The organism is uncultured Thermomonas sp. (assembly GCF_937872235.1).
GTDB classification, from domain to species: Bacteria; Pseudomonadota; Gammaproteobacteria; order Xanthomonadales; family Xanthomonadaceae; genus Thermomonas; species Thermomonas beijingensis.
The window spans coordinates 1-41081 of record NZ_CALMPC010000001.1; the positions used below are offsets into that span (position 1 = coordinate 1).

Sequence of the window (41081 nt, forward strand, 5' to 3'; positions counted from 1 at the left end):
AACCTGACCCCGTTACCGTTAACCCCGTTACCCCGGTTCGTTACAATTGCCACATGCGCCTCTTGTTACAACAACGTCCCGATGGCCACGAAGCTCCGCGCTTTGTGCAACTCCAGCTCCAGCCTGATTTATTGGGTGGCTGGACGTTGCTGCGTGAAAGCGGCCACACCGGTGGCCGCAGCACGCTGCGTAAATCGCTGTTTGCCGATCAAGCCAGTGCGCTGTTGGCATTGCAAAAAGAACGCGATGCGCAACTGAAAAAAGGCTTTCAACTGATGTTCGCGCAAGGCGCCGATGCGCCGAAGTAGCGCCCTTCCCCTGCCCGCTGCTGTACGCAGTGCGGGCACACCAACGAGACTTCAACGTGTCCAACGCCATGCACAATGACCCGGCTTTCAACAGCAGATTCCTGCGCGCTCTGCGCCGCGAGCCGGTGGATTGCACACCGGTCTGGTTGATGCGCCAAGCCGGCCGCTACTTGCCGGAATACCGCGCCACCCGCGCTGCGGCCGGCAGTTTTCTGGGTATGGCGAAGCATCCGGAGATCGCCTGCGAAGTGACGCTGCAACCGCTGCGCCGGTTTCCGCTGGATGCCGCAATCTTGTTTTCCGACATTCTTACCGTGCCCGATGCAATGGGGCTTGGCCTGTACTTCGTTGATGGTGAAGGCCCGAAGTTCGAGCGTCCGGTGCGCAGCGCCGCCGACATCGACAAGCTCGCGGTGCCGGACATGGGCAGTTCCCTGCGCTACGTGATGGATGCGGTCAGCTTGATCCGGCGCGAGCTGGATGCCGCGATCCCGCTGATCGGGTTTTCCGGCAGCCCGTGGACGCTGGCCTGCTACATGGTGGAAGGCGGCGGCAGCAAGGACTTTGGCCGCATCAAGGCGCTGGCGCTGAACGAACCGGCGCTGATGCACAAATTGCTGAATGTGGTCACCGATGCGGTGATCGCCTACCTGTCCGCGCAGCACGCCGCCGGGGCGCAGGCATTGCAGGTATTCGACACCTGGGGCGGCACGCTGTCGCCGGCGATGTACCGCGCATTCTCGCTGCCGTATCTGACCCGCATTGCCCGCGAACTCCAACGCGGCGACACCCCGCTGATCCTGTTCGGCAAGGGCAATGCCGCGCATCTGGAAGCACTGGCCGCCAGCGGCGCGCAAGGCGTGGGCATGGATTGGACCGTCACGCTGGAAGATGCCGCCCGCCGCATCGGTGGCTCGGTGGCGCTGCAAGGCAACTTGGACCCGGCCATGCTGTACGGCAGCCCCGACGCAGTGCGCGCGCAAGTGCGCGCAGTGCTGGACAGCTACCGCGACGGCAACGGCGGCTCCCGCGAAGGCCATGTATTCAACCTTGGCCACGGCATGTCGCCCGACATGAATCCCGAGCACGTCGCCGCGCTGGTGGACGAGGTGCACTGCTACAGCGCGCGCTGACGCACCCGGAACCATCAGCGCCCCAAAGCGCGACAAGCACCCGGCGCGACCGGGGCAGCGCAACCAAGCGAGTATCGGGGAGCGACTTGCGCTGCCCCGGTCGCGCCGGGTGCGCTGTCACAACGAAGCGAACCTCGAACGCGCTAAACCGCTGCCGCCTGCAGCGACTCCAACGCCTGCGCCAACAATTCGCCAGTGACGGGTTTGCGCAAAAAGCCGTCGAAGCCGGCGGCGCGGGCGTGTGCTTCGGCATCGGCATCAGAACGGGCGGTGACTGCCAGCAGTGGTGCATTGAAGCCGCGGGCGCGCAGTAATTTGGCCAAACTCAGCCCGTCCATGCCGGGTAAATCCAGATCCAGCAACGCGGCATCGAAGGTGTGCCGGGTGGTTTCGCCCAACGCGGCCAGTCCGTGCGCAGCGTGCATCACATGGTGCCCTTGTGCGCGCAACAAGCCTTGCATCACCTCGGCCACGATGGGGTCGTCTTCGACCAGGAGCAGCGATAGTGCCGCGGCCGGCGTTGTGATCTTCGGTAGTGGCAGGGTGTTGCGGGCAGGCGCAACCGTTGGCAACGGCAGCTCGACGATGAAGCGGGTGCCCTTGCCTGGCTCGCTTTCCACGCGAATGCGACCACCCATCGCCGCTGCCAGCTCTTGGCTGATCGCCAGCCCCAGCCCGCTGCCACCATAACGCGAGGTGGTGCGCACACCTTCAGCCTGTTCAAAGCGTCGAAACAGGCGGGTCTTGTGCTCGGCATTGAGCCCGGGGCCGGTGTCGGCAACCACAAAGCACACGCCGTCCGAATGCAGCGCAAATGTCTCCAGCGCAACGTGGCCAGTCTCGGTGAATTTCACCGCATTGCCAATCAGGTTCAGCAAAATCTGCTGCACGCGGGTGCGGTCACCATGCACCGTCAATGGTGCGCTGGGCGCAATGCCATCCACGAATACCAAACCCTTGCGCTCAGCCACCGGCGCCATCAAAGCCGCGACTTCGTCCAGCAAGGGGCGCAGCGGAAAATCGGTATTTGCCAACTGCAATTTGCCTGCCTCAATCCTGGCCAGATCCAGCGCGTCATTGACCAGCCGCAACAGATGTTCGCCGGCGCGCCGAATGGCATCCACTTGCGAGCGCTGTCTCGCATCCAGTGTGCTGCCTTGCAGCAATTCGCTCATCCCCAACACGCCAGTCATGGGCGTACGCACCTCATGCCCAAGGGTGGCCAGAAACCGTGATTTGGCTTCCGATGCTTGCTCTGCCAGTGCGCGCTTGTGCTCGGCCAACTCCCATGCATGACGCCGCTGCAAGCGCGCCCGATACCACCACGCCAACAGGCCGATGAGACCCAGTACGGCCAGCACATACAGCGCCTGCGCCCACCCACTGCGCCACCACGGCGGGGGCACATCGAAGTGCAGCACCTGCTCGGGTGCGGCATTGCCGGCGGCATCTTGGGCCCGCATGCGCACCACGTAGCGCCCCGGTGCCAACCCGGTGAACACGCGCTCGCCACTATTGCCTAGCGCCACCCATGTACGGTCAAACCCATCTAGATGCGACCAGTAGCGATTGCCGGCGGGGTCATCGAACATCAGTAACCGTGCGCGAATCCGCACCTCGCGATCGTTCGCGCCCAGGCGCACAGCGCGTTGAGTGGGCAGGGCTTGCCAGCCGCCATCGCGGCGCACGTCGATGCCGTCAAAGCGCAGTACCGGTTGCACCGGTGCGGCGTCGGCCAGCCTGGTATCGACCAGCCGCAAACCACCATCGGCGGTAGCCGCCACCAGCAAGCCATCATCGCGCAGCAGTGCGGCGCGCTCCAAAAACTCCTCACTGCTGGCAGCGTCCTGCATGCTGACGTGGCGCAAATTGCGACGCTGCGGATCCCAGCGATACAACCCGCGTGAGGTGGTGATCCATGGCCGATGCTGCGCGTCCACCAACAATGCCGCGGCGGCAACCGCCGGCATCCCATGGCGGGTGTCGATGCGTGTGTGTTGCCGCCATACCGCACCGTGCCGTTGGTATTGCTCCAAACCAGACAATCGCTGCAACCACAGCGTATCGGCCCCATCGAACGCCAACGCATACACCCGCTCGCTGCCCATCGACGCGACCGGCTGGAACCGCCCGCTGCTGGCGTCGAACTGCAAAATCCCGGTGCTGCATGCGATCCACGGGCTGCCGTCCACGGCCAGCACCATGCTTTCGATATCGGCTTCACCCAATCCGCTGGCAATCCCCGCCGGTAAATCGCGCAGCAGCTTGCCGCTGTCGGGGTCACGTTGCTGCACACCCCCACCAGGAGCAGCCAACCATTGACTGCCGTCGGCAGGATGCAATAACCACCCGATTTGCCCACTAGGCACCGGATCGCTGGCAGCGTCGCTGGCCCATTGCTCGACACCGCCATTGCGGCTGATACGCACCAGCCCACCGCGATGCCCAAGCCATAGCCGACGCTGCCGGTCTTCGGTAATCACCACTGGTTTGATGTTGTGCAGCTGATCAAGCGACGCCGGGTCCAGCATCGCAATGCGCCCCTGCGCATCCATGTGCTCAATCATACCGCCCATGTCGCCCAGCCAAATGCCGCCATCCCCGGCCTTGCCCAAGGCCCTGTACATCGCGCCATGCAGGCCGTCTTCTGTCCCCTGGAATTGCACCTGCTGACGCCAGTCGGCGCGTAGGTAGCCCAGCCCCCGACCTTGCACCGGAGCCCACAGCGCCTGGCCGTGCTCCAGCAGCAAACTGCCGATCGCCCGTGCAATGTCCGGACCGCCCATCGGCACCGGCACCGGCGGGGTTGCTCCGTCCTGATGCCATAGTCCACGTTGGCTTCCGATCCAATGATCACCGCGGGTATCGGTGACAATAGCCAACAGCGCGTTGGGCCGTTGAAACATCGGTGACCACGCCGGTTGCGCCCATTGCCCGCCGGTACGCCGCCAAATGCCCTGCGCGCCGCCTACCCACAACCCATCGGATTGGGCGGCCAGCGAATAAATCATCTGCGGGCCTTCGGCAGCGGGCAATTCCACGGTTTCAAAGATCTCGCCTTGCAAGCGGGCCAAGCCTTTGGTGGTGCCCACCCACAGCACGCCCTGTGCATCCACCGCCAGCGACAACACGGTGTCTGCGGGCAGGCCATTGTGCTGTTTGTTGAAATGCCGCTGCCCTCCATCGGCATCAATCCGCGTCAAGCCGCCCCCAAACGTACCCAACCAAACCGCACTGCCCTGTCTTGCCATCGCCCACACATCATCGCTTTCGAGCGCTGGGTGACTGGTCTTGCGATAGCGGATGAAGTGCTGGCGGCTGGCGTCCAGCACGCTCACCCCTTCGCCTTCTACTGCTACCCAAATGCGATCACGCGCATCCACCAGCAACGCCTGCACATTGTTGCCGGGCAGTCCCTGCTGGGCGTCTGGATCATGCCGCCAGACCCGCATCCCCACGCCATCATGGCGCGCCAAACCATCGGCAGTACCAATCCACAGGTAGCCATCCTGATCACGCACCAAAGCCTTGATATCGGTCGATGGCAGGCCTTGGCTACTCCCGATAATGCGAAACCGCGGGCGCTCGGGCACTGCCGCACACACGCACGCGCAGGCCAGCAACAACAGCAACACGCACGCGACTTGTCGCCGCATAGTGATTCCCCATCCCCTCGCCGGCCACAATGCTGGCAACGCTTCGTTGCACTTGCAAGCACACCGCCCGCATACCGCTGCGCATAGAATCCCGATCATGTCTTGCCGCCTGCCGCCCCATTTGCTGTTTGCCATGCCCCTGCTGCTGGCATGCAGCCTGCCATCTCTGGCTGCAGGGCCGGCGCGCTATGCATTTGATCCGGTACATACGCGGGTGATGTTCGGCGTTGACCATGCCGGCTTCTCGCAAGCCATCGGCACCGTCTCCGGGGCGCAAGGGCAGTTGTATTTCGATGCCGACAGCTGGCAAGGCACACGCATGGAGGTAGTCGTACCCATGCAGCGGCTGGACATGGGCGATGCTGGCTGGACCACATCGGTATTAGCGCCCCACTTTTTGGATACCGCCCACTACCCGCAGGCGCGTTGGGTGGTGGATCAACTGACCCGCACCGACGACAGCCACGGCACCGCCTGTGGCGCACTGACCTTGCACGGGGTTACCCGCCCGTTATGCATGGCATTGACACTTAATCGCGCTGCACGCCACCCAATGCCGCCGTTCCGCCAGACACTGGGGTTCTCGGCCAGTACCACGCTCAAGCGTAGCGACTTCGGCATGACCCACTGGCAGGCGTTAGTAGGTGACAACGTCGAGTTGCGCATCGAGGCCGAACTCTATCGCCAACGTGGCGAGACCGCGCCACCTGCAGCACTCGAACCTGTGCCGGACAACCCGCCAAACGCTCCCGCAAGGCCTGCGCAACCTTCCACCGAGAACCCGTGATGCCGCTGAAAAACACCATCCGCTGGGGTGCCATCAGCCAATGCCTGCACTGGCTCACGCTTGTGTTGTTGCTGTTGCTGGCGTGGATTGGTCTGCGCATGGGTGCGTTGCCCAATGGGCCGGACAAAATAGCCACCTATGCGTTGCACAAATCCATCGGCCTTTGCGTGCTGGCAATCGTTCTCCTGCGCATCGGCTGGCGCCTATTTGCCGGAAGCCCCACGCCACTGACCGACAGCCCGCATTGGCAACACCGCATTGCTCAGCTGACCCACATCGCATTGTATGTACTGTTGCTGGCAATGCCGCTGAGTGGTTGGCTGCTCAACTCCGCTGCCGGCTTCCCCTTGCAGTGGTTCGGTTTATTCAATCTGCCGGCGTTGACCGGCCATAACGACGCGTTGCATGCGCTTGCCGTACAGACCCACGAAACATTGTTCTGGACGCTGGTCGCCTTGGTGCTGCTGCATGCGGCGGCTGCGTTTTACCACCATTTGTTTATGGGCGATGCCACGCTTGCCCGCATGCTGCCGCGTGGCTGGTTGCGGGCGGCCCAACCGGAGACTCCCGATGCGTAATGGACCTGTGTTCGCGTCACTGGCGCTCGCGCTTACGCTATCCATGCCGGCACTTGCCGCCGACTACGTGCAAGCCCAAGGCTCGAGCTTGGCATTTTCCGGGAAGTACCAGGGCGAGGTATTTACCGGCACGTTTCCGGGCTTTACCAGCCGCCTCAGTTTTGACCCCAAACAACTGGCCAATGCCAGGTTGGCCGTGAAGATCCCGCTGGCCACCGCCGTCACCAGCAACAGCAGCTACGACAATGAGCTGCGTGGCGCGGCGTTTTTCGATTCAGGCAAATTCCCGCAGGCCAGCTTCACCGCCACCAAGTTCCGCAGCTTGGGCGGCAACCGCTACGCCGCCGATGGCCAACTCAGCCTGCACGGCATCAACAAGCCGGTCACCCTCACCTTTGCCTGGACACCCGGCGCAACTCCGGTGCTGACAGGCCACGCCAACGTGCAGCGGTTGGACTTCGGTGTGGGCGGTGGGCAATGGGCCGATACCAAGCTCATCCCCAACACCATTGCCATCAGCACCAAGGTCGTGTTCAAACCCGCTCCATAGTGGCGACTACCGGGTGCCGCAAAATGTACGCACGCGCTGGGCATCGAACGGCCAGTCCAATTCGGCACCACTGACCGCATCGCACAGCACCGGCACACGCAAGCCGTAGCGGGCCTCCAGCGCCGTATCGTCATCAATGAACACGGTCTCAAATTCGGGGGCGCGTGCTTGTGCCAGCACATCCAGAGCCAGCTCGCATAAATGGCAATTGTCACGCTGAAACAAGGTCAGGGACATCAGTGGAAATCCGCAGTTCGGCGCCTAGTCTGCCTAGAATAGCGTTCCCCCACACTGGCAGCCCCCATGGCCGTCTCCACCTTCGACCTGTACAAAATTGGTATCGGCCCCAGCTCTTCGCATACGGTGGGGCCGATGCGTGCCGCAGCCCGCTTCGTTAGCCATTGGCTGGCTGAAAGCGACACGTTGTCACGCACCACCCGCATCCGCGCCGAAGTGTTCGGCTCGCTGGCACTGACTGGCCGTGGCCATGGCACCGACAAAGCCGTGTTGATGGGGTTGGAAGGCCATTGGCCGAATGAAATCAACCCCGACATCATTCCCGCTGCATTGGAACGTATCCGCAAAGACAAAAAAATTCATTTGCTTGGGCAGCGCGATATTGCGTTTGATGAAAAGCGTGATTTGGTGATGAACAAGCGCCAGAAGCTCCCGTTCCACACCAATGGCATGCGCTTTTCTGCGTTTGATGTTGATGGCAATGAAATCGCCACCCGCGACTATTACTCGGTGGGGGGCGGCTTTGTAGTCAATCAGGACGAGGCCGCCGAAGACCGCATCGTGGCCGACACCACACCGCTGCCACACCCGTTTGCCAGTGGCAACGAACTGCTCGCGCAGTGCCAGCGCAGCGGCCTGACGATTGCGCAATTGATGTTTGAAAACGAAAAAGTCTGGCGCAGCGAGGACGACATTCGCGCCGGCCTGCGCGAAATCTGGCAGGCCATGCAATCTTGCGTCGCACGCGGCATTCGCGCAGAAGGCACACTCCCCGGCGGTCTGCACGTCACCCGCCGCGCACCGGCCCTGCATCATGAGCTGGCTAGCCGCCCGGAAGCGGCGATGCGCGACCCATTGACGGTATTGGACTGGGTGAATTTGTATGCACTGGCAGTCAATGAAGAAAACGCCGCCGGCGGTCGCGTGGTGACCGCGCCCACCAATGGTGCTGCCGGGATCCTGCCTGCAGTTGCGCATTATTACGAGCGCTTTTGCGCCAGTGAAAAAGATGCTGGCGTGCGCGAGGCTGGCATTTTCACGTATCTGCTGACCGCCGCTGCGGTGGGGATTTTGTACAAGGAAAACGCCAGCATCAGCGGTGCCGAAGTGGGCTGCCAAGGCGAAGTAGGCGTGGCCTGCTCGATGGCTGCCGCAGGTTTGACCGCCGCGCTGGGTGGCAGTTTGGGGCAAATCGAGAATGCTGCCGAAATCGGCATGGAACATAACCTGGGCCTGACCTGTGACCCAATCGGCGGGCTGGTGCAAATCCCCTGCATCGAACGCAATGCGATGGGCTCGGTGAAGGCGATCAATGCCAGCCGAATGGCCCTGCGTGGTGACGGCCAGCACAAGGTGTCGTTGGATAAGGTGATCAAAACCATGCGCGACACCGGCCGCGACATGCAGGACAAGTACAAGGAAACCAGCCGTGGTGGGCTGGCGGTCAACGTCATCGAATGCTGAGGTTGGGCTAGTCAATCTGGCTGATTGTTGCGTCACGGTTTCGGGTTAATCTGGTACTGACTTAGCCACCGGTGCAATCACTATGGTGCAAGCCAGCCACTTCCTTCACCTGCCCGCCCACCCCTGTTGGGCGGGGCTTGCTCCGATGCTCTGCTTCGCCTGGGATTGACGCTATGCACGGCGCGCTGGCCACAGCATCACGGATGATCCTGCTCACCGCCCTGTATTTTGGTGGCGCGGCAATCACCATCTGGTTCCTGCGTACTCCCGCCGATGTCACGTTGTTCTGGCCCGCGGCCGGTCTGGCGTATGCCATGGTGCTGCTGTTTGGCCTGCGCTACGCCTTCGCCATCGCCATGGCACAGGCCCTGCTTCATCTGCTGTTAGTACCGGCACCGCCCGTGTTTGTTGGCTTTTCGATTTGCAGCAATGCGCTGGCCACGGTTGTGGCATGCCTGTATGTGAGGTCTCGCCGCAAAACCCTGCAGTTGCGCACCGATGACGGGTTGTTATTGCTGCGCGGCGCACTGCTGCTATGCGTGATCAGCGCCGGCATCGGCAGCACCGGGATGCTGGTGGCCAGGATGATTCCCTCCAGCGATGTCCCGCGGGTGTATCTGCAGTGGGCGCTGGGGGATTTGCTGGGAATCTCGGCGCTCACCCCCAGCGTGTTGTTGCTCATCACCCGCAAGCAATTGCGCAAATTGCACTCGGGCGTCAACCGCGTGCGCCTGCGCGAATACTTGAGCTGGGTCGTGATCATGGGCGTGGGCCTGTTGGTAATCATCCCCATCGCATATCAGGGCGGCCTGTACCCGCTGGCGGGGGTCATCGTCCCGGTGGTGCTATTGCTATGGTCAGCGATTCGATTCCCACCGCTGTTCACCGCACTGGCCACCAGCGTCGCCACGTTTACCTTGGCCATGATTCTGGGCTTGGGCATCGATGGCTTTCGGCGTCCGGAAACCCTGGCCGACACCAGCATGTTGATGGCCACTTTGGTGGTGATTTCGACCATCCCGATTTTATTGGCAGCATCCTTCTACGAGCGTCATGTGGTGATGGCCGCGTTGCATGTGCGCGCCACCCGCGACCCATTGACAGGCCTGCTCAATCGCGATGCGTTCGAAGAACAAGCCCGCCTCGTACTGGCAAGCCACAACGGCGATGTCAGCCTGCTGTATATCGATCTGGACAATTTCAAACTGATCAACGATGCCGCAAGTCACGCCGCCGGCGACGAAATGTTGCGGCATGTCGCCCGTCTGGTGAAAGCCGAATTCGGCGACGATGCGTGGCTGGCACACAGCGGTGGCGACGAGTTCACGGTGTTATGCAAGCAAACTGCAGCGGCAGCCACCGTTCCCGGCCGCCGCCTGTTGGCCGCGATTGAGAACATGCGTGTGGCATGGCAAGGCAGTAATCTGCGCACCACTGCCAGCATTGGCATCGTCACCAGCACCGCACCGCAGGCCAGTTTTGATGAACTGCTGTCGCAGGTGGATGCCGCCTGCCATGAGGCCAAGGAGCTGGGTGGCAACCGGTTGCTGGTCGCCGGCCTGAATGAAGAACGCCTGGATACCCGTAATCGCATGATGCAAAGCGCACTGAATGTGCGCGAGGCCCTGGATCAGCGCCAATTCGCATTGTGGTGCCAACCGGTAGTGGATCTGCGCGCAGCAGGCGATGGCCGCGCCCATTTCGAGATCTTGCTGCGCTGGCGCGATGCGCAAGACCACCTGCACCCACCTGCCAGCCTGATTGCCGCGGCAGAACGCTTTCGGCTGGGCCCACGATTGGATCGCTATGTGTTGAGCGCCCTTTTGAACTGGCTGGAAGCGCACCCGCAAACGTTGCCCTTGATCCGCCAATGCAACCTCAATCTGGGCGCAGCGACATTGGCCGATGACGAGTTTGGCGACTATTTCGCAACCCGGCTGCAACGCAGCAACCTGCTGCCGGAACAGCTGTGTCTGGAAATTACCGAAACCAGCGTGGTGCGGGACTTGGGGCGTACCCGGCACTTTATCCAGCGCATGCGCGAGATGGGCTGCCGTTTCGCGTTGGACGACTTCGGCACTGGCTTTTGTTCGTTCAGCTACCTGCGTGATTTGCAGGTTGATTATTTGAAGATCGACGGCAGTTTCGTGCGCGATGTGGATCAGTCGCCGCTGTCGGAAGCGATCGTGCGCTCGATCACCGAAATCGCCCACCTGCTGGGTATGCGTGCGGTAGCCGAACAGGTGGAAAATGATGCGCAACTGGCTTGCCTGCGCGACTTGCGGGTCGACTTCGCGCAGGGCTATCTATTTCAGCGCCCGTTGCCCATAGAAGAGTTTTTTGCCCGTCCCGGCAGCACTTTCGCCTTCGATGCCTCCACTTGAATACGCAAGGCATCATCCAACATCGCCGCCGCAGTCACCTCGGCACCGGCACCTGGCCCCTGAATCAGCAAAGGTTGTTTGGCATAGCGATCCGACCAGATCGCAACCCGATTATCGGTGCCACCACCACCTGCCAGCGCATGCTCGGCAGGCAATGCCTCCAGCCCCACGGTGGCCAATCCATCGGCTTGCAGGCGTGCAACAAAACGTAACTTCGCGCCATTTTTGTAGGCTGCCGCGTAACGCTCGCGCAGTGCAGCATCCAGCATGGGCAAGGCCGCATCCAGTGCCTCACGGGGCAAACCTGCCAGCGCTGCCGGCACCAGGGAGTCCACCTGTACCGCGTTGTCTTCCAGCCGGTAGCCAGACGCCCGCGCCAGAATCAGCAACTTGCGCCGCACGTCTTCGCCCGATAAATCTTCACGCGGGTCCGGCTCGGTAAAACCTGCCTCACGCGCCTGCCGAACAAAGCCAGAAAACGCCTGCATGCCATCGTAATGATTGAACAGCCACGCCAGCGAACCGGACAACACCCCAGCGATGGCATGGATGCGGTCGCCCCCCGCCTGCAAAGCCCGAATCGTGCGTAACACCGGCAAACCGGCACCCACAGTCGCGCTGTCACCATACTCGGTATTGCCGGCTTCGCACGCGGCCTGGATGGCGTGCCAGCGCGCCAAATCCGTACCCTGCCCCAGTTTGCAGGCGGTCACCACATGGATGCCGCGTGCCAACCAATGCGCGTGTTGGTCGGCCACCTGCGCCGAAGCCGTGGCATCGACCACAATACGCACGCCGTCGCCTGCCAGCGCAACATCCACCGCCTCCAAACTGCTGGCTTGCGGTGCCTGCTGAAGCAACACATCCGTGGCCGCACTCGGCAGCCCCGCTGGGTTGCCCAAGGCAAAGCGCGAGTTCGCCGCATACACCAAACGCAGCCGCTCGCCCAATGCACTGCCCTGCCACTGCATCAGGCGCGCCCAGACCGCACTGCCTACGGTGCCGGTGCCCAACAGTGCCAAGCGTGCCGGTGGCGTGTGCTGGCCATGCATCATGGCGGGCGTTGCACTCATGACGTGGTGATTTCAAGCGCAACGCAGGCCGCCTGAGCGCGCGCCAACGCTGCTGCCAAATCGGCGAGCAAGTCATCCACATGCTCGATACCCACCGAGAATCGCAACATGCCATCGGTAATCCCGGCCAGTGCGCGTGCTTCCGGGCTCATCGCCGCATGGGTCATGCTGGCAGGATGGGCAACCAAGGTTTCCACCCCACCCAGTGATTCGGCCAAGGTGAACACCTGCAAGTCATCCACAAACGCGCGTACCGCGGGTTCGCCACCGACGAGTTCAACGCTCAACATTGCGCCAAATCCATATTGCTGGCGCGCCGCCAGTGCGTGTCCCGGATGCGTGGGCAGCCCGGGGTAGTGCAGCGCACTGACCGCAGGATGCCCGTCCAGCAATGCCACCAACGCGGCGGCGTTGTCCTGATGGACCCGCAGGCGGGCATCCAGGGTGCGTAGCCCGCGCAGGGTCAGAAAACTGTCAAACGGCGAGCCAGTCAGGCCCAGACAATTGGCCCACCATGTCAACTGTTGATGCTGCTCCGCATCCTTGGCCACCACCGCACCGCCCACCACGTCGCTATGCCCATTGATGTACTTGGTGGTGGAATGCAACACAAAATCAGCACCGAAATCGGCAATCGGGCGCTGCAGTGCCGGCGACAAAAACGTGTTGTCAACCACCGCTAGCGCATCCACTTGATGCGCGGCGGTAATCACCGCTTGCAAATCCGTGATGCGCAGCAATGGATTGGATGGCGTTTCAATCCAGACAAGCTTCGGCTGCTGCGCCAAGGCTGTCGCAAGTGCCTGTGGGTCGGTCAGGTTGCAGGTGACCAACTCGAACGCACCTTTGTTGGCCAACGCATTGAACAGCCGCCAGCTGCCGCCATAGCAATCATGCGGCACCACCAGCAGATCGCCCGGCTGCAACAACGCATGCAGCAACAAGGTTACCGCGCCCATGCCGCTGGCGGTGACCACCCCGCCGGCGCCACCCTCCATATCCGCCAGCGCCCCACCCAATAAATCACGGGTGGGATTGCCACTGCGCGAGTAATCATAGGCACGCTTCTGATTGAAGCCGGCAAAACTGAAATTGGAGGACAGCACCAAGGGGGGGGTCACCGCACCAAATGCGCTGTCGCGATCAATACCCGCACGCACGGCGCGGGTTGCTGGCCGGCGTGTGTCTGGGGTGTTCCCTGTGCTCATGCCGAGACTCCGATGGCAGGCCCAGTGACTGCGCTGCCGGCAAACAGCTCGCTGGCCAGCAACGCATTGATGCGGTCGGTTTCCTTGAGGAAGGCATCGTGCCCATACGGCGAGCGCAGCACACGCAAGCGGCCACGCCCCGCCAAGCCCTCGATCAAGGCCACCGCATCATCCATCGGCACCAAGCGATCGCCCTCCACCGCGATCACCGACACCGGCACGCCCACCTGCGCCGGATCCACCCGATGCAAATCAATCGATTCGGACAAGCGCAACCATGCGGTGGCCGACACCCGCGCCACAAATTTGGCACCGGCGGCGTCCAAATAATCTTCGGCGGCCACCCGCACCTGCCCATTGCACACCTCCGGCGCGGCATCAAAGCGTTCGGCGAACTCTTCCGGAGTGCGGTAGCTCAACATCGCAAACTGCCGCGCCAGAGACAGGCCTTGCTCGTCGGCACACTGCAACCGGCCCAATGCCACCGCTTTGCGTTGCAGCGCGCGCCACGCGGCCGCATACGGGTGCGGGCGATGTACGCCACTGACCGCCACCAGCTTGCGCAGGCGCTGCGGGTGGTGTACCGCCAACTGCAGGCCCACCAATGCGCCATACGAGTAGCCGACATAGCCTGCCAACACGTCGACTCCGAGCGCATCCAGCAACAAGGCAATCGCATCGGCCTGATCGGCGGTATCGATGGGCGCATCGATGCTGCCATCAGCCCCTACATAATCAAACGCCAGAACCCGCAGCTTGGCCGGATCCAGGGTGCGCCCTGCATCCAGCAAACCTTGCGCCCAACCTGCGCTGGGATCCACTGCATTTGCGGCCACATGCCGGTGCGCCGAAATACCGCCGGCCACCAACACTACCGGTGCCATGGCTGCTCCCACCAGCTCGTAATTCAGGCGCAGCTTGCGCGTACCTGCATAGCGCGTGCGCAGCACCGCATCAATACTGCCGCGCTGCACACCGTCACGACTGGCGTGTGCCGGTGGCCGTGGCATAGACCAAGTTGGCACTGTCCGCGGAGCGGAACTGACGGGAAGACTACATTCGGCAAGGTTCACGGCAAGACTCCGGCAAAAAGGTCGCCATCGAAGTCATGCAGGGAGTGCGGGAAGGCCAACAGGGTTGGTGTTACGCAGCCGATTCGGCTGCGCAACCATCTTCCGGCAGACGCTCAGGTCCCCGCAGGATTTGGCACCTCGCCAACGTGCTTGCGCACGCCGTCTGGTTGCCCCGGCATCAAAGGGCCTGTCCCTCCGCCGGTCTCGATGGATACGCGCAGTGTGGGCATTCCAATGGGTCATGTCAATCGCTCTATTCGGATGAAGCGATTTAAATAACCAAACATCATGCCTACAAGGTTCGGCATACTGCACCGATGCGTGGCTTCCTCACTCACCCACTGGCCTGCTTGTGTGCGCTTGCGGCCAGCATGGCTACCGCCACACAACCCAGCTCTGCGGTGACCAGTACCCGCCAGGAGCAGGTGGATGCGCTTGCCACACTGCGGCTGGAAGCCACCTCGGGCGGTTATCTGGCATGGGCCGATAACCGCTTGGACGGGCCGATTGAAGTCCGCCTGGAGTCGCTGGCCAACCCCGCGCCGGTCAGTCAACCCGGCTTGCCAGCGCGCGCCAGCGTGGCTGCGCAAGGCAGTAGCCTATTGGCCGCACTGAGCACACCTGCAGGCCGCAGCGGCAAGTTGGCGCTGCGCCTGACGGCCACCCCCGGCAGCTCCAATGCACGCCCACAGGATGTGCTGTATTTGCGCCCGTTGGCGCAAACCGATGCACCGATCGAGCAGGGGTTTGAAGGCGAGTTCAGCCATCAGGATCTCGAAAACCGCTATGCACTGGATTTTGCCGTGCCGGTCGGCACACCGGTCTTGGCCGCACGCGAAGGCGTGGTGATGCAAGTCCAAGTGCAGTTTCACGGCCATGGATTGGACTATGCGCACGATGCCGGCCGCGCCAACTTCATCCGTATCCTGCATGTCGACGGCAGCATGGCACTGTATGCGCATCTGGCCGAAAACGGCGCACTGGTACACCAAGGCCAACATGTCGAAACAGGTCAGCGCATTGGCCTATCCGGCAATACCGGCTACAGCACCGCACCGCACTTGCATTTTGCGGTGCAGGTCAACCGCAGCATGCAGCTGACCTCCATTCCGTTTCGCCTGGCCAAGCAGCCCTGAAAATGCCGTAACGCCTAGTCTGTTTTCGATGCCGGCATCTGCAAGGCCTGCGCTTGCGCGCTCATCCCCAGCCGTGCATACACCTCGGCCAAGCGCTGCGCGGCGGTGCGAGTACGCGCGTGCTCGGCACCAAAGCGTTTCAACAACCGGGCGTGGCTGTCTTCCAGCACGCGGCGCGCATCGTCCAAACGCCCCAGCTTGGCCAAACATTCACCGCGATTGCTGGCAAAGATAGCGGCAAACGGATGCTCGGCACCCAGCCGTTGTCGAACTTGCTGCGACAACGTATCGAACTCGGCCAGCGCATCGGCGTAGCGGCCACGCTTCATCAACAACATGCCCAAATTATTGCGCGGCGCATAGGTGTCCGGCGCACCTGGCCCACCCAGGCGTTCCTGGGTACCCAGCAAGCCGCGCAGCAGACGTTCAGCGCCATCCAGATCACCCAAGTCTTCCAGCGCATACGCCAACACACTGCGCGCCACCAGCGCCTTGCTATCGCCGTCGGGGCGATTGGCATCAAACCAGGTACTGGCCCGTTGCACCATCGGCGCACCGTCTTTGGCATTGCCGTGCTCGATCAAGAAGGAGCCCAAATTGAACTGACTCATGACCGTTGCCGGATGACTCTCGCCCAGCACCGCCAGCCTGCCTTGTGCAGCACGCCGAAACGCCGCCTCGGCGGCATCGGCATGGCCCACTTTGTTTTCCACGATGCCCAGCTGGTTCCATGCATACAAGGTTTGCGGATGCTTGGCACCCAGCACGCGTTCATGGCGGGCGGCGGCGTCGCGGATGACCTCCAGCGCGCCGGCATAGTCGCCATCCAGTTGCAGTGCCGATGACAATTGCAATTGCAGACCCAGACTGCGCTGTGAATTGGCACCCAGCTGTTGGCGCGCTTGTGGCAGCAATTGGCGCAGCACCGCAATGGCCTGCTTTTGCTTGCCACTTTCGCGCAGCAATTCGGCGGCGGATTCGTCCATCGCAATTTGCAGTGCCGGTGCCAGTGTGGCGCGACGCGTCCGCAATTGCCCAAGCTGCTGCTCGCCACTGGCGTAGTCGCCAGCAATAATCGCGCTTCGCGCGCGCCCCAGCAGCAATTCATCGCGCTGTGCTGCCGGCAAATCAGCATGCGCCAGAGCCGCCGTAAACACCGCACCGGCGCGTGTGCCATCGCCCAAGCCCAGCCACGTCACACCCAGGATTTGTTGCAGTCTGGCTACGGCGCTGGCCGGTAGCTGCGCGCCGTCCAGATCGGCCGCCGCCACATCCAGAATGTCGCGCACGCGCAAATCGCGACCTTGCGCTTGCTCGGGATCGGCCGCCGTCAACATGCGTTCCATAAAGCCGTTGACGGCACTCAGCTCGTTTGCCCGCGCCTGCGCCTGCGCCAACGCCACTCGCGCACGTTGCGCTGCCAAGCTGCTGATGATGGTGGCTGTCACCAGCGCCACGAAGACCACGGCCACTGCCGCACTCAACGTGCGATTACGGCGAATGAAACGCCCGCTGCGATACGTCCAGCTGGGTGCACGCGCGCGGATCGGGCGCGACTCCAGTATCGCTTCCAAATCTTCAGCGAATCCTGCGGCGCTGTCATAACGCTGGGCCGGCTCACCCGCCAGCGCCTTCATCACCACCAGATTGATATCGCCACGCGCTTGTTTATTGACGCGCTCCAACGGCTCCGGGTTGCCACGCCGCACGATGTCCAATGCTTCGAACAGCGTGGAGGTGGACAAGCGCGGGTGCGGCAACTGCCCGGACAACAATTCATAGCCGATCGCACCTAGCGCATACACATCGCTGCGCGCATCCACATCGCGGGTGTTGCCCGCCAACTGCTCCGGACTCATGTACGGCAAGGTGCCCATTACCTGTCCGGCTTGGGTCATCTGGCCACCCTCATCACCATGCAAACGGGCGATGCCGAAGTCCAGGATTTTCGGTTGGCCGTGCTCATCGACCAGCACATTGGAAGGCTTGAGATCGCGATGCACGATCCCGCGTCGATGCGCGTAATCGACCGCCCGCGCCAATTTGGCAAGCAATGTGATGCGGGCGCGCAGATCGGGCTGATCGCGCTGCAAATAGCCATGCAAATCGGGGCCGCGCACCACTTCCAGCGCAAACCACGGCGCGACCAGGCCGCCCACCACATCCTCGCCCGCGGCGTACAACCGCACGATGCCGGGGTGTTCAAGTTGCCCCAACAAATCAATTTCGCGATGAAAGCGCTCCCAGGCCGTACGTGACAGCCCGCGCATGACTTTCAAGGCCACTTCGCGCGGCGGATGGGTTTCACGCGCCAGATACACGCGCCCCATCGCGCCTTCACCCAACACCCCCAGAATGCGGTACGGGCCAATGACGGCAGGCAGGCTGGCGGCAATTTGCTGGTCTTCGTCCAGTGCGTGGGTCGGGTGCTCGTCCATCCGGCGCTATTCTGTCAGGCTGCGGCCATCCTGCCCGCGCCGGTATAATTGCGCAATGTCAGAAGTCGCCTCAGAAGCTGCGCGCCGCCGCACTTTCGCCATCATCTCCCACCCGGACGCCGGCAAGACCACGCTCACGGAGAAGCTCCTCCTGTTCGGTGGCGCCATCCAGATGGCCGGTTCGGTGAAGGGCCGCAAGGCCGCCCGCCACGCGACATCCGACTGGATGGCGCTGGAGAAGGAGCGCGGGATTTCGGTCACCAGTTCGGTGATGCAGTTCCCCTACGAGGGCCGCATCGTCAACCTGCTGGACACCCCCGGCCACGCCGACTTCGGCGAGGACACCTATCGCGTGCTCACCGCAGTGGATTCGGCGCTGATGGTGATCGACGTCGCCAAGGGCGTGGAAGAACGCACCATCAAGTTGATGGAAGTCTGCCGCCTGCGCGACACCCCGATCATGACCTTCGTCAACAAGCTCGACCGCGAGGGCAAGGACCCGATTGATTTGCTGGACGAAATCGAATCCGTACTGGGCATCCAGTGTGCGCCGGTGACGTGGCCGATTGGTATGGGCCAGCGCCTGAAGGGCGTGGTGCATCTGGTCAGTGGCGAAGTGCATCTGTACGAACCGGGCCGCAATTTCACCCGCCAGGATTCCACCATCTTCCCGTCGCTGGAGGATCCGGGCGTGGCCGCGGCCATCGGCCCGCAGCTGCTGGCCGAAGTGCGCGACCAGCTGGAACTGGTGCAGGGCGCTTCGGCGCCGTTCGACCAGACCGCCTACCTGGCCGGCAAGCAGTCGCCGGTGTTCTTCGGCTCGGGCGTCAACAACTTCGGCGTGCAGCCGCTGCTGGACTTCTTCGTCGAGCACGCACCGGCGCCGCGCGCGCGCGCCACCACCACGCGCGACGTGGCCGCGAGCGAAAACAAGCTGACCGGCTTCGTGTTCAAGATCCAGGCCAACATGGACCCGATGCACCGCGACCGGGTGGCCTTCATGCGGGTGTGCTCGGGCAAGTTCAGCGCCGGCATGAAAACCTTCCATGTCCGCACCGGCAAGGAGGTCAAGCTGGCCAATGCGCTGACCTTCATGGCCTCGGATCGTGAAATTGCCGAGAGCGCCTTTCCCGGTGACGTGATCGGCATCCACAACCACGGCACCATCTCGATTGGCGATACCTTCAGCGAAGGCGAAGTACTGAGTTTCACCGGCATCCCCAGTTTCGCACCGGAGCTGTTCCGCCGCGCACGTCTGCGTGATCCGCTCAAACTCAAGCAATTGCAAAAAGGCTTGGCGCAGTTGTCCGAAGAGGGCGCCACCCAGTTCTTCAAACCGATGATGAGCAATGACCTGATTCTGGGCGCGGTGGGCGTGTTGCAGTTCGACGTGGCCGCCTATCGGCTGAAGGACGAATACGGCGTGGAAGCCAGCTTCGAGCCGGTGCAAGTGGCCACCGCCCGCTGGATCCGCTGCGGCGATGCGAAAAAACTGGAAGAGTTCCGCGAGAAGAATGCGCTGAACCTGTCGGTAGATGCCTCCGGCGCGCTGGTGTATCTGGCACCCACCCGCGTCAACCTGCAACTGGCGCAAGAACGTGCCCCGGCGGTGGAGTTCCTGGCCACGCGTGAGCATGCACACGCATTAGCGGTGTGAGCTTTGCCCTCTCCCCGCCCAACGGGGAGAGTGTGCCGGAGGCGGGTGCGTGGCGAAGCGAGTGCGCGTTTGCAGTCGTTTACGAGGCGATATAGCGCTGCAACTGGTCGATATCCTGCCGCTGCATTTCGATCACCGCCTTGACCAGATCGCCAATCGACAATACACCGATCACCTGTTGTCCCTCCAACACCGGCAAATGCCGGATGCGGCTGTCGGTCACCAATTGCATGCAGTGCTCGGTGCTGTCACCGGGGGCCACCGTTTTGACATCCGCGGTCATGATGTCGCGGATCGGGGTATCCCGCGAAGAACGTCCCTTCAACACGATCTTGCGGGCGTAATCACGCTCGGACAGGATGCCCACCAACTTCGGCCCTTCCATCACCAGCAGCGCGCCCACACCGCGTTCCCCCATCAGGCGGATGGCGTCATACACCGGTGCATCCGGCCCGATCGCAATGATCTCAGCCGATTTCGTATCCAGAAGCTGGCGTACCGTGCGCATGGCAGTCTCCTCTGTGATTGGTCATGCTGGCCTGAGCATACTTCCGATTTGACTCCACTGCACCAAGCCATATCACTCATTCCAGCACCTGCAAATACGCCGCGCCGCCAACCGCACCCATCTGCCGCTGGATCGCCTGCGCACGCCGCTGCACATAGGCACCGGGGCGGGTCGCGCTATAGCGTTTCGGGCTGGGCAACACCGCCGCCAGTCGCGCCGCTTCGGCAACACTCAGGGCAGACGCATCCTTGCCGAAGAATCGCCGTGCCGCCGCCTGCGCGCCGTACACGCCATCGCCGAATTCAGCGACATTCACATACATCTCCAGAATGCGCCGCTTCGGCCACAGGGTCTCGATCAATGCCGTGTACCAAACCTCCAGCCCCTTGCGCAGCCAGCGCGTAGGCCCGGTGCCTTGCCACAAAAACAGGTTTTTGGCGGTCTGCTGGCTGATGGTGCTGGCCCCACGCAAGCGCTTGACCGGTGTGCCGCGCTGTTCCGCACGCGCAATCATTTTTTCGTTGTGTGCCTGCGCTTTTTCGATGGCGTTGAAATCAAACCCATGATGGGTGGCAAAATTCTGGTCTTCCGATGCCACCACGGCCAATGGCAGGTTGGCAGAGATGCTGCGCAAGCTGCGGAAGTCGTAGTGGATGCGAAACCCGGGGTTGCCGGCCAGTGCCGCATCCACCCAGCGCGCCAGCATGAACGGCGAGCCAATGGGATCCACAAAGCGCAACGTCAGCACTTGCAACACACTGAATACGACAAACAGCAACGGCAGTTTCCACCACCAGCCGCGCAGGCGGCCACGCCACTGGCCTGCGCTCATGCGCGCTCACCTTGCGATTGTGGTGATGGCACCCCATTTACCTTCTGCATTCGTCCTCCCCGGTTGCTGCCAGATGTTGCCCGGCATGCTTTGCCGCAGTCCTGCCGCACATTATCTGCGCACACCCTCATTTCACGGTAACCCCCATGCCCCAAGTTCACGATACCCAATTGCGTTTTTTGCTGCCTGCCGCCGGCGTGCGCGGGGTGGCCGTACATCTGGATGCCAGCTGGCAGACCATTGCCGAACGCGCCGCCTACCCGGACACTGCGGCACAACTGCTGGGCGAAGCCACCGCGGCGGTGGCTCTGTTCACCGGCCATACCAAGGTCGCCGGGCGTTTGTCGGTGCAATTGCGCAGCCAAGGCCCCATCAGCACCCTGTTTGCCGAATGCACCGCGACTGGCACCCTGCGCGGCATCGTGCGGTTGCGCGACGATGCCGGCGAGCCCACACGTGATTTGCGCGATCTGGGCAAGGATGCCGTACTGGCCATCACGATTGAAAATCCGTCGCTGGGCAATGCCGACCCGATGCGCTATCAAGGTCTGGTGGCACTGGATTCAGCCACTCTGGATCAAGCCTTCGAAGCCTATTTCGAGCAATCCGAACAGCTCCCCAGCCGCCTGTTGCTGGCCTGCGATGGCCAGCGTGCAGCGGGTCTGCTGTTGCAGAAACTGCCCGGCGAGGAAGTCGATGAAGACGGCTTTCGTCGTGCCAGTGCGCTGTTTGACACGCTGGGCCGCGAGGAATTGTTGGCGCTGCCGCCGGCCGAAGTCATCCATCGCCTGTTCCACGAAGAAAGCCCACAACTGCTGGGCGAGCAGGCACTGACGTTTGCCTGCTCCTGCTCGCGTGAGCGGGTGGAGGCCATGCTGGTCTCACTGGGCCGCGAGGAAGCCGATGCCGCGGTGGCGGCAGGTCACGGGCAGGCCCATGTGCAATGCGAATTTTGCGGGCAAGCCCACCACTTCGATGCGGTGCAAATCTCCCGCCTGTTCGCCCTTGCAGACAGTGCACATTCCGCCGCAGCTGGCGTACAGTGACCTTCAAGGCCCGGCCTGACCCCTGCTTTCGCCGTATTGTTAAATAAACATAAATTTGATAAGCTGAATACCCCGCAGATGCGGGAACTCTTTTGATTCCATTTGGTCGAACCTCGTCCATGAAGCTGCGCCTGCTACCCATTGCTGCTGCCGTCTTTGCCCTGGCCTTTGCCAGCGGCAACGCACACGCGCAGACAAAAGCCGGCAAACGCAGCGACCCCAAGATGGTGCCGGTGTTGAACAAGGACAGCGGCAAGCTGGAAGCCGTGCTGATGTTGGAACCGGCGACCACTGCCAGCGGTACAGGGGCGCGTTGGCGGTTCGGCAACACCACACTGGAAGCCACCTACGGCCTGCAGTCGGGCGATTCACTCGCATTGCTATGTGATCGGCGCAGTGGCATGGCACCTGCCATCGGCCAACTGGCCAGCAACTGTGTGTTGGCATCATTGGAAGACAAGCCGGGCAACATCAGCCGGCATGCCAGTGCCGGCATGGCGCTGTCGCGTGATGGCGGAAAAATCGGCATCACCGCAGGCAAAGGGCGTGATGTATTGCCGGCATGGCTGGCCCCCGGCCAACTGGGCGGTGCACGTTACACGCAAAATGATTTTTCGCTGTTCGCAGAAAAGAACGTGGGCGGCGAAGGCTTCGTCAGTGTCGGCGGTACCGTGGCCCGCGCACGCTTGGTGCCGGCAGCAGACGTTCCGCAGATCGCCGACCAGTGGAACACCCGCAGCCTGAGTTTTGGCGGCGGTTATGGCAACTTCGGTGCCAATATCGTCGGCCGCGTAGTCAATGTGCCTGGCGAAAGTGCGGTGTGGAAAGGCCTGGGGCTGGGCCTGACCTGGCGCACCCCGTGGAATGGTCAACTCAGCGTGGGCGCCGATAATGTGGTCACCCGTGGCAGAAACCCATTCTCACTGAAAGGCGCAGAGAACGACGAGGGCACCGTCCCTTATGTGCGCTACCAGCAGGATCTTTGATTCGCGCCTGCGCCGCGCGCTGATCCATCACATCCAACCAAACGAAAGGCCGCATTGCAGATGCGGCCCTTGGGTTGCTCTGATTGAAACGCCTGTCAGCACGCTATCAGGGCAAGGTCAACCGCGCATCACCGGAAAACGTCTGCATCCGGATATCGCCTTTGCCCGCACCATAACGCACCCGAAAGCTGGATCCAGGGCCGAATTCTTCCTTGCGGATTTTCGCGCCCGGCGCACTTAGGTCACCACTGAAGCTTTCACCCGACACTTGCGCTGACAAGTCTGCCGGCAGCTGCAGGCGAAGATCGCCACTTACACTTTCCATCCGGATTTCACCGTCTTCTGCCAGCGCCAACTCCAGCACCATGTCACCAGACACGGTGTTGGTCGACAATTTGCGCACCCGCTCGCCCAGAGTGTTCAAGCGCACGTCCCCGGACACGCTTTCCAATGCGATTTCACCATTCAACCGGCCTTGGGTGACCACTTTCCCACTCACTGTTTCCACCCGCAGTCGAGGGGTGTTCATCGCCAACTGGATATCACCGCTCACGGTACTGATCTTGCCGCGGCCGGGTGCGCCGTTTGCGGCGATGCCGCCACTGACCGACTGCAACTCAAGCTCACGCGAGGCAACACCACTCACCGAAATATCAGCAGACACCGTATCCACTTCCAGATCCGCCAGCAGCGGCACTTGCAACACCAACCGGCTGGGTTCGGCGTTGCGTCCGCGTGCGGGGTAGTGCACTTTGATGCGCAACACCTTGCTATCACCTTCCACCGACAGCTTTTCAACGCCACTGCCCAGACTGCCGGAAAGCTGCACCTCCGGCCGGTTCCACGCCACCACTTCGACGCGACCTTTCACATTGTCAACTTCAACCCGACCACGCGGATCCAGCGGGCGGGTTTGGTTGATCGGGGTGGCCGCGATGGCCGGCTGCGCAACTGCAGCCAGCAACAACATGGACAGTAATTTGATTTGCAGTTGCATGGAGTTACTCCTTTCAAGCCAACAATGCGCGCCGCGACAGCGCGATCTTGCGAAGATAGATTTGCCGCAACTGCCCCATCAGCCAAGGCGAATCGGGATTTTTGCGTAGCGCTGCCTGGATCTGTGCAGCGCTATGGTCGAGCGCCTGCAGGCCCGGCTGCCAACTTGCCGGCAAGCCAGTGGTGTTCAATTCGCGCAAGGCCGCCTGATAGTGCAACCCCATTACTTGCGCTTGCACAGGCAATTCAGCCGTATTGGATGGATTGCTGGACGTATCAGCAACCGCCAGCGGGCGCGCCGCCTGCGGGCCTGGTTGCACAAACACCCCAAGGGCCAACAGCAATGACGCCGCCAATGCCCACGGCCAGATCGGGGTGACTTTCGCCGATGCGCCCGATGATTGAACTGGCACATGCGGAAATTGTGGCGATAGCCTGGCCGCAATACCCGGCCATACATCCCGAGCGGGCTCGATGTCACGGCGCAGGCCGCGCAATGCAAGCTGCAACTGGGCATCCCCCATGTGCGTGCAATCGTTGATGTCGTTCATGCCATTGCTCCCAATCGCTCCCGCAGCAGCCCACGCGCACGATGCAGCTGCGCCTTCGAACTACCCACCGCCATACCTAACTCAGTGGCAATTTCCTCGTGCGTCCAACCTTCCACGTCATGCAACACCAGCACCGCGCGCGCGCGCGGTGGCAAGCTTGCCACCGCCTGCTCCAAGTCGCGCCCCAACATGGCACGGCCTACCATATCGGTGGCGGCGACCTGCTCCAGCTCCGTATCGTCGTCCTGCCACGGTCGGCTACGGCGTGCACGCAGCTCCATCAACGCGGTGGTCACTGCAAGACGGTGCAACCATGTGGCAACCGTGCTCTCAAAGCGAAATGCCGGAAGCGCCTGCCATGCCCGCACGAAGGCCTCTTGCGTCAAGTCCTCCGCCCGCGCACCCGCCTGCCCCACCAAGCGCACGATCACCGCATACACACGCCGATGGTGGCGTCGATAGAGCTGCTCGAACGCCGCCACATCCGCACTCGCCGCACGCCGCACCAGCACCGCGTCTTCGTCGATCACGGCATCGGGCATGGGGTGCATCGGGTGTATCTGCATCAGCATGGTGAGTGGGATGCCTGTAAGCCTCGATGGGTTTAAACCACAAAAAAAACCGGCCCTCTTGCAAGGGCCGGCTGAATTTACTGCAACTGCGGAGTGATCCAGTGATCACTCCGGGTTTCAGCACTTACCAGTCGTACGAAGCCGTGAACACCACGGTCCGAGGAGTCTGACGACCCTGCGGCAACATGAAGGTGTTCGAGACGGTGTACGGGTTGGTTTCCGACGTCACGCCCGCCTGCAGCACACCGTTGGCATTGAACACATTGAGAACCTGCATACCCAGCTTCAACTTCTTATCAAGGAAGTTGGGCGCGTAGGACAAGCCCAGATCCAGTGTACGGGTCCACGGGTTGCGCTTGGAGCCAGGTGTTGCCACTTGACCAAAGCAGGTGTGGTAGCTGGCGCCGTAACCGATCGGGTCAGCCGAACCGCCATTTTCATCGCGGTTATCCGGGTTGAAGTAACCCAAGCAGCTGAACGGTGAGCCCGAGTTGATCCGGAAGTTGGCACCCACCGACAGTTCGTCGGTGATCTGGTAGCTGCCGCGTACCTTCAACTGATGGCGACGATCGTTTGCCAAGTAGCCATTTGCGTAGGCCATGATCTCGGCAGCATCCCAGTCCTGGGTTTTGGAGATGTTGTCCTGACCAAACTCGGACTTCACCTGACCTTCCATGTTGCCGGAGCTCTTGCTGAGCGTGTAATCGACGCGCAGTTCCCACTTGCCATCAAACGGATGCTCCAGATACAGATCCAGACCGGAGTAGTTACGCTTCATGCTGTCGGTAAAGCCCCAATCGGCAGCCGTCATGACCACTTCGGTGCGCCCACCACCAGTCACATTAGCCAAGCTGAAGGTATTGGTGCCACCCGGATTGAACATGAAGCAACCCGGAACCACGACCTTGCTCGAAAGCCCTGCCTGGATGGACTCCAACTTGGCTTCCATGCGGCCCGGGTCACAAATATCATCCATCGCCGACTTCAGGCTACGGCGGGTCAGCTTCATGCCCAACATCCACTTCGGCGTCAGCATCTTTTCCATGCCGATCAGGTATTCATCCTGATACATGTTCTTGAGATCCTTCGGCGCGAAACTCAGCACATCAACCGGCTGGCCGTATTCACCATTCGCGGAGTACGGGCCCGTACCGCCGTCCACACGCGGAATCGGGGTCAAGCCTGTCGGCGCACCATTGGCGTCGATACCGGTATAGGTGTAGTAGTCACGGGTAAACGTGGACGCCGATGCACCACGGATAGCGACGTTATTCGGCATCGCCAGGAAGTAACGACCGGCATTGCCGAACAGCTTCAGCGAACCATCGCCATTGACGTCCCAGGCAAAGCCAAGACGCGGTGCCCATTGATTCTTGGCGTCCAGATACTTGGCACCAACGTTGTTGGCATTGGTGAACTGGTCGTTACGCACACCGATCGACAGCAGGAAGTTGTCGGCGATCTGCCAGCGATCTTCGAGGTACCAAGCCTTCTGATCCAACGACATCGCAGTCGCCGTGTTCAGATAGTACTTGTAAACGTAATAGCCCCTCGGATTGGAAACCGACACCGCCGAGCCCACATGGCCGCTGACGATATTGGAAGCAGAGCTGCGACCGTAAATGAAGCGATCAATGAACTGCGTGGTACCTTCGTTCTCGGCCTCGAACTTGATATTGTCGATACCAGCGGTCAAGGTATGCGCGCCCAGCACCCATTCCAAGTCTGCACGCAGGCCATGCGTCTTATCGACTGCGTCACGGCCGTTATAACCTGCAACCGGGTTGCCCACACCACCGGTCACATACCCGGGAACCGCCGGGTTCTGATTGTTCACGCTGCCAATCAGCGCCATGCCGGGAATCAGGAAGGGCTGGTTCAGTGTTTGCATCTTGCCCTGGCCATACGTTGCACTCAGCGTCAGCGAGTCCGTCAGATAGCCGGTGTACTTCAAGATGGCGTACTGGTTCTTCTGCCATGAGCTGTTTGGCGCAGCGTTGGGAATACGGTCCCCTGCAGTGCCCGTGTCAAACACATAGTCGTTGAAGTAGCCGGTCGTATCCGTCTTCTGCTGCAGGTAGGTCAGTTCCAGGAAGTGATTGTCGGTAATGCTCCAATCCAACTTGGCGTAGAACTTCGGCGTATCCGTGGTGCTGGCGGTCTGGCGGGTATGGCCCGGCTTGTACGCTGCCGAAAGTGCGTTCGGCGAGCTGATGGATTCATTCTTTGTCCACTCACCGGCGACATAGAAGAACAACCGATCTTTCACGATCGGGCCACCTGCATACAGGTTGTAGGAATGACGCCAGGCATTCGATTGATCGCCACGCGAATACAACTTCCCGGCCTTCGTCGGATCCTCGTACTGGTATTGGCAAAGAGCAGTCCCGGAATCACCGCAGGTATGCGGCAATGCGGTATTTGCGTTGGCACCCGAGAAGTCCACATTCGGCAGGTACAAATCATCGTTATAACCACGCAGACCCTTCGGGGTGTAGGTCACTTGACCACCGAAGTGCCATTCATTGGTGCCGCGCTTACCAATCTGGTTGATCACACCACCATCGGAACGACCGTACTTGGCGCTATAGCCACCAATGAAGGTTTCCTGCTGTTCGACTGCGCCGAACGGCAGCGAGAAACCACCCAGGTTAGACAGCGGCTCACCGGTGAAGTAACCGTTGACGTAATAGGCGTTTTCAGAAACGCCGGCACCGCCAAACGACACGAGGCCACCGAAGAAACCAGCCGCACCGGACACTGCACCCGGGGCCAGCAGGGCGATGGACTCAGCCGAACGTGCCAGCGGCAGACGCTCGATCTGTTGCGCGGTCAACACCGAGCGGGTATCGGTTGCGGTGACGTCGATTGCAGCAATGGACGAACCCGTCACGGTCACGGTGTCCAACGTTTTTTCGCCACCTTCGAACGAGACCGACGAGTTACCGCCGACCGTCACAAGCGCTTCACGCTTGTTGCTGCCCGAGGTTACGGTGTAGTTGCCAACCGGCAGGTTGCCCGCGTTGAAGCGGCCGCTTGCATCAACCGTGATGGTGCGACTCAAACCGCTGTTATTGGAAATGGTGACGGTGGAGCCAGCCGGAGCGGAGCCTGAAATGGCACCACTGGTGCTCTGCGCCTGCACGCCGCCGGCGAAGCAAAGACCCAGCGCAATCGTGAGTGCGCTGCGCTTCAGGCCTTTGGCAAGGTAATTAGAAGCCATTGTGTGTAACCCCCATTGGGACGAAGTGACTAAAAAAGTACAAGGTCGCCTGGCCTCAATGGGCCTGACCCGCTGACTATAGACCAGTCAACAATTCTTTAACAAGCCCCTCAGTGCGCATTCATGTGACTAAAGGCGTATTCAGTTTCGCTCGCAACCACCCCGCGGAACCCCGCCTGGGCCAAGGCCGCTTACCCGCCAGAAATACCAAGCCCCGGGCTTGCGCGCCGGGGCTTGGGTGAACGCAACACAGCTGCGGGGCAAGTCACCCCAACGCCTGCGCAATCCGCTGCTGTTCGTCTTTCAGCGCCTGCGGCAGACGCGGGCCGTATTCGGCGAGGTAATCACCAATGCTGGCGAATTCGGCTTGCCAACCGGCGTGGTCGATGCCGAACAATTTGGCGTGGGCTTCGTCGCTGAGGGTCACGCCGTCGAGGTTGAGGTCGGCCTCGATGGGGAGGTTGCCAATCGGGGTCGCTTGCACACCCACCTTGCCATCGACGCGATTGATCATCCACTCCAGTACGCGCAGGTTGTCGCCGAAACCCGGCCACAGGAACTTGCCATCGTCGCCCTTGCGGAACCAGTTGACGTGGAAGACCTTGGGCAGCTGCGCGCCCGGCTGGTCGAACGATAGCCAGTGACCGAAGTAGTCGGCGAAGTTGTAGCCGCAGAACGGCTTCATCGCCATCGGGTCGCGCCGCATCACGCCCACCGCGCCGGTAGCCGCCGCCGTGGTTTCCGAACCCATCGCGGCACCGACCAGCACGCCATGCGTCCAGTCGCGGGCCTCGAACACCAGCGGCACCAGCGAGGCGCGACGGCCGCCAAACACGATCGCGGAAATCGGCACGCCGTGCGGGTCTTCGGCCATGTCCGAATAGCTGGGGCATTGCTTGGCACTGACCGTGAAGCGCGAATTGGGATGCGCGGCCGGACGCACCGCCGGGTTATACGGCTGGCCCTGCCAATCGGTCATCGGGGCTTGCCCGTTGTCGATGCCTTCCCACCACGGCTGGTTGTCGGCCGTCACGCCGACATTGGTGAAGATGGTGTTGGACTGGATCGAGGCCAGCGCGTTGGGGTTGGATTTTTTCGAGGTACCGGGGGCCACACCGAAGAAGCCGGCTTCGGGGTTGATGGCATACAGGCGGCCGTCGGGGCCGGGGCGCATCCAGCAGATGTCATCGCCAATGGTCCAGACTTTCCAGCCGTCCTTTAAATAGCCTTCCGGCGGAATCAACATCGCAAGATTGGTCTTGCCACAGGCCGATGGAAACGCAGCGGCGATGTAGTGGGTGTCGCCTTGCGGGTTTTCGATGCCAAGAATCAGCATGTGTTCGGCCAACCAGCCTTCTTGACGCGCCTGATGACTGGCGATGCGCAGGGCGTGGCACTTCTTGCCCAGCAACGCATTGCCGCCATAGCCGGAACCGAAGGACTTGATGGTGAGCTCTTGCGGGAAGTGCATGATGAAGCGGCGGTTGGGGTCCAGCTCGCCGGTGGAATGCAAGCCCTTCACGAAGTGACCTTCGCGCTCGATGCGCGCCAGTGCCGGCGCGCCCATGCGGGTCATGATCCGCATATTGGCCACCACGTAGGGCGAATCGGTGATTTCCACACCGCAGCGCGACAAGGGCGAATCAATCGGGCCCATGCAATAGGGAATGACATACAGCGTGCGGCCACGCATGCAGCCGTCAAACAGTGCATCGATCTTGGCGTGCGCTTCACTCGGGGCCATCCAATGATTGTTGGGGCCGGCGTCTTCGCGCTCGGGCGTGCAGACGAAGGTGAGATGCTCCACGCGCGCCACATCGTCGGGATGGGAGCGATGCAAGGTGCTGCCCGGATGGGTGTGCTGATTGAGTTCGATCAGGGTACCGTCAGCCAGCATGTGTGCCTTGAGCGCGGCGCTTTCGGCATCGCTGCCATCGCACCAGTGGATGGCATCGGGCTGGGTCAGCTGGGCGACATCGGCCACCCATTGGTTCAGGGATTCAAGCTTGCTGGTCATTGGCGTAGGTTCCCGGCCCTTTGCGGGCTCGTTTATTGGATTGAAATCGTTTGCAGAAAAATGCCGAGCGCGCCCTTGGTGCGCAAGGTGTGGCTTCAGGTGGAAGGAATCAAAGTCGCCATCATGTGCGAGATATAGCCCTCCGCGCCGTCTACTGGTTTGCGGTTGCGAATGTTGGCCTGTTCCAACTGCAAGAACCCGACATACACGGCATACGTCATGCGCGCACGATGCAGCGCATCTTTCTGATTGAGCCCGGCCTGCCGAAAGGAGGAAAACAGAAAGCCGATGCGGCGTTCCAGCACATGTTCCAATACCGTCTGCACTGCGGGATGCTCGGCACCCTTGAGCAGTTCGGAGTAGATGATGTGGGTTTTGTTGTGCTGGGTGATCAATTGAAACAGTGCCCGCAAGCGCTCGCCAGGGTCTTGGATCGACTGCAGTGCGCCGTAGGCAGCTTGCTCATCGCGTTCCCAGCGCTCCAGTGCTGCCTGCAATAGCGCATCGCGTGACGGGAAGTGCCAGTAGAAGCTGCCCTTGGTGACTTTCAATCGGCGCGCGATGGGTTCAACGGCCACTGCAGCCACCCCCAATTCGGCCATCTGCGCAAGCGCCTCTCGAGTCCAATCGTCGGCACTCAAGCGCTTGTTGCGAAGTGCGGTTTCAGTCATCAGTGATACTTCCATACGCCTGCGTCGGTACCAGTATGCTGAGTTTTCACTCTTTTTTGCGCGTTGACAGCTAACGCGCAATGCCCATACTAGGGCGTATGGTAGAGATTGCCGGATGCCATCGCAACCTCTGCCCTTCCGATTGACTGCGCCAAGAGAGCCCCGTTATGAGCATCTTCCTGCCCATCCTCGCCCTGCTGGTTGCCAGCGCCTTTGCCGCCTATCACCGCCTGCGGCTGGCGGTATGGGCTGCACTTGCAGCCTGCTTGCTGGTCGCCTGCCACCTGCTGGGAGCCAACCACACCACGGTCATTGCGCTGGCCGCCCTGACTGCCGCGGTGGCGGTGTTGCTGCTGATTCCAGTCATCCGCAAGCCGCTGATCACGGCCCCGGCGCTGGGCTTTTTGCGCAAAGCACTGCCGCCCCTGTCGCAGACCGAGCGCATTGCACTGGAAACCGGTTCGGTGGGGTTCGAGGGTGATTTGTTCAGTGGCAAACCCGATTGGAGCAAGCTGTTGGCCTACCCCAAGCCGCAGCTCAGCGCCGAGGAACAAGCCTTTCTCGATGGTCCGGTGGAAGCGTTGTGCAAGCAAATCAATGACTGGGAGATCACCCATGTGCATGCCGATCTGCCGCCGCCGCTGTGGGATTTCATCAAGCAACACAAATTCTTCGGGATGATCATCCCCAAGCAATACGGCGGGCTGGGGTTTTCCGCGCTGGCGCACCATAAGGTGATCCAGAAGCTTGCCTCGATCTCCAGTGTGGTCAGTGCCACCGTGGGCGTGCCCAATTCGCTGGGCCCGGGCGAGCTGATCAACCATTACGGCACGCAGGAACAGAAAGACTATTACCTGCCACGCCTAGCCAGCGGCATCGAGGTGCCCTGCTTTGGCCTGACTGGGCCGTTTGCCGGCTCCGATGCTACTTCGATCCCGGACTTCGGCATTGTCTGCAAAGGCGAGTGGAATGGTGCCAATGTGCTGGGCATCAAGCTCACGTTCGACAAGCGCTATATCACCCTGGCCCCGGTCTCTACCCTGATCGGGCTGGCGTTCCGCATGTATGACCCGGACGCACTGCTGGGCGATACCCGCGATATCGGCATCACTCTGGCATTGCTGCCGCGCGAAACTCCCGGGGTGGAAGTGGGGCGTCGCCACTTCCCGCTGAACTCGCCGTTCCAGAATGGCCCGATCCACGGCCGCGAGGTGTTCATTCCCTTGAGCCAGCTGATTGGTGGCGTGGACATGGCCGGCAAAGGCTGGAACATGCTCAACGAATGTCTGGCGGTGGGGCGCTCGATCACCCTGCCCTCCACCGCCAGCGGCGGTGCCAAAGCTGGCGCAGTGGTGACCGGCGCGTATGCGCGGATTCGCAAGCAGTTCGGGCTATCGGTAGGCCGCTTTGAAGGCGTGGAAGAAGCACTGGCACGGATTGGCGGCAAGGCCTATGCGATCAGCGCGTTGTCGCAAGCCACGGCGGCGGCGGTGGATCGCGGTGATGTACCGTCGGTGCCGTCGGCGATTGCCAAATATCACTGCACCAATGCCGGCCGCGACATCGCCAAGGACATCATGGACGTGATCGGCGGCAAGGGCATCATCTTGGGCCCACGCAACTTTGCCGGGCGCTCATGGCAGGCCGCGCCGATTGCGATCACGGTGGAAGGTGCCAACATCATGACCCGCAGCCTGCTGATCTTCGGGCAGGGCTCGATCCTGTGTCACCCCTATATCCTCAAGGAAATGAAGGCCGCGCAAGACCCGGACGGCAAGGCCGGGCTGGAGGCGCTGGATGGTGCGCTGTATGCGCATATTGGCGGCGCGATGTCCAATGCCACGCGCTCGTTCTGGTTTGGCCTGACCGGTTCGCGCCTGCAGGTCACCGCAGGTGATGCCTACACCAGGAAGTTCTTCCGCAAACTCAACCGCTATGCTGCCAATCTGGCGCTGCTGACCGACGTGTCGCTGGGTGCGCTGGGCGGACGCCTGAAGTTCAAGGAGTCGCTGTCGGGCCGTTTGGGTGATGTGCTCAGCCATCTGTACATGATGGGTGCGGTGCTCAAGCGGCATCATGACGAAGGTTGCCCCGAGGCCGACAAACCATTGCTGGCATGGGCCTTCCACAACAGCGCCTATGAAATCGAATTGGCACTGTCGCAGGCGCTGCGCAACTTCCCGATCAAACCGCTGGGCTGGTTGTTGTGGCCGGTGGTCTTCCCGTGGGGCCGCCGCGCCGTGGCACCCGGTGACCGCCTGTCGCATCGTGTAGCCAGCTTGCTGATGAACCCGAACGAGGCACGCGACCGCTTGGCTCACGGGGTGTTTTTGACCCCGGGTGCACACAACCCCGGCGGCCGCATCAACAGCTATCTGACCCGCGCCATCCTGGCCGAGCCGGTGGAGCGCAAATTCTTGAAGGCGCTCAAAACCAAGGATATCGAAGCGCTGGATTTTGCCTCGCAATTGGACGAAGGCGTGCGCGAAGGCTGGATCACGCAGGACGAACGCAAGCAGTTGGAAGAGCTGCGTGAGCTGACCATCGACACCATCAGCGTGGATGATTTTGATGCGCACGAATTACGCGCAGCCAGTTATTACGATGGCCATGCGCAACCTGGTACGCGCGCGGTGGCATGAGGACATCGGAGTTCAACCAACGGCGGGCTTAGGCTCGCCGTTTTTGTATCCTCTTAGCGGCTTCTTGCTTCTGGCAGCTTCTTCGCCTCACCCACCACTTTCCATGCGCCCAACGCGAACGCTGCCGCAACCACTGTGCCCGCGCCAAACACCGCCGTGGAACCGAAGCCCGACAGCAGCTTGTGCACCCACACGAAGGTGAGGTCACCGCCGCGATAGATCACGGTGTCAATCGCCGCACCAGCCTTGTAGCGCCACTCGCGCGCGACCCGGGTGTAGATGGTTTCGCGTGCGGGTTTGTTCAAGGAAAACTCGCTACTGCGGGTGATCACCTGCACCACCGCCACTAGCAGCGGTAATGGCGACGCAGCCAACGCGGCGTAGCCAAGCACAATCGCGCCGGCGGGAATCAACAGTGCCGGCGCAATCCCGAACCGCGACAGCAGGCGGCGCGTCACAAAGAGCTGGATCAGCAAGGTCAGGATATTCACCGCCAGATCAATCGTGGCGTAATAGGCGGTGGCGGCTTTCGGATCCGGGTAGAACTGGCGCACGATCGCGGCTTGTTCGTTGTACAACAAGGTGCCCACGCCCACCCCGAAGATGCACAGCACCGCCATCCAGCGCAGCAACGGCTCTTGCAGCACCAGCTTCAAGCCAGCAAACACCGTGCCTCCCATCGGCACTTCGCCACTGACCCATTTGCGCTGGGTTTCCCGCTGCACGGCATAACGCCGCAAGCGCAGCAGGCAGCCAATGCACAGCGCCAAAAATCCCGCCGACACCAGCATCAAATGCGCGATGCCGATGCGCTCCACCAATGCGCGGGTCAGGATTGGCCCGAGGATGGCGCCCACGGTGCCAGCCGCGCCGATATAACCGTAATAGCTGCGCGCTTCGGTGTCTGACCACACATCGGCCATGAAGCTCCAGAACACCGCGACCGCAAACAGGTTGAACACCGTAATCCACAGGAAGAACGCCATCCCGCGCCCGGCAACGCCACTATCGAACAGGGCATAAAACCCCAGCAGGGTGACGATGAAAAACCCGTACACCGCCGGCAGGAAGACCCGCCGTGGCCAGCGGCTGACCACCCAGCCATACACCGGCTGCAATACCAGCATGATCAGGAAGGTGCAGGTGAATAACACTTGCAGCTGCAATTCCTTGAGTGCGACGCCGTGCCTGGCAAACCAGCCAATCATCGCCGGTGGAAACAGGGCATTGACGTCGCTGGATGCGCCCATCGCTTCACGTACCGGGCGCAGCACGTAATAGCCACACAGCAGGCAGAAGAAATACAAAAACGACCACAGCAGCGGCGGTGATTGCCGCAGTGCGGCCTTGAAGTGGCCCAATCGGCTGGAAGCGACGGCGGTGTCGGTCATGCGGGCCGATGGATAAGGCGTGGATGCGCAACGGTACCCGCAGACGCGGCAATACGCCACCGAGCATTTACTCTAGCGCTGGCGCATAGCGTCAAAGCTTGAAGTCAATCAGGGCGGCGACCGTTGGACAGCACATACGACTACATCATCATCGGTGCCGGTTCTGCCGGCTGCGTGCTGGCCAACCGCCTCAGCGAAGACCCTACCGTCAAGGTGCTGCTGCTGGAAGCCGGCGGCCGCGACTGGCACCCATTTGTGCACATGCCGGCCGGGCTGGCCAAAATCGCCGGGCTGACCTCGATCAACTGGAACTACACCACCACCCCGCAGCCGCAGTTGGGTGGGCGCGTGCTGTGGTGCCCACGCGGCAAGCTGCTGGGCGGCTCCAGCTCGATCAATGCGATGTGCTACATCCGTGGCGTGGCGGGCGACTACGACGGCTGGGCCGCAGGCGGTGCCGACGGCTGGCACTGGGACAATGTGTTGCCCTACTTCAAACGTGCCGAAGGCAATAGCCGTGGCAGCGACGCCTGGCATGGCGGCAATGGCCCGCTGTCGGTCAGCGACCTGCGCCACGTCAACCCGTTGACGCGGGTGTTCATCGAAGCCGGCCATCAAGCCGGGCTGACCCTCAATGATGACTTCAACGGTGCGCGCCAGGACGGCGTGGGCTTGTATCAAGTGACCCAACGCGACGGCGCACGCTGCTCGGCCGCGGTGGCCTATCTCAACCCGGTCAAGTCGCGCCCCAACCTGAGCCTGCGCACCCATGCCACCGCCAGCCGAATCACCTTCGAGCACGGCCGCGCTACCGGCATCACCTGCAGCGTCAATGGGCAAGGCCATCATTTTGTCGCCAGTCGCGAAGTGATCTTGAGTGGCGGTGCGATCAATTCGCCGCAACTGTTGATGCTCTCGGGGATTGGCCCAGCCGATGCTCTGCGCAAGCTCGGGATTGACGTGGTGCTGGATGCCCCCGGCGTGGGCGCCAATCTGCAAGACCATCTGGATGTCACCACCCTGCAGCATTGCAGCAAGCCGATCAGCTACGACCGCATCAGCGAAGTGAAAACCGCGCTGCACTATTTCCTGGGCGGCCATCAAGGCCCCGGCACCAGCAATGTGGCCGAGGGTGCCGGCTTCTTCCGCTCATCGCTGGCCAGTGATGAGCGCTGCGATATCCAGTTGCATTTCATCCCGGCGATGATCGACGACCACGGCCGCAACCGCCTGCCCGGCGATGGCTACACCATGCATGCGTGCTTCTTGCGGCCACACAGCCGTGGCACGCTGCGGCTGGCCAGCAACCGCGCAGCAGATGCGCCGATCATCGACCCCAACTACCTGGGCGACCCCGAAGGCTTCGACCTGAAAATGTTGGTGGAATGCGCCAAGCTCAGCCAGGACATCCTTTCGCAACGCGCCTTCACCCCGTATCGCGGTGCGCCCATCTACCCGGCCCAACCTCCGCGCAGCGAAGCCGATTACATCGACTACGTGCGCCAGCGCGCCGAAACCGTGTACCACCCGATTGGCACCTGTCGCATGGGCAATGACGCAACCGCCGTGGTGGATCCGCAACTGCGCGTGCGCGGCGTGGACGGCCTGCGCGTAGTGGACGCCTCGGTGATGCCCTGCCTGCCCAGCGGCAACACCAACGCGCCGACGATCATGATCGCGGAGCGCGCGGCGGATTTGATCAAGGCCGGCTGAACCGGCCCAAGATCGCCACGTTCACTCCCCCAACATCACCGGCAGTGGGCAATGCAGCACGCCGCAGATCGTGCGCACGAGTTCGGCTTCGGCCACGTTGACGCAGCCGTCGCTGCTGATGGCCTCGGTGATGGCTTCCACCATCACCTGCTTGGCCAAGGGATCCAGTGCATCCAACGGTGCCCATACGGCTTCCAACGCCTGCACGCCTTGTGCGGGTGGGGCGTACGGCACGTGGTCACGCGGCAACACGCGCTGCAAGCCGGCCAGATAAGCGCGTTTGGCGGCTGTCGCATCGTTGTTGCCGTAGTGCGCCACCACCGCCAGCAAGGTGGCAAATTCATTACGCACATTGCCGGGCTTGCTGCGGCCAAAGCGGGCGTAGCGTGCCGGATCCAGAGCTTCGCGTACTTGCACATCGAGCAGCTTGCCCAGGCAATAATCAAACAGTGAAACCTGCGCATCGGCGTGAATCACTGCTTGCACGGTCTGCAAGAACCCATTCAACTGCGGGCGCGGGCGCAAGCGCAGCACCGGGAAGGCCAGCGACGCCAGCGGCAGGCGCAACATCGGGTGCAGATCCACGGTGAGTTGCTGGTGGATGCGCAGCGCCTGTTCGGCAACATCGCCACCCAGCGCTGACTGCATGATCTGCTGCTGCGCGGCCTGGAGGGGTTCATCCTCGGCCAGCAACATGGCCAGCAGGAGCGGCATCACCGTGTCGCGGCCACGCGCCAGATCACGCAGCGCCTCGGGCATCGAGGCAGCAATCGCATTGGCGCGTCGGTAATCATCGGTGGCCGGCGTTGCCACTTGTGCCGACACTTGCAGTGGGGCCACTTGCACGCTGCTTGCCGGGTGCGGCAGCTGCGCATGACCCGTGTCACTCAACCCCAGCGCGAGGTCTTCCTGCAGGCCATCGGGGGGCGCTGCGCGCCACTGCGCTTGCAGTTGCGCCAGACGTGCATCCACAAAGCCAGGCTCCAGCGCGCGGATACGCTCCATCAACGGCGGATGGGTGGCAAACAAGCCGGAAAAGCCAATCCCATCGCCAAACAACATGTGGCTGACTTCCTCGGTATTGCCACGATCCTGCAAGCGCGAGCCGTCTTCCAGGCCGGCGATTTTTTTCAGCGCGCCGGCCAGCCCTGCGGTTTGGCGGGTGAACTGCACGGCGCTGGCGTCGGCCAGCCGCTCGCGCGTGCGGCTGATCCCGGCCTTGATCATGCGGCCGAAGAACAGGCCCACGTAGCCAATCACCAGCGCGATCAAGGCGGCAATCAACAAGCCACCGGCATTGCGATTGCGACCACTGCCGAAGCGGCCGTATTCCAGAATTTTGCGCCCGATCAAGCCCACCATCAGGATGCCGAACAACACCCCGATCAAGCGGATGTTCAAGCGCATGTCGCCATTGAGAATATGACTGAACTCATGCGCGATCACGCCCTGCAACTCATCCCGATTGAGCCTGTCCAGCGCGCCCCGGGTCACCGCCACCACCGCATCCGATGGCGTGAACCCCGCCGCAAAGGCATTGATGGCAGCTTCGTTCTCCAGCACGTAGAGCTTGGGTACCGGCACGCCGGAGGCAATCGAAATTTCTTCCACCACATTGCGCAACCGCCGCAGCGCCGGGTCGGTGGTGTCGGGCGGCACCCCACTGCCACCCATCTGCTGCGCCACTGCTTCGCCACCACCACTCAGGCTGGCGATGCGATACAGCGAACCAAACACAATCGTGACCACGGTGACGCCGCTGGTGAAGGCCAGCATCCGCCACGAATGGGTGACCGCCCACATCACCGCATCCACCGCACCAACGATGCAGGCCACTGCCAGCACCAACAGGACGATCAACCGCGTGCTATCCCGGCGCGCTGCTGCCTGGTGTTCGAAAAAATTCATGCGCAGCGCTCAAGTCCCGATCAGAACTGCACCTTGGGGGCTTCACGCACCTGCGCCTGCTTGTCTGCCGGAATGTCGAGCAAGGTGGCGGCGAGGAACCCGAAGATGCCGGCGAAGATGGCGCTGGGAAACACTTCACGCTTGTTGTTGTAGGCCATCACCGCGTCGTTGAACGCTTGCCGCGCAAACGCGACTTTGTTCTCGGTGCTGGTCAGCTCTTCGGTGAGCTGCAGCATGTTTTCATTGGCTTTCAACTCCGGATACGCCTCGGCCACCGCCAGCAATCGGCCCAAGCCCGCATTGAGTTGACCTTGCGCGGCGGCCAGTTGCGCCATGGCCGCCGGATCCCCCGGATTGGCCTTGGCCGCAGACAGCCCCGATTGCGCCGCCGAACGTGCCGCGATTACTGCCTCGAGCGTTTCGCGTTCGTGGGCCATGTACTTCCTGGCCACTTCCACCAGATTGGGGATCAGGTCAAACCGTCGTTGCAACTGCACATCGATCTGCGCGAATGCGTTTTTGTAGGCATTCCGCGAGATGACCAGCCCGTTGTAGATACCCGCTACCCACAGCCCGATCACAACCAAAACCGCGATGAAAATCAGAAAGCCAACCATCAAAGTTCTCCTTGTTCATGCATTTGTGGCAGCAGGCGCTAGAATCGGGCCATCGTTGCAGCATACGCAGGGGGCCAACCCGATGAAAGAGCGCACCTTCAAGGTCACCCTCCGCAGTACCTTGCTCGCCACCTTGCTGCCCCTAGCACTGGGCTCCACCGCACAGACCGCAGGTCCATTGCACGGCGCAATTGCTCGTGCACAAGCCGCCGCCGCGCTGCCTGCAGCAATCACTGACTCCACTCCTGTTGCCTCAACAACCACGGTAACCAGCGGCGCACCACTTGATGTACCGCGCTTTGAAGCGATTGCCTCGGCGCTGGTGGCCAATGGCCGCATCCCCGGTATGGCGATGGCAATCATCAAGGATGGCAAGATTCTCAGCGCGCGCGGCTATGGCGTGACCGATCTGCGCAACCCGCAACCCATTGATGCACATACCGTGTTCCGGTTGGCATCGCTGTCAAAATCATTTGCCGCCACCATGACCGGTATTTTGGTCAACGATGGCGTGCTGCGTTGGGACAGCCACCTGATTGACTACGTGCCATCGTTCCAACTCTCGCAACCGGGCGCAGCGCAGGAAGTTACCGTGGCCGACCTGCTCAGCCATCGCATCGGCCTGACCCGCAATGCATTCGACCGTGACTTGGAAGGCAATGAGGATTACCACAGCCTAACCCTGCGATTGGCCAATGCACCGATGACGTGTGCACCGGGGCAGTGTTACGCCTATCAAAACGTCGCGTTCAGCCTGATTGGCGACATCGTGTTCGCGACCACTGGCAAGTTCTACAGCGAAAGCGTGGCCAGCCGCATTTTCAAACCCCTTGGCATGCACGATGCCAGCTACGGTCTGGAAGGTATCGAAGCCAGCGCACGCTGGGCCAAGCCGCATGTGCGTGGGCGCGGCGGTTGGGTGCCACTGATGCCCAAACCCAATTACTACCGGGTTGCGCCGGCCGCAGGTGTCAATGCCAGCATCAGTGACATGGCGCAATGGTTGATTGCCCACACCGGGCACCGCCCCGATGTACTGCCGGCACCGCTACTTGCCACGTTGCACGCACCATTGGTGACCACGCCCACGGAAATTCACGGTAACGGTTGGCGGCGTGCTCGATTGACCTCCGCCAGTTATGCGTTGGGTTGGCGTGATTACAACTATTCCGGCCACAACGTGGTGTTCCATGGTGGTGCGGTGCAGGGCTACCGCGGCATGATGGCGATGCTGCCCGAGCAGGATTTGGGTGTAGTCATTTTGTGGAATAGCGAAAGCCCGCTGCCCAGCGGCCTGTTGCCAACGATTCTGGACAGTGCCTTGGGGCTCAATGGCGGCCAATGGCTGGATGACGACACCGTGGATGGCTCGGAAGACTTGCTGTACGCGGAGCGCGCTGGTGTCCCTGCCGGTATCAGCAGCAGCAAAGCCAAAGCCTCGCCACCCTGACTGGCATCTGCGTCATTGCATATGACGCAGGTGTGTGATCGTGCAAAAAGAAACCCTCCCCGCCTGGGCAACGGGAAGGGCCTGTAATGAGGTGGAACAACCCGCGCCGGGAATCCCGGCACGGTGAAACACTTACATCGTGGGCGTCATTGCCGGACTAGCCGGCATTGCAGCGGCCTTCTTGGCGACAGCCTTCTTCGCTGCCGGCTTCTTGGCCGCAGCCTTCTTCGCTGCCGGCTTCTTGGCAACCGCTTTCTTCACTGCCGGCTTCTTGGC

The 41081-nt window shown here is 61.8% G+C and carries 31 protein-coding genes and 1 riboswitch; of the genes, 14 read left to right on the forward strand and 17 right to left on the reverse strand.

The genetic code is table 11. The annotated features are described in order from the left end of the window. The first annotated feature begins 53 nt into the window (after positions 1-53). Together QWB57_RS00005 and hemE are read left to right on the forward strand one after the other, a co-directional pair. A complete protein-coding gene (locus QWB57_RS00005) occupies positions 54-308 on the forward strand; it encodes a WGR domain-containing protein (RefSeq protein WP_223626134.1) in 255 nt (84 codons plus the stop codon). A 68-nt stretch (positions 309-376) separates the two neighbouring features. Beyond that, a complete protein-coding gene (hemE, locus tag QWB57_RS00010; RefSeq protein WP_288967801.1) occupies positions 377-1441 on the forward strand; it encodes a uroporphyrinogen decarboxylase in 1065 nt (354 codons plus the stop codon). A gap of 143 nt (positions 1442-1584) precedes the next feature. Here the strand turns inward: hemE and QWB57_RS00015 are convergent, their stop codons facing one another. Beyond that, positions 1585-5097, reverse strand: a complete 3513-nt coding sequence (locus QWB57_RS00015; RefSeq protein WP_288967788.1) for a hybrid sensor histidine kinase/response regulator — start codon at positions 5095-5097, stop codon at positions 1585-1587. 97 nt (positions 5098-5194) lie between these two features. On the opposite strand from QWB57_RS00015, the gene QWB57_RS00020 reads away from it, so the two are divergent. The 3 genes from QWB57_RS00020 to QWB57_RS00030 are packed head-to-tail and all read left to right on the forward strand — an operon-like array spanning position 5195 to position 7012. Continuing rightward, positions 5195-5884: a YceI family protein gene (locus QWB57_RS00020; protein ID WP_223626129.1), complete on the forward strand. Its 690-nt coding sequence runs from the start codon at positions 5195-5197 to the stop codon at positions 5882-5884. Further along, positions 5884-6462, forward strand: a complete 579-nt coding sequence (locus QWB57_RS00025; protein WP_223626127.1) for a cytochrome b — start codon at positions 5884-5886, stop codon at positions 6460-6462. Before QWB57_RS00020 ends, QWB57_RS00025 begins: the two co-directional genes overlap by 1 nt. Continuing rightward, entirely contained in the window at positions 6455-7012 is a 558-nt protein-coding gene (locus QWB57_RS00030; RefSeq protein ID WP_223626125.1) for a YceI family protein, read from the forward strand. The genes QWB57_RS00025 and QWB57_RS00030 overlap by 8 nt, the downstream gene beginning before the upstream one ends. 6 nt (positions 7013-7018) lie before the next feature. On the opposite strand, the gene QWB57_RS00035 is transcribed toward QWB57_RS00030, so the two are convergent. Next, complete coding sequence (locus QWB57_RS00035; protein ID WP_223626123.1) at positions 7019-7249, reverse strand: glutaredoxin family protein; 231 nt, start codon at positions 7247-7249, stop codon at positions 7019-7021. Positions 7250-7315: 66 nt separating this feature from the next. On the opposite strand from QWB57_RS00035, the gene QWB57_RS00040 reads away from it, so the two are divergent. Next, on the forward strand, positions 7316-8713 hold the full coding sequence (locus QWB57_RS00040; protein WP_288967791.1) for an L-serine ammonia-lyase: 1398 nt from the start codon (positions 7316-7318) through the stop codon (positions 8711-8713). A gap of 203 nt (positions 8714-8916) precedes the next feature. Beyond that, positions 8917-11097, forward strand: coding sequence for an EAL domain-containing protein (locus QWB57_RS00045; RefSeq protein ID WP_288967793.1), 2181 nt, complete (start codon positions 8917-8919; stop codon positions 11095-11097). Here QWB57_RS00045 and QWB57_RS00050 read toward each other — a convergent pair. The 3 genes from QWB57_RS00050 to QWB57_RS00060 are packed head-to-tail and all read right to left on the reverse strand — an operon-like array spanning position 11025 to position 14388. Then, positions 11025-12170: a homoserine dehydrogenase gene (locus tag QWB57_RS00050; RefSeq protein ID WP_223626116.1), complete on the reverse strand. Its 1146-nt coding sequence runs from the start codon at positions 12168-12170 to the stop codon at positions 11025-11027. The genes QWB57_RS00045 and QWB57_RS00050 overlap by 73 nt on opposite strands. Further along, complete coding sequence (gene metB / locus QWB57_RS00055) at positions 12167-13378, reverse strand: cystathionine gamma-synthase (RefSeq protein ID WP_223626114.1); 1212 nt, start codon at positions 13376-13378, stop codon at positions 12167-12169. The genes QWB57_RS00050 and metB overlap by 4 nt, the downstream gene beginning before the upstream one ends. Next, positions 13375-14388, reverse strand: coding sequence for a homoserine O-succinyltransferase (locus QWB57_RS00060; protein WP_223626112.1), 1014 nt, complete (start codon positions 14386-14388; stop codon positions 13375-13377). Before QWB57_RS00060 ends, metB begins: the two co-directional genes overlap by 4 nt. A gap of 155 nt (positions 14389-14543) precedes the next feature. Then, positions 14544-14665: riboswitch (SAM riboswitch) on the reverse strand. Between the two features lie 103 nt (positions 14666-14768). On the opposite strand from QWB57_RS00060, the gene QWB57_RS00065 reads away from it, so the two are divergent. After that, on the forward strand, positions 14769-15587 hold the full coding sequence (locus tag QWB57_RS00065; protein ID WP_223626110.1) for a M23 family metallopeptidase: 819 nt from the start codon (positions 14769-14771) through the stop codon (positions 15585-15587). A 14-nt stretch (positions 15588-15601) separates the two neighbouring features. Here QWB57_RS00065 and QWB57_RS00070 read toward each other — a convergent pair whose 3' ends face one another. Further along, a complete protein-coding gene (locus QWB57_RS00070; protein ID WP_223626108.1) occupies positions 15602-18025 on the reverse strand; it encodes a serine/threonine-protein kinase in 2424 nt (807 codons plus the stop codon). 55 nt (positions 18026-18080) lie between these two features. Between QWB57_RS00070 and QWB57_RS00075 the strand changes: the two genes are divergently transcribed. Then, entirely contained in the window at positions 18081-19682 is a 1602-nt protein-coding gene (locus tag QWB57_RS00075) for a peptide chain release factor 3 (RefSeq protein WP_288967797.1), read from the forward strand. Between the two features lie 79 nt (positions 19683-19761). Here the strand turns inward: QWB57_RS00075 and QWB57_RS00080 are convergent, their stop codons facing one another. Then, entirely contained in the window at positions 19762-20190 is a 429-nt protein-coding gene (locus QWB57_RS00080) for a CBS domain-containing protein (RefSeq protein WP_223626103.1), read from the reverse strand. A 76-nt stretch (positions 20191-20266) separates the two neighbouring features. Further along, positions 20267-21022: a monofunctional biosynthetic peptidoglycan transglycosylase gene (gene mtgA, locus QWB57_RS00085; RefSeq protein ID WP_223626101.1), complete on the reverse strand. Its 756-nt coding sequence runs from the start codon at positions 21020-21022 to the stop codon at positions 20267-20269. A gap of 146 nt (positions 21023-21168) precedes the next feature. Between mtgA and QWB57_RS00090 the strand changes: the two genes are divergently transcribed. Together QWB57_RS00090 and QWB57_RS00095 are read left to right on the forward strand one after the other, a co-directional pair. Beyond that, on the forward strand, positions 21169-22068 hold the full coding sequence (locus QWB57_RS00090) for an Hsp33 family molecular chaperone HslO (RefSeq protein ID WP_324295967.1): 900 nt from the start codon (positions 21169-21171) through the stop codon (positions 22066-22068). 119 nt (positions 22069-22187) lie between these two features. Next, positions 22188-23054, forward strand: a complete 867-nt coding sequence (locus QWB57_RS00095; RefSeq protein ID WP_223626099.1) for a hypothetical protein — start codon at positions 22188-22190, stop codon at positions 23052-23054. 106 nt (positions 23055-23160) lie between these two features. On the opposite strand, the gene QWB57_RS00100 is transcribed toward QWB57_RS00095, so the two are convergent. From QWB57_RS00100 to QWB57_RS00125, 6 genes are all read right to left on the reverse strand, one after another. Next, complete coding sequence (locus QWB57_RS00100; RefSeq protein ID WP_223626096.1) at positions 23161-24051, reverse strand: DUF4097 family beta strand repeat-containing protein; 891 nt, start codon at positions 24049-24051, stop codon at positions 23161-23163. A gap of 13 nt (positions 24052-24064) precedes the next feature. Continuing rightward, complete coding sequence (locus tag QWB57_RS00105) at positions 24065-24601, reverse strand: hypothetical protein (RefSeq protein WP_223626094.1); 537 nt, start codon at positions 24599-24601, stop codon at positions 24065-24067. Next, entirely contained in the window at positions 24598-25167 is a 570-nt protein-coding gene (locus QWB57_RS00110) for a sigma-70 family RNA polymerase sigma factor (protein WP_223626092.1), read from the reverse strand. The genes QWB57_RS00105 and QWB57_RS00110 overlap by 4 nt, the downstream gene beginning before the upstream one ends. Positions 25168-25297: 130 nt before the next feature. Continuing rightward, on the reverse strand, positions 25298-28396 hold the full coding sequence (locus tag QWB57_RS00115) for a TonB-dependent receptor (protein ID WP_288967799.1): 3099 nt from the start codon (positions 28394-28396) through the stop codon (positions 25298-25300). Between the two features lie 265 nt (positions 28397-28661). Continuing rightward, positions 28662-30413, reverse strand: coding sequence for a phosphoenolpyruvate carboxykinase (GTP) (locus QWB57_RS00120; protein WP_223626088.1), 1752 nt, complete (start codon positions 30411-30413; stop codon positions 28662-28664). Positions 30414-30508: 95 nt separating this feature from the next. Beyond that, positions 30509-31084, reverse strand: coding sequence for a TetR/AcrR family transcriptional regulator (locus QWB57_RS00125; RefSeq protein ID WP_223626086.1), 576 nt, complete (start codon positions 31082-31084; stop codon positions 30509-30511). A 167-nt stretch (positions 31085-31251) separates the two neighbouring features. On the opposite strand from QWB57_RS00125, the gene QWB57_RS00130 reads away from it, so the two are divergent. Further along, positions 31252-33726, forward strand: coding sequence for an acyl-CoA dehydrogenase (locus tag QWB57_RS00130; RefSeq protein WP_223626083.1), 2475 nt, complete (start codon positions 31252-31254; stop codon positions 33724-33726). A gap of 53 nt (positions 33727-33779) precedes the next feature. Here the strand turns inward: QWB57_RS00130 and QWB57_RS00135 are convergent, their stop codons facing one another. Continuing rightward, on the reverse strand, positions 33780-35117 hold the full coding sequence (locus QWB57_RS00135; protein ID WP_223626081.1) for an MFS transporter: 1338 nt from the start codon (positions 35115-35117) through the stop codon (positions 33780-33782). 123 nt (positions 35118-35240) lie between these two features. On the opposite strand from QWB57_RS00135, the gene QWB57_RS00140 reads away from it, so the two are divergent. Then, a complete protein-coding gene (locus QWB57_RS00140; protein WP_223626079.1) occupies positions 35241-36830 on the forward strand; it encodes a choline dehydrogenase in 1590 nt (529 codons plus the stop codon). 21 nt (positions 36831-36851) lie between these two features. On the opposite strand, the gene QWB57_RS00145 is transcribed toward QWB57_RS00140, so the two are convergent. Both QWB57_RS00145 and QWB57_RS00150 read right to left on the reverse strand, forming a co-directional pair. After that, positions 36852-38738, reverse strand: a complete 1887-nt coding sequence (locus tag QWB57_RS00145) for a M48 family metallopeptidase (protein ID WP_288967800.1) — start codon at positions 38736-38738, stop codon at positions 36852-36854. A gap of 20 nt (positions 38739-38758) precedes the next feature. Continuing rightward, on the reverse strand, positions 38759-39355 hold the full coding sequence (locus QWB57_RS00150; RefSeq protein WP_223626074.1) for a LemA family protein: 597 nt from the start codon (positions 39353-39355) through the stop codon (positions 38759-38761). Positions 39356-39437: 82 nt separating this feature from the next. Here QWB57_RS00150 and QWB57_RS00155 point away from each other — a divergent pair, with 82 nt between their 5' ends. After that, the gene (locus QWB57_RS00155; RefSeq protein ID WP_223626072.1) at positions 39438-40805 is read left to right on the forward strand and encodes a serine hydrolase domain-containing protein; all 1368 of its coding nucleotides are present in this window, start codon (positions 39438-39440) and stop codon (positions 40803-40805) included. Positions 40806-41081 lie beyond the last annotated feature (276 nt).

Coding starts and splice junctions, on each gene's coding strand:
- QWB57_RS00045 (WP_288967793.1), top strand. CDS start 8,917: ATGATCCTGCTCACCGCCCTGTATTTTGGTGGCGCGGCAATCACCATC.
- metB (WP_223626114.1), bottom strand. CDS start 13,378: ATGAGCACAGGGAACACCCCAGACACACGCCGGCCAGCAACCCGCGCC.
- QWB57_RS00100 (WP_223626096.1), bottom strand. CDS start 24,051: ATGCAACTGCAAATCAAATTACTGTCCATGTTGTTGCTGGCTGCAGTT.
- QWB57_RS00025 (WP_223626127.1), top strand. CDS start 5,884: ATGCCGCTGAAAAACACCATCCGCTGGGGTGCCATCAGCCAATGCCTG.
- QWB57_RS00130 (WP_223626083.1), top strand. CDS start 31,252: ATGAGCATCTTCCTGCCCATCCTCGCCCTGCTGGTTGCCAGCGCCTTT.
- QWB57_RS00050 (WP_223626116.1), bottom strand. CDS start 12,170: ATGAGTGCAACGCCCGCCATGATGCATGGCCAGCACACGCCACCGGCA.
- QWB57_RS00145 (WP_288967800.1), bottom strand. CDS start 38,738: ATGAATTTTTTCGAACACCAGGCAGCAGCGCGCCGGGATAGCACGCGG.
- QWB57_RS00105 (WP_223626094.1), bottom strand. CDS start 24,601: ATGAACGACATCAACGATTGCACGCACATGGGGGATGCCCAGTTGCAG.
- QWB57_RS00015 (WP_288967788.1), bottom strand. CDS start 5,097: ATGCGGCGACAAGTCGCGTGCGTGTTGCTGTTGTTGCTGGCCTGCGCG.
- QWB57_RS00125 (WP_223626086.1), bottom strand. CDS start 31,084: ATGACTGAAACCGCACTTCGCAACAAGCGCTTGAGTGCCGACGATTGG.
- QWB57_RS00150 (WP_223626074.1), bottom strand. CDS start 39,355: ATGGTTGGCTTTCTGATTTTCATCGCGGTTTTGGTTGTGATCGGGCTG.
- QWB57_RS00090 (WP_324295967.1), top strand. CDS start 21,169: ATGCCCCAAGTTCACGATACCCAATTGCGTTTTTTGCTGCCTGCCGCC.
- QWB57_RS00005 (WP_223626134.1), top strand. CDS start 54: ATGCGCCTCTTGTTACAACAACGTCCCGATGGCCACGAAGCTCCGCGC.
- mtgA (WP_223626101.1), bottom strand. CDS start 21,022: ATGAGCGCAGGCCAGTGGCGTGGCCGCCTGCGCGGCTGGTGGTGGAAA.
- QWB57_RS00070 (WP_223626108.1), bottom strand. CDS start 18,025: ATGGACGAGCACCCGACCCACGCACTGGACGAAGACCAGCAAATTGCC.
- QWB57_RS00095 (WP_223626099.1), top strand. CDS start 22,188: ATGAAGCTGCGCCTGCTACCCATTGCTGCTGCCGTCTTTGCCCTGGCC.
- hemE (WP_288967801.1), top strand. CDS start 377: ATGCACAATGACCCGGCTTTCAACAGCAGATTCCTGCGCGCTCTGCGC.
- QWB57_RS00060 (WP_223626112.1), bottom strand. CDS start 14,388: ATGCCACGGCCACCGGCACACGCCAGTCGTGACGGTGTGCAGCGCGGC.
- QWB57_RS00035 (WP_223626123.1), bottom strand. CDS start 7,249: ATGTCCCTGACCTTGTTTCAGCGTGACAATTGCCATTTATGCGAGCTG.
- QWB57_RS00065 (WP_223626110.1), top strand. CDS start 14,769: ATGCGTGGCTTCCTCACTCACCCACTGGCCTGCTTGTGTGCGCTTGCG.
- QWB57_RS00040 (WP_288967791.1), top strand. CDS start 7,316: ATGGCCGTCTCCACCTTCGACCTGTACAAAATTGGTATCGGCCCCAGC.
- QWB57_RS00030 (WP_223626125.1), top strand. CDS start 6,455: ATGCGTAATGGACCTGTGTTCGCGTCACTGGCGCTCGCGCTTACGCTA.
- QWB57_RS00120 (WP_223626088.1), bottom strand. CDS start 30,413: ATGACCAGCAAGCTTGAATCCCTGAACCAATGGGTGGCCGATGTCGCC.
- QWB57_RS00075 (WP_288967797.1), top strand. CDS start 18,081: ATGTCAGAAGTCGCCTCAGAAGCTGCGCGCCGCCGCACTTTCGCCATC.
- QWB57_RS00135 (WP_223626081.1), bottom strand. CDS start 35,117: ATGACCGACACCGCCGTCGCTTCCAGCCGATTGGGCCACTTCAAGGCC.
- QWB57_RS00110 (WP_223626092.1), bottom strand. CDS start 25,167: ATGCAGATACACCCGATGCACCCCATGCCCGATGCCGTGATCGACGAA.
- QWB57_RS00155 (WP_223626072.1), top strand. CDS start 39,438: ATGAAAGAGCGCACCTTCAAGGTCACCCTCCGCAGTACCTTGCTCGCC.
- QWB57_RS00080 (WP_223626103.1), bottom strand. CDS start 20,190: ATGCGCACGGTACGCCAGCTTCTGGATACGAAATCGGCTGAGATCATT.
- QWB57_RS00020 (WP_223626129.1), top strand. CDS start 5,195: ATGTCTTGCCGCCTGCCGCCCCATTTGCTGTTTGCCATGCCCCTGCTG.
- QWB57_RS00115 (WP_288967799.1), bottom strand. CDS start 28,396: ATGGCTTCTAATTACCTTGCCAAAGGCCTGAAGCGCAGCGCACTCACG.